Below are 56,636 nucleotides of genomic sequence, written 5' to 3'. Positions count from 1 at the left end.
GACGCGGGTGGCGGTGCGGTAGTCCAGCGCCAGGTCGAAGCGGATGCCGGGGGCGCTCGGGTCCGTGGTGGCGGAGGATCCGTCGGTCAGGGACAGCCGGGTGCCGTCGGGCAGCGCGAGGAAGCCCCCGGGCCCCGTCTCCGCCCCCGCTTCCGTCACGGGCTCGCGTGACAGGGCGATGCCCGCCTCCTCGATGAGGGGGACGAGCCCGGCGGCGGGGCCCAGGTCGCCATGGAGGGCGAGCTTCGCGGGGGCGCCGCACGGCTCGGCGGTGTGCGGGCGGGGGCGCGCGGCGCCGTCGGCGTGGTCGTACCAGCCGCGGCCCGTCTTGCGCCCGTGCAGCCCGGCGTCGACCAGGCGGCGCTGGGCGAGGGAGGGGGTGAACTTCGGGTCGTGGAACAGCGATTCCCAGACGGATCGGGTGACGGCCTCGTTCACGTCCTGGCCGATGAGGTCGGTCAGCTCGAAGGGGCCCATCCGGAAGCCGCCGGACTCGCGCAGCACGGCGTCGACGGTGGCGGGGTCGGCGCCGCCCTCCTCGTACACCCGGAAGGCCTCGGCGTAGAAGGGGCGGGCGATCCGGTTGACGATGAACCCGGGGCTATCGGCGCAGCGCACCGGGGTCTTGCCCCACGCGGCGACGGTGTCGTACGCGCGGTCGGCGGCGTCCTGGTCGGTGGCGAAGCCGCGGACGACCTCGACCAGCGGCAGCAGCGGGGCCGGGTTGAAGAAGTGGAGGCCGACGAGGCGGCCCGGGCGGCGCAGGGCGCCCGCGACGGCCGTGACGGAGAGGGAGGAGGTGTTGGTGGCGAGCAGACAGCGCTCGGAGACGACGGTTTCGAGGGCGGTGAACAGTTGCTGCTTGGCGCCCAGCTCCTCCAGGACGGCCTCGATGGCCAGCTCGGCCTCGGCCAGGTCCACCAGGTGGTCGACGGGGGCGAGCCGGCCGAGGGCGGCGTCGCGGTCGGCCGCGGTGAGCGCGCCCTTGGCGACCATCCGATCGAGGCGGGCGGCGATGGCGTCCGCGGCCTGGGCGGCGCGGCCGGGCGCGGCGTCATGGAGCCGCACCGGATGCCCGGCGACCAGCGCCACCTGGGCGATTCCCTGGCCCATGGTGCCGGTGCCGACGACGGCTACGGTGCTGGTGCGCGGGAGCCCACGGTCGCTCGCAGTCATGCCGCTGATCCTTTTCGACGAAGTTTTCCACAGGGCCGCCAGGCCCTCTTGTCCCGACCGATCGTTCGGTTAATCTAACTCTGTCGCCACTTCCAGCCCAGCTCAATCCCAGCTCGACGAGGAGTTGGTCAGCCGTGACCGCCGGACTCACCACAGACCAGTTGACGCAAGAGCACCGTCCCACCCTCGACCAGGCCCTGGAGGCGATTCGTACCCGCGCCTATTGGTCCCCGCACCCCGAGCATCCGAAGGCGTACGGCGGGGAGGGCCAGGGCGGGCGCCCGAGCCTGAGCGTCGCCGAGGGCCAGGCCGCCTTCGAGGCGCTGCGCGGCACGCGCCTGGAGCTGGACCAGCCGGGCACCGACGGCTGGGCGGGCTCCGAGGTCTCGCCGTACGGGGCCGAGATGGGCATGGAGTATCCGCATCCGGATATCGAGGTGCTGCTCCCGGCGATGCGTGCGGCGATGCCCGCCTGGCGGGATGCCGGGCCCGAGGCACGGGCCATGGTCTGCCTGGAGATCCTGGCCCGCATCAGCGCCCGCTCGCACGAGTTCGCGCAAGCCGTCATGCACACCAGCGGACAGGCGTACATGATGGCGTTCCAGGCGGGCGGCCCGCACGCCCAGGACCGCGGTCTGGAGGCGGTGGCGTACGCGTTCGCGGAGCAGACGCGCACGCCGGGGGCCGCCGACTGGTCCAAGCCGCAGGGCAAGCGCGATCCGCTGGAGCTGCGCAAGACCTTCACCGCGGTGCCGCGGGGCATCGCGCTGCTGATCGGCTGCAACACCTTCCCCACGTGGAACGGCTACCCGGGCCTGTTCGCCTCGCTCGCCACCGGTAATCCGGTGCTGGTCAAGCCGCACCCGCAGGCCGTGCTGCCGCTCGCGCTGACCGTCCAGGCCGCGCGCGAGGTGCTGCGGGAGGCGGGCTTCGACCCCAATCTGGTGGCGCTGGCGGCCGAACGGCCCGACGAGGGCATCGCCAAGGTCCTCGCCGTGCGCCCCGAGATCCGCATCATCGACTACACGGGCTCGACCGCCTTCGGCGACTGGCTGGAGACCCATGCCCGGCAGGCCCAGGTCTTCACGGAGAAGGCCGGGGTCAACACGGTCGTCATCGACTCCACCGACGACTACAAGGGCATGCTGGCCAATCTGGCCTTCTCCCTGTCCCTCTACAGCGGCCAGATGTGCACCACCCCGCAGAATCTGCTGATCCCCCGCGAGGGCATCGCCACCGACGCGGGCCCCAAGTCGTACGACGAGGTGGTGGCCGACCTGGCGGCGGCGGTCGACGGACTGCTGGGCGACGACGCGCGGGCGAGCGCGCTGCTCGGCGCGATCGTGGGCCCGAGGGTGCGGGAGCGGCTGGAGGCCGCACCCGGGCTCGGCGGGGTCGCGCTCGCCTCCCGCGCGGTGGCCCACCCCGACTTCCCCGACGCCACGGTGCGCACGCCGCTGATGGTGAAGGCGGACGGGGCGCGGAAGTTCTGGGAGGGGGCGGACGCGGACGCGCCCTATCTCTCCGAATGCTTCGGCCCGGTGTCCTTCGCCGTCGCGGTCGACTCAGCGGCTGACGCGGTCGCCCTGCTGCGCCGCACCACCCGGGACAAGGGCGCGATGACGGTCGGTGCGTACACGACGTCGCCCGAGGTGGAGCGGCTGATCGAGGAGGCGTGTCTGGAGGAGTGCGCCCAGCTGTCGCTGAACCTGACCGGCGGGGTGTATGTGAACCAGACCGCGGCCTTCTCGGACTTCCACGGCTCGGGCGGCAACCCGTCGGCCAACGCCGCGCTGTGCGACGGGGCGTTCGTGGCGAGCCGCTTCCGCACGGTGGAGGTGCGGCGCCCGGCCTGATCAGGACATGGGTGGTCCTCCCCAGTGGAACAGGGCCATGGCCACGCTGGTGGCCAGGTTGTAGCTGGACACCTGTGGCCGCATGGGGAGGGCCACCAGCCGGGTGGCCCGCTTGCGCAGCTCCGGTGAGAGCCCGTGCCGCTCGGAGCCGAACGCCAGCAGGGCGTCATCGGGGATGGCCAGGGACCGGATGTCCTCCCCCTCCGCGTCCAGGGCGTACAGCGGCCCGGGCGGGAGGGCGTCGTCCGGCAGCCGTTCGACCGCGGTGGCGAAGTGGAGGCCCGCGCCCGAGCGCACGGCGTTCGGGTGCCAGGGGTCGATGTCCCCGGTGGTGACCACCCCCGTGGCCCCGAACCCGGCGGCGAGCCGGACCACGGCGCCGACGTTCCCGAGGTTGCGGGGGTTGTCCAGGACGACGACCGGTGCGGGCCTCGGCTGCCGCGCCAGGGCGTCCAGGTTCCCCTGCCGCCCGCGCCTGACCGCCAGCGCGGCGACGCGGGTGGGATGCACCCGGGGGACGAGGGCGCGCAGGGCCTCGTCCCCCACCTCCACCAGGAGATCCGCGATCACCTCGGTGAGATCACCGGCCAGCTCCGCCGCCAGCGCCACCGCGGCGGCCTTGTCGCCGGTGACCGCGACCCGCACCTCGGCGCCGAAGCGGAGCGCATGCTTCAGCGCATGGAAGCCGTCGAGCAGCACGGTCTCGGGGGCCGTCTCGCGCCACTGCCGCACGGCGTGCGCGGCCTGGTCCTCAGTCATTTCCTCAGCGTACGGCGGCCACGGCCGTGACCAGGCGGGTCCACCGGCAGTCGGTGGGCAGCTCAGCCGGTGAGCGAGGGGGCGGCGGGCTCCTCGTCGTCCTCCCCCGCCGGCTCTTCAACGGTGCGCGCGGCCAGCCGGTCGCGGGCCCGGGTCACCTTCCGGCCGGTCCAGAGCAGGAACGCGGTCGGCAGGAACACCGAATCCGCGGCGATGGCGGCGAGCGAGAAGAAGGGCAGGCCGAGCGCGACGGCGATACCGATGTGCTCCAGCATCAGCAGCACCAGCATGACGTTCTTGGCCCGGCGGTTCAGCAGGGTGAAGGGGAAGGCGACCTGCACGACGACCGTGCCGTAGGTCAGCAGCATCACCAGGGTGCCGCTGCTCGCGAGCGCGTCGGCCAGGGACGGCCAGGGCGAGAAGTAGTCCAGGTGCAGCGGGTAGTAGAGGGCGGTGCCGTCCTGCCAGCGCGTTCCCTGGACCTTGTACCAGCCGGCCGAGGCGTAGAGCAGGCACACCTCGCCCATGATCACCACCAGTGCGCCGTTGTGCGCCAGGTTGGCGAGCATGTCCAGGACGGTGCGTGGTTCCCCCGGTGCGTAACGGCGCGCGAGCCACCAGCCGCCCTGGACGAGCCACAGCCCCCACAGGACCGTCGCCCAGCCCAGCCCGGGGAGCGGACCGTCGGCGACCGGGGACAGACCGGCGTCGGTGAACAGCTGGATCCAGGCCAGGGCGAGCCCCAGGACGGCCCACAGCACGATTCCGGTCGTATCGCGCGGCGACTCCTGCCCGGCCCCGTCCCCGTCGCCGTCCTCCGGACGGCGGGCGGCGCGGCGGGCGTCGAGCGACCAGACCTGGCCGCACCGGGTGAGCACCAGGTAGAGCGACATCAGATGGATGAGGTTGTCGCCGCCGTCGCCGATGAAGATGGAGCGGTTCTGCAGCGACAGCACGCCGAGCATGAACAGCACCGACATGGTGCGGGTGCGCCAGCCGAGCAGGAGCAGCAGGGCCGAGACGAGGGCGACGGCATAGACGGTCTCGAACCACAGGCCGCTGTCGGACCACATGAGCGCGGTGAAGGCGTGGTTGCCGTCGATCAGCCGCCGGGCCATGTCCCAGCTCCAGGGGCCGTCGGGGCCGTACAGCTCCCGGCGGTGGGGCCATTCGCGGAGCAGGAAGAGCAGCCAGGTGAAGGAGAAGCCGATGCGCACCACGGCCGTCTGGTAGGGGCCGAGCGCGGATCCGGTGACGCGGGCGTGGCCGCGCGCCAGGGAAGCCCGAACAGCGGATATGGCAGCGGATACGGCGGATGTCTTCACCGGCGCGTCCCCTCCGGGAGGTCGGCCTCGGTCACCGTCCACCAGGGCAGGGTCCGGTAGAACGTCTTGGTGTCGGTCTTCTCGTCGCTCCACGGCGGCGCGGCCAGCTGCGTGGTCGCGGACCGCACCTGGACGCGCTGCACCGTGCCGCCGTCCGGCTTCGGGCCCAGGCGGAGCATGACGATCCGGCGTATGTACTGCTCGGAGAGGCTGCCGCGGGTGCCGCCCGGCCGTTCCCGCGCGTCGTGCGAGCCGACGTAGAACTCCCAGGCGCGGCGCAGTTCGTTCTGCTGGGTGTGGCTGGGCAGCGGGTTGTGGTGGATCGCGGCACCGTCCTGGGCGGAGAGGCTGGTCCAGCCGGTGGTCGTGAGGCCGCCCTCGGGGGTGCGGATCTCGGCCCGGGCCTCCACGGCGATGTCCTGCTGGAGCGGATTGGGCGCGAAGAGCTTCCAGTTCCGCTCGAATTCCGGGTAGGTGTAGTCGTCCACCGCCGCGCCGTGCCGCTTGCTGACCGTGTTGGGCGGCGCGATGCTCAGGAACGCCATCCCGAGGTGAAGGGCCGCGGCGACCGCGACGGCGGCGACCGCCACCGCGACGATCAGCTGTGCCGGAGTGGAGAGCGCGGCGAGCCGTTCCGCCGCCTCGTCGTCCGGCTCCGTTACCGCCATGCCCCGCCCCACTCCCGATGGTCCAGGTCCTCGCCCCCGGCCCGGACGGCTGCGCGCCCACGGCCCCCGCGGGGTGCCCCCACGCCCGCACGGTACCGATGCGGCCCACGGGGCACAGCACCCTCGGCGTTATCCACAGGCTTGACACCCTACGTTCCCCCGACACACCATTGAACCGAACGATCGGTCGGTCGGTTGGCTGCCGCGCTGGTCGGCGGGACGGACGGCGGCGACGGATGGCGAAGGGGCTTCGCATGACGACGATGGCGGCGGATGCCGGGGCGGGCGCGTACGAGGCGGTGTTCGACGCCGCCCTGGCCGCGGACGAGCGCATCGAGCCGCGCGACTGGATGCCCGGCGACTACCGGGCGTCCCTGGTCCGGCAGATCGCCCAGCACGCCCACTCCGAGATCATCGGCATGCTGCCCGAGGCCAACTGGATCAGCCGCGCCCCCTCGCTGCGGCGCAAGGCGATCCTGATGGCCAAGGTCCAGGACGAGGCGGGCCACGGCCTGTACCTCTACAGCGCGGCGGAAACCCTGGGCGTCGGCCGGGACGAGCTGCTCGACAAGCTCCACTCGGGCCGCCAGAAATACTCGTCGATCTTCAACTACCCGACGCTGACCTGGGCCGACGTGGGCGCCATCGGCTGGCTCGTGGACGGCGCGGCGATCACCAACCAGGTCCCGCTGTGCCGCTGCTCCTACGGGCCGTACGCCCGCGCGATGGTCCGGATCTGCAAGGAGGAGTCCTTCCACCAGCGCCAGGGATACGAGCTGCTGCTGACCCTGAGCCGGGGCACCGAGGCCCAGCACGCCATGGCCCAGGACGCGGTGGACCGCTGGTGGTGGCCGTCGCTGATGATGTTCGGCCCGCCCGACGACGCGTCGGCGCACTCCGCCCAGTCGATGGCCTGGAAGATCAAGCGGCATTCCAACGACGAGCTGCGCCAGCGCTTCGTCGACATCTGCGTCCCCCAGGCCGAATCCCTCGGCCTCACCCTCCCCGACCCCGATCTGAAGTGGAACGAGGAGCGGGGACACCACGACTTCGGCCCCATCGACTGGGACGAGTTCGGCGAGGTGCTGCGGGGAAACGGGCCGTGCGGCGCCCAGCGGATCTCCCAGCGGCGCCGGGCCCATGAGGAAGGCGCCTGGGTGCGCGAGGCGGCCGCGGCGTACGCGGCCAAGCACGGGAAGGCACAGGCATGAGCGGTGACGGAAACGGCGCATGGCCGCTGTGGGAGGTGTTCGTCCGCGGCAGGCGCGGCCTCGCGCACACCCACGCCGGATCCCTGCACGCCCCGGACGCGGAGATGGCGCTGCGCAACGCCCGCGACCTGTACACCCGCCGCTCGGAGGGCGTCTCGCTCTGGGTGGTGCCCTCCGCGTCGATCACCGCCTCCTCGCCCGAGGAGAAGGACCCGTTCTTCGAGCCCGCCGCCGACAAGCCCTACCGGCACCCCACGTTCTACGACATCCCGGAGGGGGTGCGGCACCTGTGACCGCGGCCCTCGCCCTGGGCGACGACGCGCTGGTGCTCTCCCACCGGCTGGGGGAGTGGGCGGGCCACGCCCCCGTGCTGGAGGAGGAGGTCGCGCTGGCCAACATCGCCCTCGACCTGCTCGGCCAGGCCCGGGTGCTGCTCTCCCTCGTCGGCGACGAGGACGAGCTGGCCTATCTGCGCGAGGAGCGGGCGTTCCGCAACGTCCAGCTGGTCGAGCAGCCGAACGGGGACTTCGCCCACACCATCGCCCGCCAGCTCTACTTCTCCACCTACCAGGAGCTGTTGTACGAGGAGCTGGCGCGCGGCGACGGCCCCTTCGCGCCGCTGGCCGCCAAGGCGGTCAAGGAGGTCGCCTACCACCGCGATCACGCCGAGCACTGGACGCTGCGGCTCGGCGACGGCACCGAGGAGAGCCATCGGCGGATGCGCCGCGGGGTGGACGCGCTGTGGCGGTTCACCGGCGAGCTGTTCGAGCCGGTCGAGGGGTGCGACGTGGAGTGGTCGGCGCTGGGCGCCGCATGGCTGGACCGCGTCACCGCCGTCCTCGACCGGGCCACGCTGAGCCTGCCCGAGGGACCGCGGCGCGGCGCCTGGGCGGCCGGGGCCGGGCGCCAGGGCATCCACACCGAGCCGTTCGGCCCGATGCTCGCGCAGATGCAGCATCTGCACCGCAGCCACCCGGGGGCGGCATGGTGACCCCCACGCCCCACGCCCCCACCGCGCTCGAAGAGGAGCTGCGGCGGCTGGCCGGAGCCGTGCCGGATCCGGAGCTGCCGATGGTGTCCCTGGCCGAGCTGGGCGTGCTGCGCGGGCTGCGGGTCCTGGCACCGGGCCGGGTCGAGGTCGAGCTGACCCCCACCTACACCGGCTGCCCCGCGCTGGAGACGATGGCCGCCGACATCGAGCGGGTGCTGCACGACCGCGGCGTGGCGGAGGTCGACGTCCGCACGGTGCTCGCCCCGCCCTGGACGACGGACGCGATCAGCGCCGAGGGCCGCCGCAAGCTCGCGGAGTCCGGCATCGCGCCGCCCGCCCCACGGGCCGCCGCGGCGGGCGGTCCGGTCCCCGTCGACCTGACGGTGCGCTGCCCGCACTGCGGCTCGACCGACACCGCGCTGCTGAGCCGCTTCTCCTCCACCGCGTGCAAGGCGCTGCGCCGCTGCGAGACCTGCCGCGAACCGTTCGACCACTTCAAGGAGTTGTGATGGCCGCGGAAGCGGTGCCCGTCGCCGCGCCCCACCACGGCGCGTTCCATCCGCTGCGGGTGGCGGCCGTCGATCCGCTCACCGATGACGCGGTGGCCGTCACCCTCCGGGTGCCGCCCGCGCTGCGCGAGACGTTCCGCTTCGTCCCCGGGCAGCACATCGCGGTGCGGCGGTTCACGGACGGCGCGGAGATCCGGCGTACGTATTCGATCTGCACCCCTGCCGCGGGCCCGGAAGGCCCCGAGCTGCTGCGGGTAGGGGTGCGGCTGGTCGAGGGCGGCGCGTTCTCCACGTACGCCCTCAAGGAGCTGGCGGTCGGGGAGGTGGTGGAGGTGATGGCCCCGGCCGGCCGGTTCGTGCTCGACCCCCGGCCCGGCCACTTCGCCGCGGTCGTCGGCGGCAGCGGCATCACGCCCGTGCTGTCCATCGCCGCCACCCTGCTGGAGCGGCAGCCCGAAGCCCGCTTCTGTCTGATCCGCAGCGACCGCACCGCCGCCTCCACGATGTTCCTGGAGGAGGTCGCCGACCTCAAGGACCGCTGGCCCGACCGGTTCCAGCTGGTGTGCGCCCTCTCCCGGGAGGAGCAGCAGACCGGGCTGGTGTCCGGGCGGCTGGATCAGGAGCGGCTGACCGGGCTGCTGCCCTCGCTGCTTCCGGTGCGTTCGGTGGACGGCTGGTTCCTGTGCGGCCCCTACGGGCTGGTGCGCGCCGCCGAGCGGGCGCTGCGTGGGCTCGGGGTGCCCCGCGGCCGGGTCCATCAGGAGATCTTCCATGTGGCGGCGGAGCCCGGCGAGGGCGTCTCCCCCACGCCGCGCCCGGCCGCCGCGCCCTCGCACAGCACGGTCACGGCGACCCTGGACGGCCGGTCGGGCAGCTGGCCGGTGCGGGACGGGGAGCCGCTGCTGGAGACCGTGCTGCGCAATCGCGCGGACGCGCCGTACGCCTGCAAGGGCGGGGTGTGCGGGACCTGCCGGGCGTTCCTGGTCTCCGGGGAGGTGCGGATGGACCGGAACTTCGCGCTGGAGCCTGACGAGGTGGAGGCGGGCTATGTGCTGTCCTGCCAGTCCCATCCGGTCGGCGAGCGGGTGGAGCTGGACTTCGACCGCTGACCGGCCGAGCCGCCGCCTTCCCTTCTTTTAGAACCTGTTCTATCTTGACGGGCCGTCAGACGAAGCTCAGGCGGCGCGGGAGGACGGACAGTGGACTTCACCTTCACCGAGGAGCAACAGGCGGCCGTCGAGGCGGCGAAGGCCGTCTTCTCCTCCACCACCCCGGACAGCGTGCCCAGCCCCGCCCTCACCCCCGGCGCCGTCGCCGACGACATCGACCGCGCGCTGTGGCGCAGGCTCGCCGACGCCGATCTGCTCGGGCTGACCCTCGACCAGCGCCACGGCGGCTCCGGACTCGACCCGCTCGCCCTGTGCCTGGTGCTGCGCGAGTCCGCGAAGGTGCTGGCCCGGGTGCCCCTGCTGGAGACCGCCGCGGCCGCCCTCGCCGTGCAGCGGTACGGCGCCCCCGAGCTGTGCGCCGCCGTGCTGCCCCGGACCGCCGACGGCGACCTCGTGCTCACCGTGGCCGCCGCAGGACGCACCGGCCACGGCCCGGCCGAACTCGCCGTCCAGGCACGGCAGGACGGCGGCGACTGGGTACTGGACGGTGTGCAGACCGCCGTCCCCTGGGCCGCCGACGCCGATCACCTGCTGATCCCGGCCCACACCGGCGCGGGCCGGGCGCTCCTGGCCCTGATCCCCCGCGACCGGGCGGGTGTCGGCCTGGACGGGCAGGTGTCCACCAGCGGCGAGCGGCTGGCCGAGGTCCGGCTGGACGGCGTGCGGGCGGCAGGCCACGAGATGCTGGACGCGGCCGGCGCCTGGGACTGGCTGCGCGCGCTGCTCACCACCGGCACCTGCGCGCTGGCGCTGGGCGTGGGCATGGCGGTGCTCGACCTGACCAGCTCGTACACGTCCACGCGCGAGCAGTTCGGCCATCCGCTCGCCACGTTCCAGGCGGTCGCCGTCCAGACCGCCGACCGGTACATCGATCTGCGGGCCATGGAGGCCACGCTCTGGCAGGCCGCCTGGCGGCTCTCCCGGGACGAGAAGGGCCCGGACGAGAAGGGCCCGGACGCGGCGGCGAACGGGGCGCTGCCGATCGCCGGGGACGTGGCGGTCGCCAAGATGTGGGCCGCCGACGGCGTACGCCGGGTCGTCCAGACCGCCCAGCATCTGCACGGCGGCTTCGGCGCGGTCACCGACTATCCGCTGCACCGCTATCACGCCTGGGCCAAGCAGCTGGAGCTGTCCCTGGGCCCGGCCGCCGCCCACGAGGAGGAGCTGGGCGAACTCCTCGCCGCTCATCCCCTCGCCTGAGGCCGCTCGCCAGGCCCTGCCCGGCGGATCGGACCTAGTGCCGCGTCAGCCAAGGTTCACCCCGCTCGCCGCCCTGGCACGGCCATCTGCGGCGTTGCCGAATCGACCGAGTAGGCCCACTACGAGGCCGATTCGGCGCCTTGCATCTGACCGCACCAGGACGCCTCGCTACCGGGCAAACCTTGACTGAGGGCACTAGAGCACGAACGCGCCGTCGGCCGTGCCGTCCTGGCCGCCGACCATCGGGCGGCCGGCCGCGTCCCAGGCGAGCATCCCGCCGTCCACGTTCACCGCGTCCAGCCCCTGGGCGACCAGATACTGCGTCACCTGCGCGGACCGCCCGCCGACCCGGCACATCACATGCACCCGGCGCCCCTCGCCGGCCGACTCGGTCAGCTCACCGAACCGGGCGACGACCTGGCCCATCGGAATGTGAAGGGCGCCCTCGACATGCCCGGCCGCCCACTCGTCGTCCTCCCGGACGTCCAGCAGAAAGCCATCGGCCGGTACCGCCGCGGCCTCCACCTGGGGAAGCTGAGCAAACTGCATCACACACACCTCTCACATGACATCGGCAGACCGTCAAAACCTACTACCGCACCAGCTCCGCGAGCCGGGCCTCCTTCTCGGAGACCTGGGCGATCAGCTGCTCGGCGATCTCGTCCAGCAGCCGGTCCGGGTCCTCCGGCGCCATCTTGATCATCGCGCCGATCGCGCTCGACTCCAGCTCCGCGGCGACCTGGGCCAGCATCTCCTTGCGCTCGGCCAGCCACTCCAGCCGGGCGTACAGCTCCTCGCTGCGGCTCGCCCGCCGCTCGGGCGGCGGCGGGCCGGCCTCCCACTCCTCGGCCAGCGCCCGCAGCGCAGCCTCGTCCCCTGCCGCGTACGCCGCGTTGACGCGCACGATGAACTCACCGCGCCGCTCCCGCTCGGCCTCCTCCTCGGCCAGGTCCGGATGGGCCTTGCGGGCCAGGTCCCGGTAGACGCGGCGGGCCTCCTCGCTCGGCCGCACCCGCGGCGGCGGCTGCACCGGCTGCTCGGTGAGCATCGCGGACGCCTCCGGCGACAGACCCTCCGAGTCGATCCAGCCGTGGAACAGCTCCTCCACGCCGGGCATCGGCTGCACCAGTCCGCGCGCCTCGCGGGCCTTCCGCTGGTCCTCCGGATCGCCGGTGCGCGCCGCGACCGCCTCGGCGATCAACGCGTCCAGCTCGTCCAGGCGCGAGTACATCGGCCCGAGCCGCTGATGGTGCAGCCGGGAGAAGTTCTCCACCTCGACCCGGAAGGTCTCCACCGCGATCTCGAACTCGATCAGCGCCTGCTCGGCCGCCCGCACCGCCCGCTCAAGACGTTCGGCGGCCCGCGCCTCCTCCTCGGATCGCGCCGCTTCCTCGGATCGTGCCTCCTCGGACGGTGCCTGCTCGGACTGGGCCTCGGCCGGCGCCTGAGATTCCTCCTGTGGCTCCGCCTCGGGCACCGCCCGCTGTGCCTGCTGCTGCGCTTCCCGGTTCGTCACCCGCTCAGCCTACGTGGGGCGTCCCCCGGTGCCCGAGCCTCACACCCCCGTCTCGGCCGCTATCCGCCCGGCACGCACCGCGGCCAGCAGTTCCGCGTGATCGGCCTCCGTACGGTCCGCGTACGCCACCGCGAAGTCGGCCATCGCCTCGTCCAGCTCCTCCCCCTTGCCGCAGTACCCGGCGAGCAGCCGCGGATCCGCGGTGTGCGCATGCGCCCGCGCCAGCAGCGCTCCCGTCATCCGCCCGTAGTCGTCCATCTGGTCGGCGGCCAGCGCCGCCGGGTCCACGCTCCCCTTGCGGTTGCGGAACTGCCGTACCTGGTACGGCCGCCCGAACACCGTCGCCCAGCCCAGCAGGATGTCGCTCACGACCTGTATCCGCTTCTGGCCGAGCACCACCCGCCGCCCCTCGTGGACGACGTCGGGTATCTCGAAACCGGCCCGCCCCAGATGCGGCAGCAACGCGGACGGCCGGGCCTCCTTCACCTGCAGCACCAGCGGCTCGCCCCGGTGATCGAGCAGCAGCACCACATACGAACGCGTCCCCACGCTGCCCGTGCCCACGACCCGGAACGCCACGTCGTGCACCTCGTACCGGGCGAGCAGGGGCAGCCGGTCCTCGGGCAGCGTCCCCAGATAGTCGCCGAGCGCCGCCGCGACCGCCTCCGCCTCGGCGTCCGGCACCCGCCGCAGCACCGGCGGCGCGTCCACGAAGCGCCGGGCCACGGGCCGGCCCGCGGAGCCGCCGTCACCCGGCACCGCCTCCGTGGCCTTGGCGGCGAAGCGCGCGCTCGTGTTCCGCCGGGCCTTCTCGGCGACCCGCTCCAGCGTGCCCGCCAGGTCCCGGGCATCGGTGTGCGAGACCAGTTCCTCGTCCGCGATCGCGTTCCACGCGTCGGTGGCCGGCAGCTTGGCGAGCAGCCGCACCGTGCGCCGGTAGGCGCCCGCCGCGTCGCGCGCCGCCGACCGGCAGGTGTCCTCGTCGGCTCCGGCCTCCCGCCCGGCCAGCACCAGCGAGGCCGCGAGCCGCTTCACATCCCACTCCCACGGACCGTGGACGGTCTCGTCGAAGTCGTTCAGGTCGATGACCAGACCGCCGCGCGGGTCCCCGTAGAGCCCGAAGTTGGCGGCGTGCGCGTCACCGCAGAGCTGTGCGCCGACGCCGGTGACCGGGGTGCCCGCGAGGTCGTGCGCCATCAGCCCGGCCGAGCCTCGGAGGAAGGAGAAGGGGGTCGCGATCATCCGCCCCACCCGGATCGGCGTCAGCTCCGGCAGCCGCCCGGCGTTGGACAGCTCGACCGCCGCCACCGCGTCCGGCCGCCCGGGACCGGGCGACGGCAGCACGGCGTGCGCCGACCGCGGCACCCGCTTCCGCAGCGCCTTCCCCTGCTGCTTGGGAGAGGGTCCCTCCCCGCGCCAGGCGGCGAACCCCGGGACCTGGGGCAGCCGCCTGGCCGCCCCGCCCACACCCGTGCCGTCAGCCATTACGCCCCCCGCTTCGTCCTCGCCCGTCACCGGCCCCGCCGACGGCACCGGCGCCATCGACCGACCAGCACCGTACCCCCGATCGCCCACGTCCCGTCAGGGCCTGTGGAAAACTCCGGTGATCCCGACGAAGCCCCTGCTCAGGACCGGAACTGCTCCGGGCAGCCCTCGCCTTCGGGCAGATGGTCCTCGGCCCACCGCCCGAGTTCCTTCAGCGCGGGCTCCAGCGCCTTCCCCGCCTCCGTCAGCCGGTAGGCCACCCGCAACGGAGGCCCGGCGTCCACTTCTCGGACCACCAGCCCCGCCGCCGCCAGCTCGGTGAGCCGGTCCGACAGCATCCGCTCGCTGATCCCCGGGATGGCCCGCCGCAAGTCGGCGAAGTACGCCGCCTGCTCCGTCAGAACGGCCACGATCAGCCCGGTCCATCTCTTCCCGAACAGCTCGAAGACCCGGGTCATCGTGCCGTCGACCCGCTTGCACACCTGCTCGTTGTGGACCTCGGGCCCGCCTCCGTCCGCCATGGAATACACGATACTGCGTTCTCGTTGGGTGCTGTAGAAAAGTAAGCTACTGTGCCAATCGCAGGTACGTAGAAAACCACCGCTCCTTACGGGAGCGTCTTGTTCACGGAGGCACTTCCATGCCCACGCTCCTTCACCTCGACACGTCCGTCTTCCCCGGCGAAGCCTCCGCTTCCCGCGCGGTGACCGCCACCTTCCGCAAGGAGTGGGAGGCGCAGCACCCGAACGGCACGGTCATCTACCGCGACCTGGCCGCCGAGCCGCTGCCGCACCTGGACGGCCTCGCCGCCCAGGCCGGGTTCATCCCCACCGAGAGCCACACCCCCGAGCAGCAGGCCGCCTTCGCGCTGCGCGACACCCTGGCCGGTGAGCTGGAGCGGGCCGACGTGGTCCTCATAGGCGCCCCGATGTACAACTTCACGATCCCCTCCACCCTCAAGGCGTGGCTGGACCACGTGATCATCATGGGCCGCACCTCCGGCGCCGAGCAGACCACCACCTCGGGCACCCCGACGATCGTCGTCGCCAGCCGGGGCGGCGGCTACGGCCCGGGCACGCCGCGGGAGAGCTTCGAGTTCGTCACGAACTACCTGGAGAAGGCGCTGAGCGGCGGGCTCAACCTCGATGTCGAGTTCGTTGTGCCGGAGCTCACTCTGGCCCACAGCAACCCGGCGATGGCCGACCTGATCGACCTCGCCGACGCCTCCAAGGCGAAGGCCCACGAGGAGGCCTCCTCGAAGGCCAAGGAGCTCGCCACCCGCTTCGCCGCCTGATCCCGGGCCCGGCAGCGGAACGCGGGGCCGTCCCCCACCCGGGGAGGCCCCGCTTCCGTTTGTCCGGTCGGAGTCCCGGCGGATGTCCGGGCGGAGACGGTGAAAGCCGCTCCGGACCGGGCCGGCGACGACTGATGTGGATCAAGTCGAACTGGCAGTGGATCAAGCCGAACTCGAGCCGGACGAGAGTCGGAACGGGAGCCGGACACGAGCCGGCCCCGAGGCGAGACCGACCCGCACCGCCACACACGCGAAACGGGCCCCTCCGAGCGACTTTCGTCACTCCGGAGAGGCCCGCTCCGACTGGTGCGCGAGGGGGGAGTTGAACCCCCACGCCCTTTCGGGCACTGGAACCTGAATCCAGCGCGTCTGCCTATTCCGCCACCCGCGCATGGGTGCTGCCTTCCGGTCACCGCCTGTTCCCCGGGCTTTTCACCCCGGTTCCCTGCGGCGCCTTCCGACATCCAGAACACTAGCACGCTGGGCAGGGTGGATTCACACTCGTTGTCGAGCCCCCGCCCGGAGGGGCTCCGTCGCGGTTGCGGGACACTGTCCAGAGGGCACCTCTACGATCCTGTGAGAGGTGACACTGCTCCGCAGGGCCAGGAAGGGGAACCACCCGATTTCCCGACGCGTGGATACGATCAGTAAGCAGTACCAGGACGACACTGAGCACGACTGAGGAAGGAGGTGCCCCGTGGGAGTACTGAAGCGCTTCGAGCAGCGTCTCGAGGGACTCGTGAACGGCACCTTCGCCAAGGTGTTCAAGTCGGAGGTCCAGCCGGTCGAGATCGCGGGCGCGCTCCAGCGTGAGTGCGACAACAACGCGACCATCTGGAACCGGGACCGGACTGTCGTCCCCAACGACTTCATCGTCGAGCTGAGCACCGGCGACTACGAGCGGCTCGCGCCCTACTCCGGGCAGCTCGGCGACGAGCTGTCCGGCATGGTCCGCGACTACGCCAAGCAGCAGCGGTACACCTTCATGGGGGGCGTCAAGGTCCACCTGGAGAAGGCCGACGACCTCGACACCGGCCTGTACCGGGTGCGCAGCCGGACGCTCGCCTCCAGCGAGTCCCAGAGCCCGGCCGCCCAGCAGGCACCGGCCCGCGGCGGGGCACCGCAGCAGCGGCCCGGCGGCTACGGCCAGCCCGCGGGTGCGCCGCCCATGCCCAGCGCCCCTCCGGGCGCCCGCCCCGCGGCCCGGAGCGGCGGCGCGGGGGTCGGCCCGCAGCCGCAGGTCCAGACCCGGCGCTGGATTGAGATCAATGGCACTCGCCACCAGATCTCCCGGTCCACCCTGGTTCTGGGCCGCAGCACCGACGCTGACGTGCGCATTGACGATCCCGGTGTCTCCCGCAGGCACTGCGAAATCCGGGTCGGAACACCGCCGACGGTCCAGGATCTGGGGTCGACGAACGGCATCGTGGTGGACGGACAGCACACCACCCGCGCTACGCTCCGCGACGGCTCACGGATCGTCGTGGGCAGCACCACCATCGTTTACCGGCAAGCCGAAGGGTGAAGCGGGGGCAATGTCAGAGCTGACCCTCACGGTCATGCGGTTGGGTTTCCTCGCCGTACTGTGGCTGTTCGTCATCGTGGCCGTTCAGGTCATCCGTAGCGACCTGTTCGGGACTCGCGTGACGCAGCGCGGTTCGGCGCGCCGTGGCGCCCCCGACCGGCCGCAGCAGCAACAGCGGCAGCAACAGCAGGCCGCACCGCCCCAGCAGCGCCAGCAGCCGTCCGGCCGCGGCCGCCGTGGGGCCCCCACCAAGCTGGTGGTCTCCGAAGGCACGCTGACCGGCACCACGGTCGCGCTCCAGGGACAGACCATCACTCTCGGTCGTGCGCACGATTCAACAATCGTGCTGGACGACGACTACGCCTCCAGCCGGCATGCCAGGATCTACCCGGACCGTGACGGCCAGTGGATCGTCGAGGACCTCGGCTCCACCAACGGCACCTATCTCGACCGGAACCGGCTCACCACACCGACACCGATTCCGCTGGGTGCACCGATCCGCATCGGCAAGACCGTCATCGAGCTGCGGAAGTAGTAGGACCATGACGACCGGAGGGTGGGCAGCGTGGTTGGCAAGGGGCTGTACCCGGAGCCGACGGGCGAGGTGCGCATGAGTCTGTCACTGCGTTTCGCCGCCGGGTCCCACAAGGGCATGATCCGGGAGGGCAACGAGGACTCCGGCTATGCCGGCCCCCGGCTGCTCGCCATCGCCGACGGCATGGGTGGCCAGGCCGCCGGCGAGGTCGCCAGCTCCGAGGTGATCTCCACCCTGGTCCAGCTCGACGACGACGTCCCCGGCTCGGACATCCTGACCTCCCTGGGCACCGCCGTGCAGCGGGCCAACGACCAACTGCGGGTCATGGTCGAGGAGGACCCCCAGCTGGAGGGCATGGGCACCACGCTCACCGCCCTGCTCTGGACCGGCCAGCGGCTCGGCCTCGTGCACGTCGGCGATTCGCGCGCGTATCTGCTGCGCGACGGCGTGCTGACCCAGATCACCCAGGACCACACCTGGGTGCAGCGGCTCGTCGACGAGGGCCGCATCACCGAGGAGGAGGCGGGCACCCACCCGCAGCGCTCCCTGCTGATGCGCGCACTGGGCAGCGGCGACCACGTCGAGCCCGATCTGTCCATCCGTGAGGTCAGGGCCGGCGACCGCTACCTGATCTGCTCGGACGGCCTGTCCGGCGTCGTGAGCCACCAGACCCTCGAGGACACCCTCGCCAGCTACCAGGGACCGCACGAGACGGTGCAGGAGCTGATCCAGCTCGCGCTGCGCGGCGGCGGCCCCGACAACATCACGTGCATCGTGGCCGACGTCCTCGACGTGGACGGCGGCGACACCCTGGCGGGCCAGCTCAACGACACCCCGGTGATCGTGGGCGCGGTGGCCGAGAACCAGGTCCCCCTCGGGGACGGCGGCGCCGGCAACACCCCGGCGGGCCGCGCCGCCGAGCTGGGGCGGAACCGTACCGCACCGCAGCAGGACAACGCACCGGGCGGCTTCGGCCCGCCCGGCAGCGGCGACCCGGGCTTCGGTGGACCGCCCGAGGGCAGTTACGGGGCCTACGCGGACGGCGACTACACGAAGAAGAGCGGCCGCAAGACCTGGGTCAAGCGGTCGCTGATCATCGCGCTGGGCCTCGCCGTGATCGGCGGCGGGCTCTACAGCGGCTACCAGTGGACGCAGAAGCAGTACTACGTGGGCTCCAACGGAGACCACGTCGCGATCTACCAGGGCATCAGCCAGGACCTCGCATGGATCAAGCTCAACAAGGTCCATGAGGACCACCGCGAGATCGAACTCAAGTACCTCCCGACCGACCAGCGCAGCCGCGTGGAGGACACCATCGCGGTCAGCGGGCTCGGCCAGGCCGAGGACAAGACGAAGGATCTCGCCACTCTCGCCAGCGCCTGCAGAAAGGCTGACGCACAGCGCAAGGCCGAGGAGAGCCAGAAGGACCTCACCGGCGGCAAGGGGCAGGCCGGCGGCGGATCCGGAGGCAAGACAGGTAGCAGCGGCACCAAGCCGCAGCAGAGTCAGAGCTCGACGACTGGTTTGCGCGCCGCCAAGGCCACACCGACGCCGACGAAGTCGGCCTCGCCCTCTCCCACTCCGAAGCCGGGTCCCACCCTCTCGGAGCAGGAGAAGGAGCTGGTCCCGCAGTGCAGCAGCAGCCAGCAGTGAAGCCGTTAGGGGCCGCCCACCCATGAGCAGTAGTACGACCAACACGACCACGATCAGTACGGCCGGTCCGCCGAGCCGCCGCAACACCGAGCTGGCCATGCTGGTGTTCGCAGTGATCATTCCGGTCTTCGCGTATGCCAACGCGGGCCTGGCGCTCAGTGACGAGCTGCCCTCGGGCATGCTCAGCTACGGCATCGGGCTCGGCCTGCTCGCGGGCGTCGGCCACCTGGTGGTGCGCAAGTTCACCCCGTACGCCGATCCGCTGCTGCTGCCGATCGCCACCCTCCTCAACGGCCTCGGCCTCGTCATTATCTGGCGGCTGGACCAGTCGCGGCGGCTGGCCGACCGGGCGGAGGCTATCGGTCAGACCTTCGCCCCCTCGGCGCCCAACCAGCTGATGTACTCGGCGATGGGCGTGGCCCTGTTCGTGGCCGTCCTGATCTTCCTCAAGGATCACCGGATCCTGCAGCGGTACACCTACATCTCCATGATCGGTGCGCTGATCCTGCTGATCCTGCCGATGTTCTTCCCGGCCCGGTTCGGCGCACGCATCTGGATCACGATCGGCTCCTTCTCCATCCAGCCCGGTGAGTTCGCAAAAATCATCATCGCGGTCTTCTTCTCCGGCTACCTCATGGTGAAGAGAGACGCGCTCGCGCTGGCCAGCCGCCGCTTCATGGGGCTGTACCTGCCGCGCGGCCGTGACCTCGGCCCGATCCTCATCGTCTGGGCGATGAGCATCCTGATCCTGGTCTTCGAGACCGACCTCGGCACCTCGCTGCTGTTCTTCGGCCTGTTCGTGGTCATGCTGTACGTGGCGACCGAGCGCACCAGCTGGATCGTCTTCGGTCTGCTGATGTCCGCGGTCGGCGCGGTCGGCGTCGCCTCGTTCGAATCGCACGTCAAGGTCCGTGTGATGGCGTGGCTGCACCCCTTCGCCGTCTACGACACCCCCCGGCCCAGCTGGGCCACCACCGACCAGATCGCACTGGCCCTGATGTCCTTCGGTTCCGGCGGCGTCTCCGGCACCGGCTGGGGCCAGGGCGCGTCCGACCTGATCGGCTTCGCGGCCAACTCCGACTTCATCCTCGCCACCGTCGGCGAGGAGCTGGGGCTGGCCGGCACCATGGCCTTCCTCCTGCTGTACGGCCTGATCGTGGAGCGCGGCATGCGCACCGCCCTCGCCGCCCGGGACCCGTTCGGCAAGCTGCTGGCGGTCGGGCTGTCCGCCGCGTTCGGCATCCAGGTCTTCGTCGTCGCGGGCGGTGTGATGGGGCTCATCCCGCTGACCGGTATGACGATGCCGTTCGTGGCGTACGGCGGTTCGTCGGTGCTCGCCAACTGGGCGCTGATCGCGATCCTCATCAAGATCAGCGACACCGCCCGCCGGCCGGCGCCCGCGCCCGCCCCCTCCACTGACGCCGAGATGACTCAGGTGGTCCGACCGTGAACAAGCCTCTGCGCCGAATCGCGATCTTCTGCGGCCTTCTGGTCCTCGCCCTGCTGGTGCGGGACAACTGGATCCAGTACGTCCAGGCCGACGGGCTCAAGAACAACAAGAACAACCGCCGGGTCCTGATCGCTCGTTACAGCCAGCCGCGCGGCAACATCATCGTCGACGGCCGCCCGATCACCGGGTCGAAAGAGACCGACGGGACCGACTTCAAGTACAAGCGCACGTACAAGAACGGTCCGATGTGGGCACCGGTGACCGGATACGCCTCCCAGGCGTTCGGCGCCAACCAGATCGAGAACCTCGAGGACGGCATCCTCACCGGGAACGACGACCGCCTGTTCTTCAACCGGACGGTCGACATGTTCACCGGCAAGACGCAGAAGGGCGGTGACGTCATCACCACCCTGAACGCCAAGGCCCAGGAGGCCGCGTACAAGGGCCTCGGCAAGAACAAGGGCGCCGTCGCCGCGCTCGACCCGCGCACCGGCAAGGTCCTCGCCCTCGCCTCCACCCCGAGCTACGACCCGTCGAAGATCGCGGGCAGCGGGAAGGACGACGAGGAGACCTGGGGCAAGCTCCAGCCGAAGAACGACAAGGACGACCCGATGCTGAACCGGGCGCTGCGGCAGACGTACCCGCCCGGCTCCACGTTCAAGGTCGTCACCGCCGCCGCGGCGCTGGAGAACGGCAAGTACACGGACATCGACGGGCCCACCAACTCGCCCGTGCCGTGGAAGCTGCCGCTGTCCACCCAGGAGCTGCCGAACGAGGGGAACATCCCCTGCGAGAACGCGACCCTGCGGCAGGCCCTGCGCTACTCCTGCAACACCGTCTTCGGCAAGCTCGGTGACGACCTCGGCAAGGACAAGATGCTGGAGGAGGCGAAGAAGTTCGGGTTCAACAAAGAGGTCTTCATGCCCGTCCGCTCCGCCGCCAGCATCTACCCCGAGAAGATGGACCGTCCGGGCAACGCGCTGTCCTCGATCGGCCAGTTCGACACCCGCGCCACCCCGCTGCAGATGGCCATGGTCGCCTCCGCGGTCGCCAACGACGGCAAGCTGATGAAGCCGTACATGATCGACTCGCTGCGCGCCCCCAACCTGAACACGGTCGACCAGACCAGCCCGGAGGAGATGAGCCAGCCGCTCAGCTCGGAGAACGCGGGCAAGCTCCAGGACATGATGGAGACCGTGGTCAAGGAGGGCACCGGCACCAACGCCCAGATCCCGGGCGCCACGGTCGGCGGCAAGACGGGTACCGCGCAGCACGGCGTCGCGAACAGCGAGAACCCGTACGCCTGGTTCATCTCGTACGCCAAGACCGACCAGGGTTCCCCGGTCGCGGTGGCCGTCGTGGTGGAGGGTTCCGACACCCTGCGTAGCGACATCGCCGGCGGCAAGCTGGCGGCACCGATCGCCAAGAACGTGATGAAGGCGGTACTCGACAGCGAGCGCGACAAGTGACGCCGGTCACGCCCTGATACCAATCCCGCACGTCGTCGTACCGGTCCGGTATCAACAATCGGCCACGGCCGGGTCCCGTAAGACGTGCCGGGTACCGTATGCGCGAGCAGCACTTCGCCGGTCCCCCACACAGGGTGCGGCCGGGAATGACGGAAGAGGGCTGGAGTAGCTATGGAAGAGCCGCGTCGCCTCGGCGGCCGGTACGAGCTGGGCTCGGTGCTCGGCCGCGGTGGCATGGCGGAGGTCTACCTCGCGCACGACACCCGCCTCGGCCGCACGGTCGCCGTGAAGACGCTCCGGGTGGACCTCGCCCGCGATCCGTCCTTCCAGGCCCGGTTCCGCCGAGAGGCCCAGTCGGCGGCCTCGCTCAACCATCCCGCGATCGTCGCGGTCTACGACACCGGCGAGGACTACGTCGACGGTGTCTCGATCCCGTACATCGTGATGGAGTACGTCGACGGATCGACGCTGCGTGAGCTTCTGCACTCCGGGAGAAAGCTGCTCCCCGAGCGCTCGATGGAGATGACGGTCGGGATCCTCCAGGCTCTGGAGTACTCGCACCGGAACAACATCGTCCACCGGGACATCAAGCCGGCGAACGTGATGCTCACGCGCAGCGGCCAGGTCAAGGTGATGGACTTCGGCATCGCCCGCGCCATGGGTGACGCCGGTATGACCATGACGCAGACGGCGGCCGTCATCGGCACCGCGCAGTACCTCTCCCCCGAGCAGGCCAAGGGCGAGACCGTCGACGCGCGCAGTGACCTCTACTCCACCGGCTGTCTGCTGTACGAGCTGCTGACGGTGCGGCCGCCGTTCGTCGGGGACTCCCCGGTGGCGGTGGCCTACCAGCACGTACGGGAAGAGCCGCAGCCGCCGAGCACGTACGACCCCGAGATCACCCCGGAGATGGACGCGATCGTCCTGCGGGCCCTGGTCAAGGACCCCGACTACCGCTACCAGTCGGCCGACGAGATGCGCGCCGACATCGAGGCGGCCCTCGAGGGCCAGCCGGTCGCCGCCACCGCCGCGCTGGGCGCGGTCGGCTACGGCTCGAACGACCAGCCCACGACGATGCTGCGGTCGCAGGACTCCGGTCCGGCGACCTCGATGCTGCCTCCGATGCGGGAGGACGACGGCGGCTTCGGCTACGACGAGCGGCCGGACCGGCGGCGGGGCGGTCCGGAGAAGAAGAGCAACCTCTCGACGATCCTGCTCGTGGTGGCCGGCATCCTGGTGCTGGTCGGCGCGATCTTCATCGGGAAGTCGATCTTCGGCGGCGGTGCCAAGAACGACGCGATGGTCCCGGTGCCGACGCTGACCGGTAAGTCGTTCAAGGAGGCCAGCGCCCAGGGGGAGAACGGCGACTTCAAGGTGAAGCAGGTCGGCTCCACCTTCTGCGGCCAGCCGAAGGGCACGGTCTGCAGGCAGAACCCCGAGGGCGGCGGCGAGATCAAACGCTACGACGCGGTCGAGCTGACCATGTCGAAGGGCAAGAAGCCGGCGGAGAAGATCGAGGTCCCCGACGTCCTCAACGTCCAGTTCGAATCGGCGCAGAGTCAGCTGAAGGACAAGGGCTTCAAGGTCACCAAGACGACCGAGGAGTCCGACCAGACCGCCGGCAAGGTGATCCGCCAGAGCGTGGACGGTGGCGAGAAGGTCGCGCGGGGCACCGAGATCACCCTGACCGTCGCCGCGCCGCAGCAGCAGGTCCCCGTCCCCGACGTGACCACCAAGAAGCAGGCGGACGCCGAGGCCACCCTCAAGGCACAGGGCTTCAAGGTCGAGTCGACGGAGCAGGAGAGCCCCGACGCCGAGGCCGGCACGGTCATCAGCCAGGACCCGGCCGGCGGCGGGACGGCCGCGCCCGGATCCACCATCAACCTGACCATCGCCAAGGCCCCGGCCGAGCAGGAGCAGGTCCCGGTGCCCAACCTGGGCGGCCAGAAGCTCAAGGACGCCAAGAAGGCCCTCCAGGACCTCGGGCTCAACGTGGGCAACATCCAGGGCGATCAGGGCGACAACGCGACCGTGGTCGCCAGCAACCCCGGCGCCGGCACCCAGGTGCCCAAGGGCACGTCCGTGAACCTCGTCACGGTCAAGGGCAACGACGGCGGAGGCGACGGCGGAGGCTTCTTCGGCGGCCTCGGCTAGCCCGCCTCACGCCGCACCAACGGCACCACCGCACGGGGAAGCCCCCGGCGCCCGGGAGAGGGCGCCGGGGGCTTCCCCGTGGGTAGCGTGCGGAGGGCTTCCCGTCAGCGCAGCTCCTTCGGGGGCGTACGGTCCGCGTCGACCTTCTCGGTGCGCTCCAGCTCGCCCCAGACGATGTAGCGGTGCCGCGAGGTGTAGACCGGGGTGCAGGTCGAAAGGGTGATGTAGCGGCCCGCCTTCTTCTTGCCCGACTCCTTCGGGACCGCGTTCAGCACGTCCACGTTGAACTTCGAGGTCTCGGGCAGCGTCGCGTAGACCTTGTAGACGAACCAGGTGTCCCGGGTCTCGAAGACCACCGCGTCGCCGTCGTGGACCTTGTCGATGTCGTGGAACTTGGCGCCGTGCCCGTCCCGGTGGGCGGCCAGCGTGAAGTTGCCGGACTTCGCCCAGGGCATCGCGGCCTTGACGGGCTCCGTGTAGTACCCGGCGACGCCGTCGTTGAGAACGTCGGCCGAGGTGCCCTTCTTGACCAGCACCTCGCCGTCGCCCATGGCCGGTACGTGCAGGAAGCCGATCCCGTCCTTGGTGTCGAGCTTGCCCGGGCCCTGGGCGGCCCAGTGCTTGCGCACCTGGTCGCCCTGCTTCTTCGCCTCCCGGTCGGCGAGGACGTTCGTCCACCACAGCGAGTAGGCCACGAAGAGGGCCAGGATCAGCCCCGCGGTGATCAGCAGCTCGCCCAGCACCCCGATGGCCGCCGCGATCCGCCCGCGGCCGGAGCGGCGGGTCGGCTGCGCGGGCGGGGCGGGGTCCCGGCCCTGCCGCTGGTCGTGGTCGGTCCGTGCCACCGCGTGGTACCCCTTTTCTGGATCTTCCCGGTCCTACTCGACCAGTGCGTCCGGCTTCCCCTCGCTGCGCGGCCGCTCGTCGACCATCTTGCCCCAGACGATCAGCCGATACGTGCTGGTGAACTCGGGGGTGCAGGTCGTCAGCGTGAGGTAGCGGCCCGGCTTGCTGAAGCCGGAGCCGGGCGGCACCGGGCGGATGACGCCCGTGTTGGAGGGGGACGTCTGCGGCAGGATGCTGGTCATGTCGTAGGTGTAGAACCGGCTCTGCGTCTCGACGACGATCTTGTCGCCGGGCTTGAGGCGGTTGATGTAGCGGAACGGCTCGCCATGGGTGTTGCGATGCCCGGCGAGCGCGAAGTTGCCCTTCTTGTCCCACGGCATCGCGGTCTTGAGCCTGCCCTTGGCGTAGTGGCCGACCATGCCGCGGTCGAGGACCTTGTGCTTGTCGATCCCCTCGGCGATCGGGGCCTTCACGTCCAGCTTGGGGATGTAGATGATCGCGAATCCCTGGCCGGGGGAGAACACGCCCGGATCGCGGTCCGCGCCCTTGGTGTCCCACTTCTTCTGCAGGTCGCCCGCGGCGCCGTCCGCCTGCTGGTGCGCCAGGATGTTGGTCCACCACAGCTGGTACGTGACGAAGAGCAGCATCACCACACCGAGGGTGATGAACACCTCGCCGATCACCCGGCTCGCCACCACACCGGGGCTGTCCTTGCGCGCCCGGGCGGCGAGCTTGGCCTCCATACGGGTGCGGGGCCGCGCCTCCGCGTCCGGCCGGTCCCCTCCCGAGGCGCCTGTGGCCCCTCTGACGCCCGAACCGCCCCGCGCCCGGGCGCCGTGCCGTCCGCCGCGCTTCGCGGCCTCCTGAGCCGCCTTGCGGCGGGCCGCGCGGCCGCCGGTGGGCGACGCCGCCTCCCCCGGGGTCCCGCCCGGCGCCCGGTCCGGCGTCCGCTCCGCCGTACGGCCCGGCTCGACGGTACGCAGCGGCATGGTCCGGTCGTCGGCGGGCGGCGCGGGGGCCCGCAGCGACATCGTCTCCTCGTTGTCCGCGGGTCCCGCGGGCTCCTCGGGCTCTTCCGGAGGGGCTGGATCGGCGGGGGCCGGGACGGCGGGGGCCACGGGGGCCAGTACGGCCGTCTCGCCCGCGCTCGCCGGGCCGCCGGGACTGCCCGGGCCTCCGGGGCCGCCGTCCGGGCCCGTGGCGGCCGAGCGGGCGCGCCGCCGCCCGGTGGGCGGCGCGGCAGCCTCCTCGGGGCGCTCGTCCCCGGCCTCCGGACGCGCGCGGCGGCGGCGCCCGGTGGGCTGCGACTCGGGGGCCGGTGCGGCGCCCGCGGCGGATTCCGGGGCGCCCTGGTGCGCGTCCTCGCGCCCCGGGCGCGGTGCGGTCACTCGACGGCCTTGCCGCCGACCGCCCCGACCACCGGGGCGAGCCCCGTCGACCGCTCTATCGCGTCCGTGTCGCCGCACTCCACCAGCCAGTTGGCGAGCATGCGGTGGCCCCATTCGGTGAGGACCGACTCGGGGTGGAACTGGACACCCTCGACCCGCAGTTCGCGGTGGCGCAGCCCCATGGCGATGCCCGTCTCCGTCCAGGCGGTGATCTCCAACGCGTCGGGAACGGTGCCCCGTTCGACCGCGAGGGAGTGGTAGCGGGTGGCGGTGAAGGGCGACGGCAGCCCGCTGAAGACGCCCGCGCCCCCGTGGGTCACCAGCGAGGTCTTGCCGTGCAGCAGCTCCGGGGCGCGGCCGACGACGCCGCCGTACGCGACGGCCATGGACTGCATCCCCAGGCAGACGCCGAACACCGGCACCCCGGTGTCCGCGCAGTGCCGCACCATGTCGACGCAGACGCCCGCCCTCTCGGGGGTGCCGGGGCCGGGGGAGAGCAGCACGCCGTCGAAGCCGTCCTGGGCGTGCGCGAGGGAGACCTCGTCGTTGCGCACCACCTCGCACTCGGCGCCGAGCTGGTAGAGGTACTGGACGAGGTTGAAGACGAAGCTGTCGTAGTTGTCGACGACCAGGACGCGCGCGCTCATCGGGGACCCGCCATTCCCTGGTCGACCGTCACGTCGTTGAACGGCAGCAGCGGCTCCGCCCACGGGAAGACGTACTGGAAGAGCACGAACACGATCGCCAGCACGAGCACGAGCGAAATCGCCGCCCGCACCCATGCGTTGCCCGGCAGATGCCGCCAGATCCAGCCGTACATGCCATCCCTACTCGCCGATGACCCGAAGTCGATTGCCGCACCGGAGTGCAGGACCAGAGTAAAGGTCCGGGGGTGGGGCCGGAGGGTCAGCCGGACAAAGCCTTGGGCTTGCCTTGGGCAACGGTTTGGGTCGCGTCGAGGTGCGCCCAGGCGATCAGCCGGTGGCTGTGCCCCCACTCGGGCTCACAGGTCGTGAGCGTCAGATAGCGGCCGGGGCCGCGGAAGCCGGAGGCGCGCGGCACCGGGTCGAGCACCCCGAGGTCGGTCGGCAGGGTGCGATAGGGCCGCCCGGTGATGCGGTACGTGTACCAGGTGGTGCCGTCGGACAGCACCACCGCGTCGCCGGGGCGCAGCCGGGGGAAGTCCTTGAAGGGGTCGCCGTAGGTGCGGCGGTGCCCGGCGACGGCGAAGTTTCCCGTGGCGCCGAGGCGGGCGGTGCCCGTGTAGTGCCCGAGCCCCTTGCGCAGGGTGACGGTGGTGGTGCCCTGGAGGACGGGTTTGGCCCAGCCGGCGCCGAAGCGCGGGATGTACATGATCGCGAAGGCTCTGCCGTCCTCGTAGGCGCGCGGCCGTGGCGCGGGCCGGTCGGCCGCGGCGACCGGCCCCGCGGCCCAGCGGTCCTGGAGGTGGTCGATCTCACCGTCCATGGCCTGATCGGCGCGGACGCCGGTCCAGTACAGGAGGTAGACGACGAAGAGGAGGATCAGGGAGCCGCCGGTGACGCACAGCTCACTGAGCGTCCTGATGACCAGCCGGATCCTCATCGGCCCCCCATCGGCGCGCGGCTAAGGGACGGGCTGTGCCTGGTGCAGCTCCACTGTCCCGGAGTAGCCCGGAAGAGTCACCGTGTCGTGCTGGTCGACTTTCCAGCCGAGCCCGTACGCCTCTACGTACGAGCGGTAGTTCTGGATGGCGGGGGAGGCGGTGAGCGCCGTGCTCAGCCGGTCCCGGTCACCCACGGCAGTGATCTTGTAGGGCGGGGAGTAGACCCGGCCCTGGAGGATCAGGGTGTTGCCGACGCAGCGCACGGCGCTGGTGGAGATCAGCCGCTGGTCCATCACCTTGATCCCCTTGGCACCGCCCTGCCACAGCGCGTTGACCACGGCCTGCAGATCCTGCTGGTGGATGACGAGGTCGTTGGGCTGCGGGTCGGGCACGCCGGGGATCTGGGGGGTGGCGTTCGGCGGGGCGTCGGTGAGGGTGACCGTGAGCCCGGCGCCGCTGAGGCCCCGGGTGCCCGCGGTCTTCTCCAGCTTCTCCAGCTTGCGCTGCTCGGCCTTGCTGCTGCCGTTGTCGCGGCGGGCGAGGGCGTCGACGTCGGAGCGCATCTTGGCGGCGCTCTCGTCGAGCGTGCCGTTCTTGCGGCTGCGCTCCTGGATGAGATCGGACAGCCGCAGCATCGATTCATCGCTGCGGATGTCGGTGCCCTGGGCCGTATTGAAGCTGGTCCAGAAGATGATCCCGGCCAGCGCGAAGACCGCTCCGGTCAGCAGCCGGACGGGCCGGAACCTGGGACGCCGGGACGCCGGGGTGGGGGAGTCAGCGGAATTGCTCAACGTACCCTTACTCCTTACGACGCCGCGGAAGGACTACGCTAACTGACGTGTGGGGGAGGGAAGTGGTCCCCTATACCCGTCCCGCCCCGGCGCCGTCCGTACACATCCCCGCGCGGTCACGCAGCGCATCGACAGGAGAGTTCCTCGTGCCGAAGTCACGGATCCGCAAGAAGGACGATTTCACGCCGCCGCCGGCGAAGCAGGCAACCAACATCAGCCTGAGCAGCGGCCGCCGGTGGGTGGCCCCGCTGATGCTGGCGATGTTCCTGATCGGCCTCGCCTGGATCGTCCTCTTCTACGTGACGACGGGGGACATGCCGGTCAAGTCCCTGGGCAACTGGAACATCGTGGTCGGCTTCGGCTTCATCGCCGCGGGGTTCGTGGTCTCCACCCAGTGGAAGTAGACCCGCTTCCCGGGTCTGTCCGCAGCGTCTGTCCACAGGGTTATCCACAGGCGGGGAAAACTCAGAAGATCTGTGGATAACCTCTGCCGCATTGACGCCGGTGTGACCGGTGGAACGGTCGCGTTCGATCGTTCACACCTGCGTCTTCCTGCGAAAACGCAGGTCAGTACGGTAACGCACAGATGTTCTCCACAGGATGCGCAAGATCCACCACATGCTGTGGACAACTGACCGAACCCACCCCCGTTCGAGACCGCCCGAGGGCCCCGAACAGGTGAGCCGACGGGTCAGCCGGTGAGCTGGAGCGTACGCACCCAGACCGTGGCGACGATCGCGAGCAGCATCACGGCACAGGCGCCCCGCTGCACGAGGGCACGCCGCTCCCGCGGCGCGTGCACCATCGCGTACGCCACCAGCGTGCCGACCACCAGGCCGCCGACGTGCGCCTGCCAGGCGATCCCGGACCAGCCGAAGGTGAAGATGAGGTTCAGCACGAGCAGCGCGATGACGGGGCGCATGTCGTAGTTGAGCCGGCGCATCAGGACGGCGGTGGCGCCCAGCAGGCCGAAGACCGCGCCGGAGGCGCCGAGCGAGGGCTGGTTCTGCGCGGCGAGCAGATACGACAGCGCGCTGCCGCCGAGCCCCGACAGCAGATAGAGCGTGAGGTAGCGGGCGCGGCCGAGCGCGGCCTCCAGCGGGGCGCCGATCCACCACAGGGACAGCATGTTGAAGGCGATGTGCATCGGCTCCTGGTGCAGGAAGACCGCGGTCAGAAGCCGGTACCACTGCCCCTCGGCGACGCCCACGATGTCCGCCGTGCCCGGGTTGTAGGCCCGGCCCACCAGGTCGAAGGCGTCCACCAGCCGGTCGCCGGTCCCCAGCACCGCCAGCCAGACGGCGATGTTGAGGCCGATGATGATCTTGGTGACGAGGCGCGGATCGGCAGTGTACGCGCCGCCGGCTATGGTGCGCGGCTCGGCCGCGCGCCGCGGGGGCCCGGCGGGCTCACCGGAGGCGGAGGCGGACGCACCGCCGCGCACGCACTCCGGGCAGTGGAACCCGACCGAGGCGCTGATCATGCACTCCGGACAGATCGGGCGCTCACAGCGGGTACAGGTGATGCCGGTCTCCCGCTGCGGGTGCCGGTAACAGCAGACCGCCTGGTCCTCCATGGTGTCCCTTCGCCCCCTGTCCGCAGACTTGCGCGCGTTCCCCCGCCCCGCTTGTTCACACGGACAAGCGGGGCGCGGAGTTCCCGTGCGGGGTTCAGCCCTCCCGCGTCTCCACGACGACGGACTCGATCACGACGTCCTGGAGCGGCCGGTCGGTGCGCGGGTTGGTCGCGGCACCCCCGATGGTGTCGACGACCTTCTTGCTGTCCTCGTCGACGACCTCGCCGAAGATGCTGTGCTTGCCGGTCAGCCAGGTGGTCGGGGCGAGCGTGATGAAGAACTGCGAGCCGTTGGTGCCCGGGCCGGCGTTGGCCATGGCCAGCAGGTACGGCTTGTTGAAGGCCAGGTCCGGGTGGAACTCGTCACCGAACTCGTAGCCGGGACCGCCGGTGCCGTTGCCCAGCGGGTCACCGCCCTGGATCATGAAACCGCTGATCACGCGGTGGAAGACGGTGCCGTCGTAGAGCTTCTCCGCGGCCTTCTTGCCGGTGGCCGGGTGGGTCCACTCGCGGGTGCCCTCGGCCAGCTCCACGAAGTTCTTCACGGTCTTGGGCGCGTGGTTCGGCAGCAGCCGAACCACGATGTCGCCGTTGTTCGTCTTGAGGGTGGCATACAGCTGCTCGGCCACGATCTACCTTCCATCGTTTTCGCTTCCTTGCCCTGATCCTCGCACGGACCCGAGCGCGACGAGTAGCCGATGAAGACGCACGCGGCGCGCTATTCCGCGCACTTTCCGGGAGAATCTCCCGTATGACCCGGATGCCGGTTCACGCATGCCGCGCGGACTGCGAACGGGCATGATCTCCACAAACAGGCATGATCTTTCTTCGGATGGAAACACGAAACTGCGCACATGCAGCTCAGCACTCTGCACCCCGGAGCATCACCACGCCACCGAGGAGGAGGATCCCGTGACCCGCATTGACAGCGTGCGAGCCGCGACCGGCACCGCGAAGGACAGCGTCCTGCACGCCGCGGAAGCGGTGGCGCCCTACGCCGGCACGGCCAAGGACACCGCCACGCAGTACGCGCACGAAGCCCGCGTACGGCTGGCACCGAAGGTCTCCCACGCCGCGCACCAAGCCCGCTCCACCGCCGGCAGCCAGTACCACGCGCATGTCGCGCCCCGGCTCAACCAGGCCCGCGGCACCCTGCCGCCCAAGGTCGACGCGGCCGCCACCCGCGCCGCCAAGCGGACGCGCAAGGCCGCCCGGCAGGCCGCCGACTACACCGGGCCGCGCGTCGAGCACGCGGTGGCCGGAGCGCGCGCGGCCGCCGGGCCGGTGCGCGAGGAAGCCGTCACGCGGGCGGGCGCGGCCGTCGCGGCGCTGCGCAGCCATGTGACGGCGGCCGACATCGAGAAGCTGGCCCGCAAGCGCCGCCGCCGGGCACGCGTGGGCCGCGTCGCCAAGCGGGCCACCTTCATCGGCCTGGTGGGCGCCGGTGTCTTCGCCGCCTGGAAGTGGTGGGACCGGCAGGCCAACCCCGACTGGCTGGTCGAGCCCCCGGCGGCGACCGAGGTGGGCGACCGCGAGCGGCTGGCCGCGGTGGACGGCAGCGACACCCTCGACCCCGAGGTGCAGGCCAAGCAGGCGGAGGCCGAGGCCGGGAAGGACGACGACCAGCGCTGACGCTCTCGTCGTCGCACCCGGCCGAAGACGGAACCGGGCCGAGGACGGAACTGGGCCGAAGGCAGAACCGGGCGAGGACGGAACCGGGCCGAAGGCAGAACTGGGCCGAGGACGGAACCGGGCCGAGGGGCCCGAACCCTGTCGAGGGGCGGAGGACCACGGGGTCTCTCCGCCCCTCGCCCCGTTCGGCCCGTTCTCCGGCTGCCTGTCGGCTACTCCTTGGCCTCCCGTCCCCCGTAGCGCCGCCGCTCCAGGAAGTACTCGGTGAAGACGGAGACCTTGGCCCGCAGCGCCCAGGGGTCGATCGGCTTGGCCATGTAGTCCACCGCCCCCGCCGCGTAGCCGCGCGAGGTGTGCTCCGGGTCGGCGCCCATCGCGGTGAGAAAGATGATCGGCACATCCCGGTTGCGCGGGCGCCGCTTGATGTGGGCGGCCGTCTCGTAGCCGTCCATCTCGGGCATCTGCACATCGAGCAGGATCACCGCGAAGTCGTCGTGGTCCAGCAGCGCCTTCAGCGCCTCCTGCCCGGAGGTCGCGGTCACCAGCTCCTGGTCGAGGGTGGCCAGCACCGCCTCCATGGCCAGCAGGTTGTTCTGCTGGTCGTCGACCACCAGGATCTTGGGCCGTGGCCCGGCGCACGGCTCGGGCACGACCGGCCCCTCGGGAACGCCGGGCTCCTCGTCCTGCCGCGGGACCGCCGCCATCCGCTGTGACTCCACCATGGCCAGCTGTCGCTCCAGCATCTTGCAGCGTTCCTCCGCCAGCCGTCCCCGCTGCCGCACGTCCTCCAGCTCCTCGGTGAGCCGCTGCACCTCCTGCCGCAGCAGGTCCCGCTCCTTCACCAGCTCCTGGTGATCGGGGAAGGTCATCTCCAGGGCGTCGGCACGGGCCCGCTCCGCCGCCCAGGCCGCCTCGGTCTGGCTCAGCCGCACCTCCAGGTCGGCGATGCGGTGCCGGCGGTCGAGCAACGCCTCGCCCAGCACGTCCTCCTTCACGCTGGAGCGCCGCGCCTCCCGGTCGGCGTCGGCCAGCTGGATCTGCAGGATCTCCAGCGCGTGCCCCGGTGACCCGCTGGTGCGCACCGCGGAGCGGTGCAGCTCCCGCACCAACTCGATGGCGGCCGGGGTGGCCGCGGAGCCCCTGCACTCCGCGAGATCCGCCAGCAGGTCCACCACGAACTCCCACGGCGGCACTCTCGTACCGCTCAGATAGCGCGAGATCGTGCTGGGGTCCCGGAACCTGCGTGCGGCGTACCGGCGCACCGAGACCTTCAGCCCGTCGAAGAGCTTCCTCAGCTCCACGGCGAACGCCCGGCACTCCTCGGGCAGGTTCTCCCCCAGCGGATGCAGCTCACCCATTGCGTCCCCCTATGCGGCGACTCGCGCCGATCAGACGACCCCCGGGCGGCTTGCCCGAGTTGTGAGACAGGGTGGGGCATCGGGGAGGTGTTGCGCGGGCCAACGCCAGGAGCGGCAACACCCCGGTGCGCTCTTCGCCCGGCCGGCGGCGCCCGACCCACCCCGGTGCGCAACCGCGAACTCTTCTCGCGTTTCACGGTGTTGGCCCAGCCGGCGATCCCGCGCCCCCCCTGAACACCGGCCACACCGGCGGCGCCCCACGGGCCACGCCGGACATTCGGCCGCGTCCGCGATTCACCCGGGCGCAGACGACGGCTGTAGCTCTCGCGGGGGATGTGTCGCCCACGGCCCGCCTTCGCCTGCCCCTACGGGAGGTTCCGGCCGTTCCCTCACACTTGTCCCGTTTCCCGGAGTGCGCCACGGACGGGACGGTGGGGCGGGCCCGTATCGGCACAATACTGGCGGCACCCGCACAAAAGCTTTCCTGGCCTGCATTTTTGCAGGTCAGGAGAGCTCTCATAGAGTGGAGCCTAGGAGAGTCGAACTCCTGACATCCGCCATGCAAAGACGGCGCTCTACCAACTGAGCTAAGGCCCCTTCGCCGATCAGGATACCCGGTACCGGCGGCCTTTCCCGACCGGGTATCGCTCGCGGGTACCGCTCTCCGTAGGATGCCACGCAAGATTCGCGGCAGCGAAGCGAAGGGGAGAGCGAGATGGACGCAACACAGCAGGATGCCACCGCGCGCGCACGAGAGCTGCAGCGCAGTTGGTACGGGGAACCGCTGGGGGCGCTCTTTCGCCGTCTCATCGACGATCTCGGCCTCAACCAGGCGCGCCTGGCCGCCGTCCTCGGGCTCTCCGCGCCCATGCTGTCCCAGCTCATGAGCGGCCAGCGCGCCAAGATCGGCAATCCGGCGGTGGTCCAGCGGGTGCAGGCGCTCCAGGAGCTCTCCAGTCAGGCGGCGGACGGCCGGGTGAGCGCCGCCGAGGCCGCGGAGCGCATGGAGGAGATCAAGAAGACCGCCGGCGGATCGGTCCTCAACTCCACCCAGACCGCCGCCAGCACGGGGGCCCCGACCGTACGGCGCGTGGTCCGCGAAATCCAGTCGCTGCTGCGGTCCGTGGCCGCCGCCGGGGACATCATCGATGCGGCCGATTCCCTCGCCCCCACCCACCCCGAGCTGGCAGAGTTCCTCCGTGTGTACGGCGCCGGGCGGACCGCCGAGGCGGTCGCGCACTACGAGGCGCACCAGAGCTGACGGGCTGATGGACTGCTGACGAGTCGATGACGGGGCGGGCACGGCGCGATGGGTGAGATCTTCGCGGGCCGGTACGAACTGGTGGACCCGATCGGGCGCGGGGGCGTGGGCGCCGTGTGGCGGGTCTGGGACCATCGCCGCCGCCGTTACGTCGCGGCGAAGGTGCTTCAGCAACGCGACGCGCATACGCTGCTGCGCTTCGTACGGGAGCAGGCCCTGCGGATCGACCACCCCCATGTGCTGGCACCGGCGAGCTGGGCGGCGGACGACGACAAGGTGCTGTTCACCATGGACCTGGTGGCCGGCGGCTCGTTCGCACACCTCATCGGCGACTACGGTCCCCTGCCGCCCCGCTACGTGTGCACCCTGCTGGACCAGTTGCTCGCCGGACTGGCCGCGGTCCACGCGGAGGGCGTGGTCCACCGGGACATCAAGCCCGCGAACATCCTGCTGGAGTCCACCGGAACGGGCCGGCCCCATGTCCGGCTGGGCGACTTCGGCATCGCGCTCACCAAAGGCGAACCCCGCCTCACCGAGGCCAACTACGTGATGGGCACGCCCGGTTACTTCGCGCCCGAGCAGATGATGGGCGAGGAGCCGGACTTCCCGGCCGACCTGTTCGCAGTCGGCCTGGTGACGCTGTATCTGCTCCGCGGGCACAAGCCCGACGGGGAAGCGATCGTGAAGCTGTTCGGCGAGCACGGCGTGCCGCACGCTCCCGAAGGCGTACCCGAGCCGCTGTGGCAGGTGATCGGCGGACTGCTGCAGCCGGATCCGGAGGACCGCTTCCGTTCCGCCACGGGGGCGCGCAAGGCGCTCGTGGCGGCGGTCGAGATGCTGCCCGAGGGCGATCTCGACGACGAGCTGATCGAGGTCTTCGACCATCTCGGGCCGCTGCCGATCGGATTCGGCCCGAACGGCCCGGCCCGGCCGGGCCGCCGTCATGCGAAGGCCGATCCTCCCGAGGACAGCGGCACGGTGCCGCGCCCCTCGCCGCCCGCCGCCGAGCCCGGCCAACCCGCCGAATCCGCCGAACCCGCTGCCCAGCCGCCTTCCGCCGAGCAGCCCTCCCAGCCCTCGATGTCGGACACCGGCAGCTTCACCCTCCCGCCGCCGCAGCCGCGGACGCCGCACCCGCAGCCGGCGCACCCCCCGACCCCGCAGCCGCGAACGCCACCCCCGCGGATATCGGCTCCCCCCACGCCACCTCCGCAGACCCCGCCGCCCCAGCAGCCGCCGACCCCGCATCCTCAGCCACCGCACCCTCAGCCACCGCAGCATCCGCCCACCCCGTCGACCGCGGCCCCGCTCCCGCAGGCGCCCCAGCAGCCCCAGCCGCCCGCACACCAGCCACAGGGCCCACAGCAGCCCGGTCATCCGGGCCCAGCGCCCCAGCCCGCGCACCTTCATACGCCTGCCCCCACTCCCACGCCCGTGTCGGCCGCCGCGCCCCTGCCGGCGCCGCGTGATTACCCCCTCACCCGTGCATACACCGCCCAGCGGCCTCGGGTTCCCGCTGCGGCCGCGCGGCGGCGGGGGCCGTCGCGGAAGACGACGGTCACGATTCTGATCGTCGCGGTGCTGTGCTTCGCCGTGGGGGCGTGGGCATTAATCGCCGCGGGCTGAACCAGCAGGCTGAACCAGCGGGCTGAACTACCAGGCGGGCGGCGGCCCGTACCGGTGCTGTCCGGTCGTCGGATCCGCCGTTTCCGGCACTTCCCTCCGACCCTCCGCCGCGGTGCGGCGCCGGGCGGTCAGGATCCATACGCCCAGCCCGAGCAGCAGGAGCGAGCCCGTTCCGAAGCTCGTGTAGGCCACCGTCTGGAGCGTGGTGCGATGCCCGACCTCCGGGCGGCCCATGGGGTCGGGCTGGAGCGGCGAGGCCGCCTTGTCCGCCTCCCGCCTCTCGGCGTCCGTGAGCCCGAAGCCCGCCTTGACCGCGTTCCCGTCGTAGTCCGGGCCGGCCTGCGCCTTGCCCGCGACCCGTAGCCGCAGCGTCACCGGAACCGTCCGGTCCAAGTGGGGTTCCACATTCGGGGGATTGAGCGTGACCGCCAGGTAGTACCCCCCGGTGAGGCTCATGGCACGCACCGAGTAGTCGGCCTTCGCGTACCGGTTCCCGTACGCCGCCGGGGCGGTGCTGACCTCGGTCTGCGGCCGGCTGCCCTCCTGTGCCAGGGCGGTGCCCCGCTTCGCCAGCCCCCGCGCCGGGTTGTAGGCGCGCATGGCGATCGCCTGGTTGAGCGGCGGAGTGCTCTCGTCCGCCCCGTCGGCGGGGATTTCGGCGATGGCGGATATCTGCTGTCCCCACTCGACCGGCACCCGGTAGAAGTGCGTCTCCCCCGGCTCGAACTCGTCCCGCCACACCCCGGTGGACACCAGCGGCGCGTCGGAGAACCCCTGCCCGCCCTGCCGCGGCCTGGCGCTGCCGGACGGCGGCTGGGGCGGCTTGGCGTGCCAACTGCCCTCCGGAGCCGGGTTCGTGGAGCCGCCCTTCACCGGCGGCTCCACCATCAGCCGCAGCTCCAGCGGCCAGCTGTCGGGGTCCGCGGCGCCGGCCTGGCGCTCCACGGTGACCACATACCGGCCCGCCGTGCGGCAGGACGCCACCGAACCCGAGCCGGTCTGCCGGGTGACGTGGTCGGCGAGGGGATAGGCGACCCCCTTCGTCTCGATCCGCCGGGGGACGGTGTCACAGACTCCGCCCGCGGGGTTCTTCAGCGTCACCGTGACGCCGTCGCGGTACGAGACGACGCCCGCGCCCGGCCGGGGCGCGGCGACCGCCGCGACGTAGGCGACGGACTTCGCGTCGAGGTCGACGCCGTAGAACCGCTTCTCGCCGGGCCCCAGGCTGTCCGCGTACGTCCGGCCGGGTCTCAAGGACGGGGCGCCCGTGCCGCTCCCGGCGCCCCGCACCGATGTGCCCTGGACCCGGTACTCCCGGGCCCCCGTGGAGGTGTCGGCGGCCGCGACCGGCATCTGCACGGCCGTCGCCGCCACGGCGCACAGCGCCGCCACCGCGATGAGACCGGCCCTGTCCCTGCTGCGGTGTTGCATCGCGTCCCCCCTCGTCGTACCGGCCGTCATACCAGTCGTCAGACCGGCCGACCGGCACGCTACATTTGCTCATGCAAGCGATTTATTTGCGAGAGTAAAGACGAGGGCCCCGACCGCTGCAGCGATCGGGGCCCTCGTAATGGGACTGTGGGGGTCACACACCCGAACCTGCGGGCACGGAGTCGGTCGCCTCCGTCCACAGATCCTGCTCGGCGCGATCCGCCTGGATCTGGCGGTACACGAGGAGCCCGCCGATGGCGGCCAGTGCGACCAGGAGAAGCTTCTTCACCGCGCTACCTCGTCTCTTTCTTGACGTAGGGGACCTCTGGCGCCCGATGATACACACCGACCGATACCGTTCGGTGACCTATGCCCGGCATCGGGCGGGCGGTATCCGGTCATCAACTCCCGGGCGCCCAAATGAATCAGCCTGGACGGAGAATCTCCGTCCAGGCTGATCGCGCCGGTGGGGCTAACAGGACTTGAACCTGTGGCCTCTTCCTTATCAGGGAAGCGCTCTAACCGTCTGAGCTATAGCCCCGCGCTGCACCGAAAGATTAGCGCACCACCAGCCCAGTCCCAAAATCGGTAACCGGGACCGCCCTCGCCGGCTACTCGTCCTCGGCGAGCGTCAGCTCCACGCCGCCCACGAAGCCGGCCGACAGGTTGTAGATGAACGCGCCCAGCGTGGCCAGCGCGGTCGCCAACACCACGTTGATCACGGCGATCACCGAGGTGAACGTCATGACGCGGGGAAGCGACAGGAACGACTGCAGATCGAAGCCGCTGCCCTGCTGCCCCTCCGTCGCCTCACTGATGGTCCCGCCCACCGCGCTGAAGACACCCATGGCGTCCATGACCATCCACAGCACCGACGCCGCGACCACCGTGCAGATCCCGAGCGCGATCGCGAGCAGGAAGCTGACCTTCATGACCGACCACGGGTCGAGCTTCGCGACCCGCAGCCGTGCCTTGCGCGTACGCGGCGCCGGGCGTGCGGCAGGCGCACCGCCGCCGGTGCCGGTGCCGGTGCCCGGGCGGCGCCCCGCCGCCCCGTGGGGCTGCTGCCCCGGCACGGCGGGCTGTGCGGAGATCCCGCGCCCGGCCGTGGCCGCACTGCCGCCGGGCGGCGGTGCGTAGGCCTGCGGCGGGTGGTACGGCCGCTCGGGCTGCGGCTGGGCGGCCCGCTCACTGGGCAGCGGGCTCGACGCCTGCCGCTCCGGCTGGGGATCCGAGGCCGGCACGGGACGCAGCTTCCGGGTGTCCGTCGCCGTGCCCCCCTGGGAATCGGCTCCGTCCTGGGAGTCGGCGGCGGGGCCACGGGCGTCATTCGCGGCGGACGCACCGCCCGCGGAGGGCGGGGTCGCTCCCGGACGCCCTTCGGCTCCCGTGCTGCCACCCGCTCCGCCCGTGGCTCCACTCACGACTTACTCCTCGGTCGTCTCATCGGCCGGGGGCGGCGTGCCCCCGGCCGCCTCGGACGCGGCCTCCTCGGCTGCCTCGATCGCGGTCTCGATGACGTCCTCGACCTCTTCAGCCTCACGACCGGCCTCGGCGTTCCGGGCGATGCCGACGACGGCATCGCGCTTGCCCAGGTTGATCAGTTGGACGCCCATGGTGTCACGGCCCGTCTCCCTGACCTCGCTGACCCGTGTCCGGATCACACCGCCCCCGAGCGTGATGGCGAGGATCTCGTCGCTCTCCTCGACGACCAGCGCTCCGACCAGCGAACCCCGGTCCTCCACGATCTTGGCGGCCTTGATTCCGAGGCCGCCGCGACCCTGGACCCGGTACTCGTCGACATTGGAACGCTTCGCGTACCCACCGTCGGTGGCGGTGAACACGAACGTACCGGGCCGGACGACATTCATCGAGAGCAGCTCGTCGTCCTCGCGGAAGCTCATGCCCTTCACGCCCGAGGTCGCGCGCCCCATCGGCCGCAGCGACTCGTCGGTCGCCGTGAACCGGATCGACTGCGCCTTCTTGCTGATCAGCAGCAGATCATCCTCGGCGGAGACCAGCTCGGCGCCGATCAGTTCGTCCTCGCGGCCGTCCTCCATCTCCCGGAGGTTGATGGCGATCACACCGCCGGAGCGCGGCGAATCGTAATCCTTCAGTGGCGTCTTCTTCACCAGACCCGACTTGGTGGCCAGCACCAGATACGGCACCGCCTCGTAGTCCCGGATCGCCAGGATCCGGGCGATCTGCTCGTCCGGCTGGAACGCCAGCAGGTTCGCGACGTGCTGGCCGCGCGCCTCCCGGCCCGCGTCCGGGAGTTCGTACGCCTTGGCCCGGTAGACCCGGCCCTTGTTGGTGAAGAACAGCAGCCAGTGGTGGGTGGTCGAGACGAAGAAGTGGTCGACGATGTCGTCCTGCTTCAGCTTCGTCCCGCGCACGCCCTTGCCGCCGCGCTTCTGCGAGCGGTAGTCCTCGGTCTTGGTGCGCTTCAGATAGCCGCCGCGGGTGATCGTGACGACGATGTCCTCCTCGGCGATCAGGTCCTCGATGGACATGTCGCCGTCGAAGGGGACCAGCTTGGAGCGCCGGTCGTCGCCGAACTTCTCGACGAGCGCGGTCAGCTCCTCGCTGATGATCTGCCGCTGGCGCTCGGGCGAGGCGAGGATCGCGTTGTACTCGTCGATCTTCGCCTGCAGCTCGTCGTGCTCCTGGATGATCTTCTGACGCTCCAGGGCGGCCAGCCGCCGCAGCTGCATCTCCAGGATCGCGTTCGCCTGGATCTCGTCGATCTCCAGCAGCTCCATCAGGCCGCCGCGCGCGGTGTCGACCGTGTCGCTACGCCGGATCAGCGCGATGACCTCGTCGATCGCGTCCAGCGCCTTGAGCAGACCGCGCAGGATGTGCGCCCGCTCCTCGGCCTTGCGCAGCCGGAAACGGGTCCGGCGGACGATGACCTCGATCTGGTGGGTGACCCAGTGGCGGATGAACGCGTCCAGCGACAGGGTCCGCGGCACGCCGTCGACCAGCGCCAGCATGTTGGCGCCGAAGTTCGTCTGCAGATCGGTGTGCTTGTAGAGGTTGTTGAGGACGACCTTGGCGACCGCGTCCCGCTTGAGCACGATCACCAGGCGCTGGCCGGTGCGGGACGAGGTCTCGTCGCGGACGTCCGCGATGCCGCCGATCCTGGCGTCCTTCACCAGGTCGGCGATCTTCTGCGCCAGGTTGTCCGGGTTGACCTGGTACGGCAGCTCGGTGACCACCAGGCACTGCCGGCCCTGGATCTCCTCGACCTCGACGACCGCGCGCATCGTGATCGAGCCACGGCCGGTGCGGTACGCCTCCTCGATGCCCTTGCGGCCCACGACCAGCGCGCCGGTCGGGAAGTCCGGGCCCTTGATCCGGTCGATCAGGGCGTCGAGCAGCTCCTCCGGGGACGCCTCCGGGTTCGCCAGGAACCACTGGGCGCCCTCGGCGACCTCGCGCAGATTGTGCGGCGGAATGTTGGTGGCCATGCCCACCGCGATCCCCGCCGAGCCGTTGACCAGCAGGTTCGGGAAGCGGGCCGGGAGGACCGTCGGCTCCTGGTTACGGCCGTCGTAGTTGTCCTGGAAATCGACGGTCTCCTCGTCGATGTCCCGGAGCATCTCCATGGCCAGCGGGGCCATCTTGCACTCGGTGTACCGCATGGCCGCCGCGGGGTCGTTGCCCGGGGAGCCGAAGTTGCCGTTGGAATCGACCAGCGGCATGCGCATGGACCACGACTGGGCCAGCCGCACGAGGGCGTCGTAGATGGACGAGTCACCGTGCGGGTGGTACGTGCCCATCACGTCGCCGACGACGCGGGCGCACTTGTAGAAGCCCTTCTCGGGGCGGTAACCGCCGTCGTACATCGCGTACAGCACGCGCCGGTGCACCGGCTTGAGGCCGTCCCGGACGTCGGGCAGCGCACGGCTCACGATGACGCTCATCGCGTAGTCGAGATACGAACGCTGCATCTCGGTCTCGAGGCCGACCGCCTCGATGCGCATGGCGGCGCCCTCGGCGAGTTCGTCGGGCGTGGTCGGGTTGTTCTCGTCGGCCATTGCTGGTCAAGTCCTTCTGTCGTCTGCGGCTGCGGGTGGCCGACTCAGATGTCGAGGAAGCGGACATCCTTGGCGTTGCGCTGGATGAACGAGCGCCGTGCCTCGACGTCCTCGCCCATCAGGACCGAGAACAGGTCGTCGGCCTGTGCCGCGTCGTCCAGCGTGACCTGGCCGAGGACCCGGGAGTCGAGGTCCATGGTGGTCACGCGCAGCTCCTCGGCGTTCATCTCGCCCAGACCCTTGAAGCGCTGCACCGAGTCGTCCTTGATGCGCTTGCCCTGCTCACGGCCCACCTGGATCAGGGCGTCCCGCTCCCGGTCCGAGTACGCGTACTCGAAGTCGTCCCGGCCCCACTTGATCTTGTAGAGCGGGGGGCGGGAGAGGAAGACGTGCCCGGCCTCGACCAGCGGACGCATGAAGCGGAAGAGGAACGTCAGCAGCAGGGTGTTGATGTGCTGGCCGTCGACATCGGCGTCCGCCATCAGGATGATCTTGTGATAGCGGAGCTTGGCGATGTCGAAGTCCTCGTGCACACCGGTACCGAAGGCCGAGATCAGCGCCTGGACCTCGTTGTTCTGGAGGATCTTGTCGACCCGGGCCTTCTCGACGTTGAGGATCTTGCCTCGGATCGGAAGGATCGCCTGGTACTGCGGATCACGGCCGGACTTGGCCGAGCCGCCGGCGGAGTCACCCTCGACGATGAAGATCTCGCACTTCGACGGGTCGTTGGACTGGCAGTCGCTCAGCTTGCCCGGCAGCGACGCGGTCTCCAGCAGCCCCTTGCGGCGGGTCAGGTCGCGCGCCTTGCGGGCCGCCACCCGGGCCGTCGCCGCCTGGAGACCCTTGCGGACGATGTCCGCCGCCTCGTTGGGGTTCCGGTCCAGCCAGTCGGCCAGGTGCTCGTTGACGATCTTCTGGACGAAGGTCTTCGCCTCGGTGTTGCCCAGCTTCGTCTTCGTCTGACCCTCGAACTGCGGCTCGCCCAGCTTGACCGAGATGATCGCGGTCAGGCCCTCGCGGATGTCCTCACCGGTGAGGTTGTCGTCCTTCTCGCGGAGCAGCTTCCTGTCGCGCGCGTACTTGTTGATCAGGTACGTCAGCGCGGCCCGGAAGCCCTCCTCATGCGTACCGCCCTCATGGGTGTGGATGGTGTTCGCGAAGCTGTAGACACCCTCGGAGTACTGGGTGTTCCACTGCATCGCGATCTCGAGGGAGAGCAGCCGCTCCTTGTCCTCGGCCTCGAAGCCGATCACCGTGGGGTGAACCAGCTCGCCCTTGCGGGAGTTGAGGTACGTGACGAAGTCGACGATGCCGCCCTCGTAGTGGTACTTCACGGAGAGCGGGTTGCCCTCCTCGTCCACATGGGCCTCGCGCTCGTCCCGCAGCGAGATCGACAGCCCCTTGTTCAGGAACGCCATCTCCTGGAAACGCCGCGACAGCGTCTCGAACGAGTACTCGGTGGTCTCGAAGATGTCCCCGTCGGCCCAGAAGGTGACCGTCGTGCCCGTCTCCTCCGTGGCCTCGTTCCGGGCCAGGGGCGCGGTCGGCACGCCGGTCTTGTAGTCCTGGGTCCAGCGGTAGCCGTCCGTCCTGACCTCGACCGAGACCTTCGACGACAGGGCGTTGACGACGGAGACGCCGACGCCGTGCAGACCGCCGGAGACGGCGTAGCCGCCGCCGCCGAACTTGCCGCCCGCGTGCAGCACGGTCAGCACGACCTCCACGGCCGGCTTCCCCTCCGAGGGGACGATGCCCACGGGGATCCCGCGGCCGTTGTCCACGACGCGGACGCCGCCGTCGGCGAGGATCGTGACCTCGATGGTGTCCGCGTGACCGGCCATGGCCTCGTCGACGGAGTTGTCGACGACCTCCTGGACGAGGTGGTGCAGGCCGCGCTCACCGGTGGAACCGATGTACATACCGGGTCGCTTGCGGACCGCGTCCAGCCCCTCCAGAACGGTGATCGCACTGGCGTCGTACGACGGCGGAGCCAGGGCCTCGCCGTCGGGGATGGACGTGATGTTTTCGATGGGGTTGCCGGAATCGGCCACGAAGCGCCCTTTCTGGCACAGCACATGCCGTCTCCGGGCAGGCAGGAGCGGCTGCGTCGTTCAACATGTGTCCGCAAGCGCGAGGTGCGCCGGCGGCGACGGTGTACTCGCCCAGTCTACCGGTAGCGCCGACAAGAATGGGGGCTTGCTGGCGCCTGAGTCCGCATGTGCCGCCCTGAACCGGTCGCCAGCGACTCCCCATATGCGGGGACGGGCTCCAAGAGGCTCACACCGCCACTCAGCGCTTCGGGCTGTCAACCACCGGCTACCGTGACCGGGGTCTCAGCCGTCACCCTCTGCTCAGGCGCCCACACGGGCCCCGGAGACCGGTTCGTACGGGCCCGGGAACGGGCTCCCCACGGGCCTCCGGCGGGACCCCGACGGGCCCCATGGACGCCCGGTCAGCCGTAGGTGTCGCCCGGGCCGGTGCTGCCGGGGGAGCGCAGCGGACCGTAGCGCCGGGGCGGCCCGCCCGGGCCCAGCACCTTGATCAACCGCACCGTGCCCTGCCCGAGGTCGGCGTTGAGCCGGGCCACCAGCTGCGGTGCGAGCAGCCGCAGCTGGGTCGCCCACGCCGTGGAGTCGCAGCGCACGGTCAGCACCCGGGCGTCCTCGTCGTACCGCTGCGGCTCACAGTGCTGGGCGACCTCCGGACCGACCATCTGGGGCCAGCGGCCCATCACCCCGCCGACCGCCGCCGGTGCCTCCCAGCCCCGCTCGGTGATCAGCCGGTTGATCGCCGCCCCGAGCGGAAGCGGATCGCGCCCATCGGCGCGCGCGCCGGAGCGCAAGCCCCCTCGGCGCGCCTGCTTCTTCTGCTGGGCGGCCGCGCCGCGGGCCCGCGCCTGCTCCTTGGCGGCACGCAGCGCGACGCGCGCCAGATCGACGCCCGAGGGCTCGGGGGTCTTCGCGGGCTGGTCCGTCATACCCGCCGCACATCCCCCTCGGCCACCACGTAACGCACGCCCGACAGCACCTCCGGGACGTCCTCCTCCACGGCCGCCGTGACCAGCACCTGCTCACCGGGGGCGACCAGCTCGGCCAGCCGCTCCCGGCGCCGGGAATCCAGTTCGGCGAAGACGTCGTCCAGCACCAGCACCGGCTCGGCGCCTTCCGCGCGCAGCAGGTCGTACGAGGCCAGGCGCAGCGCGAGGGCGTACGACCAGGACTCGCCATGGCTCGCGTAGCCCTTGGCCGGAAGCCGCCCGAGCTTGAGGACGAGGTCGTCCCGGTGCGGTCCCACCAGCGTGACGCCGCGCTCGATCTCCTGCTTGCGCGCGTCGGCCAGGGCCGCCATCAGCCGCTCGTACAGCTCCTCGCGGCTGCCGGCCGCGGTCAGGTCCTCCCCGGCCGAACCGCGGTACTCCAGCAGGACCGGGCCGCCGCCAGGAGCCAGCTGCTCGTACGCCTTGTCGGCGAGCGGCTGCAGCACGGAGATCAGGTCGAAGCGCTGGGCGAGCAGCTCGGCGCCGGTCCGGGCCAGATGCTGGTCCCAGACGTCGAGGGTGGACAGCGCCGCGTCGCCACCGCTCCCGCCGCGTGAGCCGTGCCGACGGGCCAACGCGGCGGTCTTCAGCAGACTGTTGCGCTGCTTGAGCACCCGGTCGTAGTCCGAGCGGATCCCGGCCATGCGCGGCGCACGCGCGGTGATGAGCTCGTCGAGGAAGCGGCGGCGCTCCCCGGGGTCGCCCTTGACCAGGGCAAGATCCTCGGGCGCGAACAGCACCGTGCGCAGGATGCCGAGCACATCCCGCGGTTTGACCTGCGCGGACCGGTTGATGCGGGCGCGGTTGGCCCTGCCGGGGTTCAGCTCCAGCTCGACCAGCTGCTGCCGGTCCCCCTGGACCACCGCGGCCCGGACGACCGCCCGCTCGGCCCCCATGCGCACCATCGGGGCGTCCGAGGAGACGCGATGGCTGCCGAGGGTGGCGAGATAGCCGACGGCCTCGACGAGGTTGGTCTTGCCCTGGCCGTTGGGCCCGACGAAGGCGGTGACGCCCGGGCCCAGGGCGACCTCGGCCCGGGCGTACGAGCGGAAGTCGGCGAGCGACAGATGCGTGACGTGCATGGTGGGCTGCGCCGACCTCCCCCGGCAGTATTACTACACCCTTGAGGTGCTGCTTACTTGGTGCTCTCGACCGCGTGGCCGCCGAACTGATTGCGCAGCGCGGCGACCATCTTCATCTGCGGGGAGTCGTCCTGACGCGAGGCGAAGCGGGCGAACAGGGACGCCGTGATCGCGGGCAGCGGCACCGCGTTGTCGATCGCGGCCTCCACGGTCCAGCGGCCCTCGCCCGAGTCGTCGGCGTACCCGCGCAACTTGGCCAGGTGCTCGTCCTCGTCCAGGGCGCGGACGGCCAGGTCCAGCAGCCAGGAGCGGATGACGGTGCCCTCCTGCCAGGAGCGGAACACCTCGCGGACGTCGGTGACCGAGTCGACGGCCTGCAGCAGCTCCCAGCCCTCGGCGTACGCCTGCATCATCGCGTACTCGATGCCGTTGTGGACCATCTTGGCGAAGTGGCCCGCGCCGACGGTGCCGGCGTGGACGGCGCCTGAGCTGCCCTCGGGCTTGAGCGCGTCGAAGATCGGCTGGACCTGGGCGACGTGCTCGGCCGCACCGCCGTACATCAGCGCGTAGCCGTTCTCCAGGCCCCAGACTCCGCCGGAGACGCCGCAGTCGACGAAGCCGATGCCCTTGGCGTGCAGCTGCTCCGCGTGCTTCTCGTCGTCCGTCCAGCGGGAGTTGCCGCCGTCCACGACGATGTCGCCGGGCGACAGCAGTTCGGCCAGCTCGTCGATGGTGGTCTGGGTCGCCACACCGGCCGGAACCATGATCCAGACCACGCGCGGGCCGTTGAGGTTGCTCACCAGGTCGCCGAGGCTGTGCACATCGGCGACGTCCGGGTTGCGGTCGTATCCGATGACGGTGTGGCCTGCGCGGCGAATGCGCTCGCGCATGTTGCCGCCCATCTTGCCGAGGCCGACGAGACCGAGCTCCATCAGTGATCCTTATGCCGTAGTCAGTGCGGTTCGTACCTGGGACCGAGCCTACGCCCGCGGGTGTCCGCACAGATGTTGGCTACACCTGCTCATCCGTTCGAGCCTCGGCTACTCGGTCGCTCAACCGCTCAGCCGGACCGGCATGATCAGGTACTTGTACGCCTCGTCCGCCTCGGCGTCCATGGCGGGCTTGCCACTGAGCAGGGCGGGCTTCGTCGACGTGGTGAACGACAGCTGGGCGACCGGGGAGTCGATCGCGCTGAGCCCGTCGAGCAGGAACGTCGGGTTGAAGGCGATGGAGATGTCGTCGCCGTCGAGCTGCGCGTCGACGCGCTCCACAGCCTGTGCGTCGTCGCTGGAACCGGCCTCCAGGATCAGCACGCCCTGCTCGAAGCTGAGCCGCACCGGCGTATTGCGCTCGGCGACCAGCGCCACACGCTTGACGGCCTCCACGAAGGGCGCGGTCTCGATCACCGCGACGGAGTTGAACTCGGTCGGGAAGAGCGTGCGGTACTTCGGCAGGTCGCCCTCGAGCAGCCGGGTGGTCGTACGGCGCCCGGCGCCCTCGAAGCCGATCAGCCCCTCGCCCGCACCCGAGCCGGACAGCGCCAGGGCGACCGTGTCGCCGCTGGTCAGCGACTTGGCGGTGTCGAGCAGCGTCTTGGCGGGGACCAGCGCGACGGCGGAGATGTCCGGCGTCTCCGGCTTCCACAGGAACTCCCGGACCGCGAACCGGTAGCGGTCGGTGGAGGCCAGCGTGACGGTGTCGCCCTCGATCTCGATCCGCACACCGGTGAGCACCGGCAGGGTGTCGTCCCGGCCGGCCGCGATGGCGACCTGGGCGGCAGCGGCGGCGAAGACCTCACCGGGGACGGTGCCGGTGGCGGTCGGCATCTGCGGCAGCGCCGGGTACTCCTCCACAGGCAGTGTGTGGAGGGTGAAGCGCGACGAACCGCAGACGACGGTCACGCGCACGCCGTCGCTGGAGATCTCCACAGGGCGATTGGGGAGAGCGCGGCAGATGTCGGCGAGAAGGCGGCCGGAGACCAGGACCGTGCCGTCGTCCTCCACGTCGGCTTCGACGGAGACGCGGGCCGAGACCTCGTAGTCGAAGCCGGAGAGGCTGAGAGCGCCTTCCTCCGCCTTCAGCAGGATGCCCGCGAGGACGGGCACCGGCGGACGGGCCGGGAGGCTGCGGGCTGTCCAGGCCACTGCCTCCGCGAGTACATCGCGCTCCACCCGGATCTTCACCGGAAACCGCCTCCTGCTGTTGCTGGCTCGCCCTGCTGGCCTTCGTCGTCGGCTGTGTTGCCGGAGACCAGTCTGACGCACGTCGCTGACAGTCGGCGCGGCTCGGGGTCAAGTCGGTGCGAGACGTGTCGGGCGGCCCGGCCCGAGGTTGTGCACAGGCCCCACTTCGAAGCGATTTCCCCGCTCTAACTGTGTGGTCGTAGTAGTAGGGCCTGTGGAAACCGTGGAAAACCGTCTTTGTGCAGGTCAGGCCCGCTTTTTTGTCCACCGGTCCTGTGGGCGGCGCCCGTGGACAACCCAGCCGTTCTGTGGATGCCGGAAAGTTCTGCACACGCGATGCACAGGAGTCGCCCGGTTCTCCCCAGCGGCGTCCCCAGTTTTACCCACGTTCCCCACAGCCCAACCCGGCTCCTTGGTGTGACGCCTTTCACTCGGTCCGGTGAGGGTGACCGTTTCGTTGCCGAACAGTGGACAGGCGTGTGGAGAAGCTGTGGGCAACGGGCCTGTGGCTGTGGGCGGCCGGTGGACAACTCGAAGCACGGGCTGTGGGCGATCTGTTCGTCCACAGTCTGTGGATCGAGGTTTGCCACAATTCCACACCCGGCTGACCTCGTCTGATCCCATCCTGCACCCCAAGCCTGTGGACGGATTCGGGACAACGGAGAAGTCCCCAAGGTGTGGACGGCACATTCGCCGTGGGTCTGTGGAGAACTGGCCTGTCAGGGCATGGAATCGAACAGCCGGGGAGACCGAACGACGAAGGGCGCCCCGGGAGTTGTCCGTCCCGGAGCGCCCTTGCCCGTCTCGCTGCGCTGTTTCCGCGCTGTCTCCGCGTGTCCCACGGGCCGCCATGCGGCGCCTCCGCGGCCTGCTCAGCCGTTCTTGATGCGGTTGGTCAGCTCGGTGACCTGGTTGTAGATGGAGCGCCGCTCGGCCATCAGCGCCCGGATCTTGCGGTCCGCGTGCATCACGGTCGTATGGTCCCGGCCGCCGAACTGCGCGCCGATCTTGGGCAGGGAGAGGTCGGTCAGCTCACGGCAGAGGTACATCGCGATCTGCCGCGCCGTGACCAGCACCCGGCTGCGGGAGGCGCCGCACAGGTCGTCCACCGTGTGCCCGAAGTAATCGGCGGTCGCGGCCATGATCGCGGTGGCCGTGATCTCCGGGGCCGCGTCCTCGCCGCCGGGGATCAGATCCTTGAGGACGATCTCGGTGAGGCCGAGGTCCACCGGCTGCCGGTTCAGGCTCGCGAAGGCGGTGACCCGGATCAGCGCGCCCTCCAGCTCCCGGATGTTGCGGGAGATCCGGGAGGCGATGAACTCCAGCACTTCCGGCGGCGCGTTCAGCTGCTCCTGGACCGCCTTCTTGCGGAGGATCGCGATGCGCGTCTCCAGCTCCGGCGGCTGCACATCGGTGATCAGGCCCCACTCGAAGCGGTTGCGGAGCCGGTCCTCCAGGGTGACCAGCTGCTTGGGCGGCCGGTCGGAGGAGAGCACGATCTGCTTGTTGGCGTTGTGGAGCGTATTGAAGGTGTGGAAGAACTCCTCCTGCGTCGACTCCTTGCTCGCCAGGAACTGGATGTCGTCGACCAGGAGGATGTCCATGTCGCGGTAGCGCTTGCGGAACGCGTCCGCCTTGCCGTCGCGGATGGAGTTGATGAACTCGTTGGTGAACTCCTCGGAGCTCACATAGCGCACCCGGGTCCCGGGATAGAGGCTGCGGGCGTAGTGCCCGATGGCGTGCAGCAGGTGGGTTTTGCCGAGCCCTGATTCCCCGTAGATGAAGAGCGGGTTGTACGCCTTGGCCGGCGCCTCGGCGACCGCGACGGCCGCGGCGTGCGCGAAGCGGTTGGAGGCGCCGATGACGAAGGTGTCGAAGAGGTACTTGGGGTTCAGCCGGGCGGTCGGCTCACCGGGGCCGGACGCGGGCGCGGGCTGCGCGGCGAGCGGGCCGGGGGCGCCGGTCTGCGAGGGCAGGACGGGCGGTCCGCCGCGGGCACGCTCCAGCGGGTCGGGAAGATCGTGGCGCTGCTGCTCGTACGGCGGACGCTCGGGGACGCCGCCGGGACCGCCCGGGCTTCCGCCGGGGCCGCCGTGATTTCCCGGGCCACCCGGGCCGCCTGATCCCGGGCCTCCGCCGGGGCCGCCCGGCCCGGGGCCCCGGTAGTCGACGCGCGGCTGCTGGTCGTACGGCTGCTGGTCGTAGCCGGACGAGGAGTGCTGTGACGCGTACGGATCGGCCTCGGGGAAACCGCCGAGCCGGGGCTGCTGCCAGCCGTAGTCGTCATGGGGCCGCTGCCAGGCGGCGGGCTCGGGGCGCGGCTGCTGATAGCCGGGGTATGCGGGGCGGGCGGTCGGCAGCTCGCCGGGGGTCTGGCGGCCGTAGCCGTCGCGGCTCTCGTAATTCTCGTAGCCGTCGCGACCGTCGCGGCTCTCGTATCCGTCGTGGCGGTTCTCATAACCGTCCCGGCCGCCGCGCTGCGGCTGCTGCGGGACGATCGGCTCGCCGGCCGACTCGTCGACGGTGATCGCGATGCGGATCGGGCGGCCGCACTCCCGGCTCAGCGTTTCGCTGACGATGGGGGCCAGCCTGCCCTCCAGCACGCCCTTGGCGAATTCATTGGGGACGGCGAGCAGGGCGGTGTCGGCGACGAGCGCGAGGGGCTGGCACCGTTTGATCCAGTGCTCGTCCTTGGCCTCGACGCCCTGTCCCCCCTGCCCCGTGCCTTCTCCCAGAAGACGCTCGAGCACGCGTGGCCACACTGCGGCAAGATCGGCAGGTACGTCAGCCACAGGGCACGCTCTCTCACTCGCTGGGTGGGGGACGCCGACATGTCCCACGAAAGGTGGTTCTCGGGACGGGTGGGAAGGAATCGGAGCCCGGCCACGGTAGTCAGGCCGGGGTTCAGGGTTCAAGTCGTTGTCCACAGGGTGTGTACAAATGTGCCATGTGATGTCGCCGGTCGTTCCCTTGCCCCCGCGGACGGGTAGGGCGGGGCGCCCTCCGGGCCGTCTGCCGGGTTGACCGGATGGCGTAACCGCGCGTACCGTAACCAGGTCGAGTTGTCGATGGCTGCTGCCGCCTGCCTCCGATGGGCAAGGGTCACGGACTTCATGATCCGTGATCGTGAAGCGGTGCACTCGGGCGTATTGCGAGCTACTCGTGGGCGCACGGTGACAGCCAGGCGATGTACCGCCACTACCCGATTCATTTCTGGAGTCCCCGAGTGAGCAAGCGCACCTTCCAGCCGAACAACCGCCGCCGCGCGAAGACCCACGGCTTCCGGCTGCGTATGCGCACCCGTGCCGGCCGCGCGATTCTCGCGTCCCGCCGTAGCAAGGGTCGCGGCCGCCTGTCGGCCTGAGCAGCCTGACCCAAGGTCCATGACGTGCTGCCTACCGAGCATCGGCTGAGGCGGCGCGAGGACTTCGCGGCCGCGGTACGCCGAGGACGCAGGGCCGGTCGCCCGCTTCTTGTCGTGCACTATCGCAGCGGCCTCACCAGCAAGAACACGGACCCGCACGCACCTGGGGAGAGTGCTCCCCCGGCGCGTGCGGGTTTCGTCGTCAGCAAGGCGGTCGGCGGTGCCGTCGTCCGCAATCTGGTGAAGCGCAGACTGCGCCATCTCATGCGGGACCGTCTCGATCATTTTCCCGCAGGTAGCCTTGTGGTCGTACGGGCGCTGCCCGGTGCGGGTGAGGCGGGTCACGACCAGCTGGCCCGCGACCTCGACACCGCAGTGCAGCGGCTACTGGGAGGGGTGCCGCGATGAAGTACCCGCTGCTGTGGTTGATCAAGCTGTACCAGTGGACCATCAGCCCCATGTTGGGACCGGTCTGCAAGTACTACCCGTCGTGCTCGCACTACGGCTACACGGCCATTGACCGGCACGGCGCGGTAAAAGGAACGGCGCTGACGGCGTGGCGCATCCTGCGCTGCAACCCATGGTCGCTCGGTGGCGTCGACCACGTGCCGCCCCGGAAGCATCCGGTGTGGCATCAGCGGCTGCGGAACCGCTTCGGCGGGCAATCCGCTGTGGAACCCGCCGCACAGCCCGAGACCCAGCCCAACGCCCAAGGAGCCTGATTCGTGGACACGATCCTCGGTCCTCTTTATGACGTAGTTTCCTGGATCATCGTCCAGTTCCACTCGTTCTACAGCCTCATTTTTGACCGGAACAGTGGCTGGGCGTGGGGTCTGTCCATCGTTTCGCTGGTGGTACTGATCCGTATCTGCCTGATCCCGCTCTTCGTGAAGCAGATCAAGTCGACGCGGAACATGCAGGCGCTCCAGCCGAAGATGAAGGCGATCCAGGAGCGCTACAAGAGCGACAAGCAGCGCCAGTCCGAAGAGATGATGAAGCTCTACAAGGAGACGGGCACCAACCCGCTCTCGAGCTGTCTCCCGATTCTGGCGCAGTCCCCGTTCTTCATTTCGCTGTACCAGGTCCTCAACCACATCGCGAACAACAGGACGGTCGGTGTCATCGACCAGTCGCTGTTGGACAGCGCCCGTAACGCGCACATCGTCGGCGCTCCCCTGTCCGTGAAGTTCATGGACTCCGCCTCGAAGGTCGAGTCCCTCGGAGCGTCGCTGACGGACGTCCGGATCGTGACGATCACCATGATCGTGCTGATGTCGGCGTCGCAGTTCTTCACCCAGCGCCAGCTGATGACCAAGAACGTCGACCTCACGGTGAAGACGCCGTTCATGCAGCAGCAGAAGATGCTGATGTACGTCTTCCCGGTCATGTTCGCCGTCTTCGGCATCAACTTCCCCGTCGGTGTTCTCGTCTACTGGCTGACCACCAACGTCTGGACCCTCGGCCAGCAGATGTTCGTCATCCGCCGTAACCCGACCCCGGGCAGCGTCGCCTTCAAGGCCCGCCAGGAGCGGCTGCGGGCCAAGGGCAAGCTGAAGGAGGAGCCGGCCGAGGTCGCCGCCAAGCAGGCCGCCGAGACGGCCCGCGCCAACCGGCAGCAGCCCAAGCGGCAGACCAAGTCGCAGCGCACCACCGCCGGCGGTCACGGCCACAGCAAGGCGACGGCGCAGTCCGACTCCACGGCGAAGCTGGAAAAGTCCGACCAGGAACAGACGCGGCAGAGCGCGGCGGAGAAGAAGGGCTCGCAGGGCGGCAAGCCGGCCGGCGGCTCGGCCTCCGGCTCCCGGAACACGAAGTCCGGGCAGCGCAAGGGCCAGCAGCGTCCCAAGCACCCGTCCAAGAAGTAACGAAGGAGTCCATCCGTGACGGAAGGCACCACCCCCGCCGCCGAGGGTGTCGACACCCTGACCCGCCTCGAGCAGGAAGGGGAGATCGCGGCCGACTACCTCGAAGGTCTGCTGGACATCGCGGACCTCGACGGTGACATCGACATGGACGTCGAGGCCGACCGCGCAGCGGTGTCGATCATCAGCGAATCGACCAGCCGTGATCTGCAGAAGCTGGTCGGCCGCGACGGCGAGGTGCTGGAGGCTCTTCAGGAGCTGACCCGGCTCGCGGTGCACCGGGAGACCGGCGACCGGAGCCGGCTGATGCTCGACATCGCCGGATACCGGGCCCGTAAGCGCGCCGAGCTGACCGAGCTGGGCACCAAGGCCGCGGAAGAGGCGAAGGGCGCCGGCGAGCCGGTGAAGCTCAAGCCGATGACGCCGTTCGAGCGCAAGGTGGTGCACGACGCGGTGGCCGCCGCCGGACTGCACAGCGAGTCCGAGGGCGAGGAGCCCCAGCGCTGTGTGGTCGTACTCCCGGCCTGACCAGGCCCGGCCTCATGGTCTACCCGGCCCCGTCTGTGCGCAGGCGGGGCCGAATCTTGTCAGCCTTACATCAGCATCAGCGTTCAGCACAGTGCTCGGTACGGAAGGACGGTTCCCGTGACGGAAGCAGCGGAGCTCCCCCCGGCGCCCGAGGAGGCGCAGGATGTATTCGGTGAGCGCTTCCCGGAGGCCGTTCGATACGGCGAGCTCCTGGCCGATGTGGGCGTGACCCGCGGGCTGATCGGCCCGCGCGAGGTGCCGCGGCTGTGGGAGCGGCACCTGCTGAACTGCGCCGTGCTCTCCGAGGTGGTGCCCGAGGGGGTCACCGTCTGCGATGTGGGCTCGGGTGCCGGGCTCCCCGGTATTCCGCTCGCCCTGACCCGCCCGGATCTGCGGATCACCCTGCTGGAGCCGCTGCTGCGCCGTACGAACTTCCTGCGGGAAGTCGTGGAGCTGCTGGGCCTGGAGCATGTCACGGTCGTGCGTGGCCGGGCCGAGGAGGTCCTGGGGAAGCTTCCCCCGGTGCATGTGGTCACGGCCCGGGCGGTGGCCCCGCTGGACCGGCTGGCAGGCTGGGGAGTCCCGCTGCTGCGGCCGTACGGAGAGATGCTGTTGCTGAAGGGCGACACTGCCGAGGAGGAGCTGAAGCACGCCCGGGCGGCGCTGAGCAAGCTCGGTGTGGTGGACACCTCGGTGCTGCATGTCGGCGAGGGCGTCGTGGATCCGCTGTCCACCGTGGTGCGGGTCGAGGTCGGGGAGAGTCCCGGCGGTGTGCGGTTCGCCGCGAAGCGCGCCAAGGCGGCACGCAAGGCGCCACGGCGCCGCCCCTGATCCTTCTGTCGTAGGCCGACCGGTCCGACGGGGTGCTCCATACAAGCTGCCTAAACTACGCATACCGGAGTGTCGCGGCGAATCAACGGGCCTGCCCGTGCATCGTGTTTCACGTGAAACGTCGCTCCCTGCTGCATGGAATCATCAGTCGCGGTCGTGCGGCGGCTCTGCCCCGCGACCGCCGCCCCCGTAAAGACGTGGATTCATCCACAGGAGAACGGGCCTCGCTGGTTCACAACCCCCAAAGCATGGCAGGCTCTGTGCATCGAGAGCCTGATGTCGAGGAGAGTGAATCCTTGCGGTCCGACGCCAACATCGCGGGGCCGATGACCGACCCGGTCCCCGGCCCCCGTACCGAATCGGCAGGGGAGGACGTTTCACGTGAAACTCCGCCCCCGATGGACGACACCCCTATTGGTCGTGCCGCTCAACTGGCGGTGGAGGCGCTTGGCCGGGCTGGTGAAGGACTGCCCAGACCGGAGCAGACCCGGGTGATGGTGGTCGCCAACCAGAAGGGCGGGGTCGGGAAGACCACGACCACGGTCAATCTGGCGGCGTCTCTCGCCCTCCACGGCGGACGAGTCCTCGTGGTCGACCTCGACCCGCAGGGCAATGCCTCGACCGCGTTGGGGATCGACCACCACGCCGAAGTCCCCTCGATCTACGACGTCCTGGTGGACAGCAAGCCGCTGTCCGACGTGGTGCAGCCGGTGCCGGACGTGGAGGGGCTGTTCTGTGCCCCGGCCACGATCGACCTCGCCGGTGCCGAGATCGAGCTGGTCTCCCTGGTGGCGCGAGAGAGCCGGCTGGAGCGGGCCATCCAGGCCTATGAGCAGCCACTGGACTACATCCTCATCGACTGTCCGCCCTCGCTCGGGCTGCTGACGGTCAATGCGCTGGTCGCCGGGGCGGAAGTGCTGATCCCGATCCAGTGCGAGTACTACGCTCTGGAGGGGCTCGGGCAGCTCCTGCGCAACGTGGATCTGGTGCGGGGCCATCTCAACCCCAAGCTTCATGTCTCGACGATCCTGCTCACGATGTACGACGGCCGGACCCGGCTGGCCTCCCAGGTGGCGGACGAAGTCCGCAGCCACTTCGGCGGCGAGGTGCTCCGGACGAGCATCCCAAGATCGGTGCGCATCTCCGAGGCCCCCAGCTATGGGCAGACGGTCCTCACCTATGACCCGGCATCGAGCGGAGCGCTCTCCTACCTCGAGGCCGCCCGGGAGATCGCGCTTCGCGGGGTCAACGTGCAGTACGACGCTCAGCACGCTCACGCCCTGCCCATGCCCGCGATCAGCCAGCACGACCAGCACAGCATGCAGGAGGGGAATCAGTGAGTGATCGACGGAGAGGACTGGGCCGTGGGCTCGGTGCTTTGATCCCTCCCGCGCCGAAGGGGTCCGACAACGCCGGACCCGCGACGGGCGCGGGGACGGCCACCACCTCAGGAGCATCGACCTCACCGACCGCGGTCCCGGTGCTCACCCAGGAGCGCGGGGTGGCCGCGGCCAAGGTGGCCGGTCTGTCCACGCAGAGCGTTCCACGTGAAACCGAGCCGCCCGCCCCGCCGGAGAAGGAACCTGAGGCCGCTCCGGCGCCCCCGGCGGACGAAGTGGCCGGGGCGCACTTCGCCGAGCTGCCGCTCGACTTCATCACGCCCAACCCCCGCCAGCCGCGTGAGGTGTTCGACGAGGACGCCCTGGCCGAGTTGGTCACCTCGATCCAGGAGGTCGGCCTTCTCCAGCCGGTCGTGGTGCGGCAGCTGGCGCCGGAGCGCTATGAGCTCATCATGGGTGAGCGGCGCTGGCGCGCCTGTCGTGAGGCGGGTCTGGAGAAGATCCCCGCGATCGTCCGGGACACCGACGACGAGAAGCTTCTGCTCGATGCGCTGCTGGAGAACCTGCACCGGGCACAGCTCAATCCGCTCGAAGAGGCCGCGGCGTACGACCAGTTGCTGAAGGACTTCAACTGCACGCATGACGAGCTGGCGGACCGCATCGGGCGTTCGCGTCCGCAGGTCTCCAACACGCTGCGGCTGCTGAGGCTCTCTCCCTCCGTCCAGCGCAGGGTCGCGGCCGGTGTGCTCTCCGCGGGCCATGCCCGGGCCCTGCTTTCCGTGGAGGACGCGGAGGAACAGGACCGGCTGGCGCATCGCATCGTTGCCGAGGGGCTGTCGGTGCGGGCGGTCGAGGAGATCGTCACCCTGATGGGGTCGCGGTCGGGCGGTGCCCCCAAGGCGAAGGGGCCGCGGGCCGGCGCCCGGGTGTC

At 70.6% G+C, this 56,636-nt stretch carries 53 protein-coding genes and 3 tRNA genes (2 of these 56 only partly in view); 26 read left to right on the top strand and 30 right to left on the bottom strand.

The features are described 5' to 3' along the window. A protein-coding gene (locus ACH4SI_RS13265) for a 3-hydroxyacyl-CoA dehydrogenase (protein WP_398295803.1) crosses the window boundary here: on the bottom strand, positions 1–1,176 show its 5' portion. 369 nt of this gene lie to the left of the window's left edge; the window shows 1,176 of its 1,545 coding nt (coding positions 1–1,176); it begins with the start codon at positions 1,174–1,176; its stop codon lies off the left edge, out of view. 134 nt (positions 1,177–1,310) lie between these two features. Here ACH4SI_RS13265 and paaN point away from each other — a divergent pair, with 134 nt between their 5' ends. Then, positions 1,311–3,032 carry a phenylacetic acid degradation protein PaaN gene (paaN, locus tag ACH4SI_RS13260; protein ID WP_398295802.1) on the top strand — a complete coding sequence of 574 codons (1,722 nt, stop codon included), beginning with the start codon at positions 1,311–1,313 and terminating at the stop codon, positions 3,030–3,032. Here the strand turns inward: paaN and ACH4SI_RS13255 are convergent, their stop codons facing one another. The 3 genes from ACH4SI_RS13255 to ACH4SI_RS13245 form a co-directional block, all read right to left on the bottom strand. Further along, on the bottom strand, positions 3,033–3,791 hold the full coding sequence (locus ACH4SI_RS13255) for a TrmH family RNA methyltransferase (RefSeq protein WP_398295801.1): 759 nt from the start codon (positions 3,789–3,791) through the stop codon (positions 3,033–3,035). 62 nt (positions 3,792–3,853) lie between these two features. Next, a complete protein-coding gene (locus tag ACH4SI_RS13250) occupies positions 3,854–5,116 on the bottom strand; it encodes an HTTM domain-containing protein (RefSeq protein WP_398295800.1) in 1,263 nt (420 codons plus the stop codon). Further along, entirely contained in the window at positions 5,113–5,784 is a 672-nt protein-coding gene (locus tag ACH4SI_RS13245; RefSeq protein ID WP_398295799.1) for a DUF5819 family protein, read from the bottom strand. Before ACH4SI_RS13245 ends, ACH4SI_RS13250 begins: the two co-directional genes overlap by 4 nt. Before the next feature lie 254 nt (positions 5,785–6,038). Here ACH4SI_RS13245 and paaA point away from each other — a divergent pair, with 254 nt between their 5' ends. The 6 genes from paaA to ACH4SI_RS13215 all read left to right on the top strand — a co-directional run bounded on the left by paaA (position 6,039) and on the right by ACH4SI_RS13215 (position 10,864). Continuing rightward, positions 6,039–6,995, top strand: coding sequence for a 1,2-phenylacetyl-CoA epoxidase subunit PaaA (gene paaA, locus ACH4SI_RS13240; RefSeq protein ID WP_398295798.1), 957 nt, complete (start codon positions 6,039–6,041; stop codon positions 6,993–6,995). Then, positions 6,992–7,288, top strand: coding sequence for a 1,2-phenylacetyl-CoA epoxidase subunit PaaB (gene paaB / locus ACH4SI_RS13235; RefSeq protein ID WP_398295797.1), 297 nt, complete (start codon positions 6,992–6,994; stop codon positions 7,286–7,288). Before paaA ends, paaB begins: the two co-directional genes overlap by 4 nt. Beyond that, positions 7,285–7,986, top strand: coding sequence for a 1,2-phenylacetyl-CoA epoxidase subunit PaaC (gene paaC, locus ACH4SI_RS13230; RefSeq protein WP_398295796.1), 702 nt, complete (start codon positions 7,285–7,287; stop codon positions 7,984–7,986). The genes paaB and paaC overlap by 4 nt, the downstream gene beginning before the upstream one ends. Continuing rightward, on the top strand, positions 7,980–8,495 hold the full coding sequence (paaD, locus tag ACH4SI_RS13225) for a 1,2-phenylacetyl-CoA epoxidase subunit PaaD (protein WP_398295795.1): 516 nt from the start codon (positions 7,980–7,982) through the stop codon (positions 8,493–8,495). Before paaC ends, paaD begins: the two co-directional genes overlap by 7 nt. Then, positions 8,495–9,604: a 2Fe-2S iron-sulfur cluster-binding protein gene (locus ACH4SI_RS13220; protein WP_398295794.1), complete on the top strand. Its 1,110-nt coding sequence runs from the start codon at positions 8,495–8,497 to the stop codon at positions 9,602–9,604. The genes paaD and ACH4SI_RS13220 overlap by 1 nt, the downstream gene beginning before the upstream one ends. A 90-nt stretch (positions 9,605–9,694) precedes the next feature. Next, positions 9,695–10,864, top strand: a complete 1,170-nt coding sequence (locus ACH4SI_RS13215) for an acyl-CoA dehydrogenase family protein (protein ID WP_398295793.1) — start codon at positions 9,695–9,697, stop codon at positions 10,862–10,864. A 195-nt stretch (positions 10,865–11,059) separates the two neighbouring features. Here ACH4SI_RS13215 and ACH4SI_RS13210 read toward each other — a convergent pair whose 3' ends face one another. From ACH4SI_RS13210 to ACH4SI_RS13195, 4 genes are all read right to left on the bottom strand, one after another. Beyond that, a complete protein-coding gene (locus ACH4SI_RS13210; protein ID WP_398295792.1) occupies positions 11,060–11,413 on the bottom strand; it encodes a rhodanese-like domain-containing protein in 354 nt (117 codons plus the stop codon). 43 nt (positions 11,414–11,456) lie between these two features. After that, positions 11,457–12,380, bottom strand: a complete 924-nt coding sequence (locus ACH4SI_RS13205; protein WP_398295791.1) for a hypothetical protein — start codon at positions 12,378–12,380, stop codon at positions 11,457–11,459. A gap of 39 nt (positions 12,381–12,419) precedes the next feature. Further along, positions 12,420–13,865, bottom strand: coding sequence for a DUF2252 domain-containing protein (locus ACH4SI_RS13200; RefSeq protein WP_398295790.1), 1,446 nt, complete (start codon positions 13,863–13,865; stop codon positions 12,420–12,422). 140 nt (positions 13,866–14,005) lie between these two features. Continuing rightward, on the bottom strand, positions 14,006–14,386 hold the full coding sequence (locus ACH4SI_RS13195) for a winged helix-turn-helix transcriptional regulator (RefSeq protein ID WP_398295789.1): 381 nt from the start codon (positions 14,384–14,386) through the stop codon (positions 14,006–14,008). A gap of 119 nt (positions 14,387–14,505) precedes the next feature. On the opposite strand from ACH4SI_RS13195, the gene ACH4SI_RS13190 reads away from it, so the two are divergent. Continuing rightward, positions 14,506–15,159, top strand: coding sequence for an FMN-dependent NADH-azoreductase (locus tag ACH4SI_RS13190; protein WP_398295788.1), 654 nt, complete (start codon positions 14,506–14,508; stop codon positions 15,157–15,159). A 304-nt stretch (positions 15,160–15,463) separates the two neighbouring features. On the opposite strand, the gene ACH4SI_RS13185 is transcribed toward ACH4SI_RS13190, so the two are convergent. Further along, positions 15,464–15,550 (bottom strand) — tRNA-Leu (locus ACH4SI_RS13185). Between the two features lie 306 nt (positions 15,551–15,856). Between ACH4SI_RS13185 and ACH4SI_RS13180 the strand changes: the two genes are divergently transcribed. From ACH4SI_RS13180 to pknB, 6 genes are all read left to right on the top strand, one after another. After that, the gene (locus tag ACH4SI_RS13180; RefSeq protein WP_398295787.1) at positions 15,857–16,684 is read left to right on the top strand and encodes an FhaA domain-containing protein; all 828 of its coding nucleotides are present in this window, start codon (positions 15,857–15,859) and stop codon (positions 16,682–16,684) included. A 10-nt stretch (positions 16,685–16,694) separates the two neighbouring features. Then, positions 16,695–17,219 (top strand): FHA domain-containing protein, encoded by a 525-nt coding sequence (locus ACH4SI_RS13175; protein WP_398295786.1) that lies wholly within the window; start codon positions 16,695–16,697, stop codon positions 17,217–17,219. Positions 17,220–17,294: 75 nt separating this feature from the next. Next, positions 17,295–18,872: a PP2C family protein-serine/threonine phosphatase gene (locus ACH4SI_RS13170; RefSeq protein WP_398296054.1), complete on the top strand. Its 1,578-nt coding sequence runs from the start codon at positions 17,295–17,297 to the stop codon at positions 18,870–18,872. A 22-nt stretch (positions 18,873–18,894) separates the two neighbouring features. After that, entirely contained in the window at positions 18,895–20,322 is a 1,428-nt protein-coding gene (locus tag ACH4SI_RS13165) for an FtsW/RodA/SpoVE family cell cycle protein (RefSeq protein ID WP_398295785.1), read from the top strand. Continuing rightward, positions 20,319–21,791 carry a peptidoglycan D,D-transpeptidase FtsI family protein gene (locus ACH4SI_RS13160; RefSeq protein ID WP_398295784.1) on the top strand — a complete coding sequence of 491 codons (1,473 nt, stop codon included), beginning with the start codon at positions 20,319–20,321 and terminating at the stop codon, positions 21,789–21,791. Before ACH4SI_RS13165 ends, ACH4SI_RS13160 begins: the two co-directional genes overlap by 4 nt. A 171-nt stretch (positions 21,792–21,962) precedes the next feature. Continuing rightward, positions 21,963–23,945 (top strand): Stk1 family PASTA domain-containing Ser/Thr kinase, encoded by a 1,983-nt coding sequence (gene pknB, locus ACH4SI_RS13155; protein WP_398295782.1) that lies wholly within the window; start codon positions 21,963–21,965, stop codon positions 23,943–23,945. Positions 23,946–24,049: 104 nt separating this feature from the next. Here the strand turns inward: pknB and ACH4SI_RS13150 are convergent, their stop codons facing one another. The 6 genes from ACH4SI_RS13150 to ACH4SI_RS13125 all read right to left on the bottom strand — a co-directional run bounded on the left by ACH4SI_RS13150 (position 24,050) and on the right by ACH4SI_RS13125 (position 28,555). Continuing rightward, positions 24,050–24,790 carry a class E sortase gene (locus tag ACH4SI_RS13150; protein ID WP_398295781.1) on the bottom strand — a complete coding sequence of 247 codons (741 nt, stop codon included), beginning with the start codon at positions 24,788–24,790 and terminating at the stop codon, positions 24,050–24,052. A gap of 33 nt (positions 24,791–24,823) precedes the next feature. Then, positions 24,824–26,179: a class E sortase gene (locus ACH4SI_RS13145; protein WP_398295780.1), complete on the bottom strand. Its 1,356-nt coding sequence runs from the start codon at positions 26,177–26,179 to the stop codon at positions 24,824–24,826. Continuing rightward, positions 26,176–26,826: an aminodeoxychorismate/anthranilate synthase component II gene (locus tag ACH4SI_RS13140; RefSeq protein WP_398295779.1), complete on the bottom strand. Its 651-nt coding sequence runs from the start codon at positions 26,824–26,826 to the stop codon at positions 26,176–26,178. The genes ACH4SI_RS13145 and ACH4SI_RS13140 overlap by 4 nt, the downstream gene beginning before the upstream one ends. After that, entirely contained in the window at positions 26,823–26,999 is a 177-nt protein-coding gene (locus ACH4SI_RS13135; RefSeq protein ID WP_039938336.1) for a hypothetical protein, read from the bottom strand. Before ACH4SI_RS13135 ends, ACH4SI_RS13140 begins: the two co-directional genes overlap by 4 nt. An 86-nt stretch (positions 27,000–27,085) precedes the next feature. Then, entirely contained in the window at positions 27,086–27,763 is a 678-nt protein-coding gene (locus tag ACH4SI_RS13130; protein ID WP_398295778.1) for a class E sortase, read from the bottom strand. A 21-nt stretch (positions 27,764–27,784) separates the two neighbouring features. After that, positions 27,785–28,555 carry a DUF881 domain-containing protein gene (locus ACH4SI_RS13125; RefSeq protein ID WP_398295777.1) on the bottom strand — a complete coding sequence of 257 codons (771 nt, stop codon included), beginning with the start codon at positions 28,553–28,555 and terminating at the stop codon, positions 27,785–27,787. Positions 28,556–28,701: 146 nt separating this feature from the next. Here ACH4SI_RS13125 and crgA point away from each other — a divergent pair, with 146 nt between their 5' ends. Further along, positions 28,702–28,959, top strand: a complete 258-nt coding sequence (gene crgA / locus ACH4SI_RS13120; protein WP_179935496.1) for a cell division protein CrgA — start codon at positions 28,702–28,704, stop codon at positions 28,957–28,959. Positions 28,960–29,246: 287 nt separating this feature from the next. On the opposite strand, the gene ACH4SI_RS13115 is transcribed toward crgA, so the two are convergent. Together ACH4SI_RS13115 and ACH4SI_RS13110 are read right to left on the bottom strand one after the other, a co-directional pair. Then, positions 29,247–30,131 carry a rhomboid family intramembrane serine protease gene (locus ACH4SI_RS13115; RefSeq protein ID WP_398295776.1) on the bottom strand — a complete coding sequence of 295 codons (885 nt, stop codon included), beginning with the start codon at positions 30,129–30,131 and terminating at the stop codon, positions 29,247–29,249. Between the two features lie 94 nt (positions 30,132–30,225). Next, entirely contained in the window at positions 30,226–30,759 is a 534-nt protein-coding gene (locus ACH4SI_RS13110) for a peptidylprolyl isomerase (protein ID WP_398295774.1), read from the bottom strand. 283 nt (positions 30,760–31,042) lie between these two features. Between ACH4SI_RS13110 and ACH4SI_RS13105 the strand changes: the two genes are divergently transcribed. Next, positions 31,043–31,762 carry a DUF5324 family protein gene (locus tag ACH4SI_RS13105; RefSeq protein WP_398295773.1) on the top strand — a complete coding sequence of 240 codons (720 nt, stop codon included), beginning with the start codon at positions 31,043–31,045 and terminating at the stop codon, positions 31,760–31,762. Between the two features lie 212 nt (positions 31,763–31,974). On the opposite strand, the gene ACH4SI_RS13100 is transcribed toward ACH4SI_RS13105, so the two are convergent. Next, positions 31,975–33,120: a two-component system response regulator gene (locus ACH4SI_RS13100; protein WP_398295772.1), complete on the bottom strand. Its 1,146-nt coding sequence runs from the start codon at positions 33,118–33,120 to the stop codon at positions 31,975–31,977. Positions 33,121–33,644: 524 nt separating this feature from the next. Beyond that, positions 33,645–33,717: transfer RNA gene (locus ACH4SI_RS13095), tRNA-Ala, on the bottom strand. A 118-nt stretch (positions 33,718–33,835) separates the two neighbouring features. On the opposite strand from ACH4SI_RS13095, the gene ACH4SI_RS13090 reads away from it, so the two are divergent. Both ACH4SI_RS13090 and ACH4SI_RS13085 read left to right on the top strand, forming a co-directional pair. After that, complete coding sequence (locus ACH4SI_RS13090) at positions 33,836–34,381, top strand: DNA-binding protein (protein ID WP_009716470.1); 546 nt, start codon at positions 33,836–33,838, stop codon at positions 34,379–34,381. A 48-nt stretch (positions 34,382–34,429) separates the two neighbouring features. Next, on the top strand, positions 34,430–36,007 hold the full coding sequence (locus ACH4SI_RS13085; RefSeq protein ID WP_398295771.1) for a protein kinase: 1,578 nt from the start codon (positions 34,430–34,432) through the stop codon (positions 36,005–36,007). 27 nt (positions 36,008–36,034) lie between these two features. Here the strand turns inward: ACH4SI_RS13085 and ACH4SI_RS13080 are convergent, their stop codons facing one another. The 11 genes from ACH4SI_RS13080 to dnaA form a co-directional block, all read right to left on the bottom strand. Further along, entirely contained in the window at positions 36,035–37,438 is a 1,404-nt protein-coding gene (locus tag ACH4SI_RS13080; RefSeq protein ID WP_398295770.1) for a hypothetical protein, read from the bottom strand. A gap of 154 nt (positions 37,439–37,592) precedes the next feature. Beyond that, positions 37,593–37,727 carry a DLW-39 family protein gene (locus tag ACH4SI_RS13075; protein WP_003958712.1) on the bottom strand — a complete coding sequence of 45 codons (135 nt, stop codon included), beginning with the start codon at positions 37,725–37,727 and terminating at the stop codon, positions 37,593–37,595. Positions 37,728–37,905: 178 nt separating this feature from the next. Beyond that, positions 37,906–37,979 (bottom strand) — tRNA-Ile (locus ACH4SI_RS13070). A gap of 70 nt (positions 37,980–38,049) precedes the next feature. Then, a complete protein-coding gene (locus tag ACH4SI_RS13065) occupies positions 38,050–38,862 on the bottom strand; it encodes a DUF3566 domain-containing protein (RefSeq protein ID WP_398295769.1) in 813 nt (270 codons plus the stop codon). A 3-nt stretch (positions 38,863–38,865) separates the two neighbouring features. Then, a complete protein-coding gene (gyrA, locus tag ACH4SI_RS13060; RefSeq protein ID WP_398295768.1) occupies positions 38,866–41,478 on the bottom strand; it encodes a DNA gyrase subunit A in 2,613 nt (870 codons plus the stop codon). A 44-nt stretch (positions 41,479–41,522) separates the two neighbouring features. Beyond that, the gene (gene gyrB / locus ACH4SI_RS13055; protein WP_398295767.1) at positions 41,523–43,553 is read right to left on the bottom strand and encodes a DNA topoisomerase (ATP-hydrolyzing) subunit B; all 2,031 of its coding nucleotides are present in this window, start codon (positions 43,551–43,553) and stop codon (positions 41,523–41,525) included. 377 nt (positions 43,554–43,930) lie between these two features. After that, positions 43,931–44,455: a DUF721 domain-containing protein gene (locus ACH4SI_RS13050; RefSeq protein ID WP_398295766.1), complete on the bottom strand. Its 525-nt coding sequence runs from the start codon at positions 44,453–44,455 to the stop codon at positions 43,931–43,933. Beyond that, complete coding sequence (gene recF, locus ACH4SI_RS13045) at positions 44,452–45,597, bottom strand: DNA replication/repair protein RecF (RefSeq protein ID WP_398295765.1); 1,146 nt, start codon at positions 45,595–45,597, stop codon at positions 44,452–44,454. Before recF ends, ACH4SI_RS13050 begins: the two co-directional genes overlap by 4 nt. A gap of 53 nt (positions 45,598–45,650) precedes the next feature. After that, positions 45,651–46,529, bottom strand: a complete 879-nt coding sequence (gene gnd, locus ACH4SI_RS13040) for a phosphogluconate dehydrogenase (NAD(+)-dependent, decarboxylating) (RefSeq protein ID WP_398295764.1) — start codon at positions 46,527–46,529, stop codon at positions 45,651–45,653. A 120-nt stretch (positions 46,530–46,649) separates the two neighbouring features. After that, complete coding sequence (dnaN, locus tag ACH4SI_RS13035; RefSeq protein WP_398295763.1) at positions 46,650–47,780, bottom strand: DNA polymerase III subunit beta; 1,131 nt, start codon at positions 47,778–47,780, stop codon at positions 46,650–46,652. A gap of 872 nt (positions 47,781–48,652) precedes the next feature. After that, on the bottom strand, positions 48,653–50,530 hold the full coding sequence (dnaA, locus tag ACH4SI_RS13030; protein ID WP_398295762.1) for a chromosomal replication initiator protein DnaA: 1,878 nt from the start codon (positions 50,528–50,530) through the stop codon (positions 48,653–48,655). Between the two features lie 476 nt (positions 50,531–51,006). Here dnaA and rpmH point away from each other — a divergent pair, with 476 nt between their 5' ends. The 8 genes from rpmH to ACH4SI_RS12990 all read left to right on the top strand — a co-directional run. Beyond that, on the top strand, positions 51,007–51,144 hold the full coding sequence (gene rpmH, locus ACH4SI_RS13025) for a 50S ribosomal protein L34 (RefSeq protein WP_009716483.1): 138 nt from the start codon (positions 51,007–51,009) through the stop codon (positions 51,142–51,144). A gap of 24 nt (positions 51,145–51,168) precedes the next feature. Continuing rightward, positions 51,169–51,552 (top strand): ribonuclease P protein component, encoded by a 384-nt coding sequence (gene rnpA, locus ACH4SI_RS13020; protein WP_398295761.1) that lies wholly within the window; start codon positions 51,169–51,171, stop codon positions 51,550–51,552. Continuing rightward, positions 51,549–51,866 carry a membrane protein insertion efficiency factor YidD gene (gene yidD / locus ACH4SI_RS13015; RefSeq protein WP_398295760.1) on the top strand — a complete coding sequence of 106 codons (318 nt, stop codon included), beginning with the start codon at positions 51,549–51,551 and terminating at the stop codon, positions 51,864–51,866. Before rnpA ends, yidD begins: the two co-directional genes overlap by 4 nt. A gap of 3 nt (positions 51,867–51,869) precedes the next feature. Next, positions 51,870–53,009 (top strand): membrane protein insertase YidC, encoded by a 1,140-nt coding sequence (yidC, locus tag ACH4SI_RS13010; protein WP_398295759.1) that lies wholly within the window; start codon positions 51,870–51,872, stop codon positions 53,007–53,009. Between the two features lie 15 nt (positions 53,010–53,024). Further along, the gene (locus ACH4SI_RS13005) at positions 53,025–53,534 is read left to right on the top strand and encodes a protein jag (RefSeq protein WP_398295758.1); all 510 of its coding nucleotides are present in this window, start codon (positions 53,025–53,027) and stop codon (positions 53,532–53,534) included. Positions 53,535–53,651: 117 nt separating this feature from the next. Next, positions 53,652–54,365 (top strand): 16S rRNA (guanine(527)-N(7))-methyltransferase RsmG, encoded by a 714-nt coding sequence (gene rsmG, locus ACH4SI_RS13000; protein ID WP_398295757.1) that lies wholly within the window; start codon positions 53,652–53,654, stop codon positions 54,363–54,365. A gap of 248 nt (positions 54,366–54,613) precedes the next feature. Then, on the top strand, positions 54,614–55,705 hold the full coding sequence (locus tag ACH4SI_RS12995) for a ParA family protein (protein WP_398295756.1): 1,092 nt from the start codon (positions 54,614–54,616) through the stop codon (positions 55,703–55,705). After that, a protein-coding gene (locus tag ACH4SI_RS12990; protein WP_398295755.1) for a ParB/RepB/Spo0J family partition protein crosses the window boundary here: on the top strand, positions 55,702–56,636 show its 5' portion. 211 nt of this gene lie beyond the right edge of the window; only the first 935 of its 1,146 coding nucleotides appear in the window; it begins with the start codon at positions 55,702–55,704; the stop codon falls past the right edge of the window. The genes ACH4SI_RS12995 and ACH4SI_RS12990 overlap by 4 nt, the downstream gene beginning before the upstream one ends.

The sequence above is a fragment of the Streptomyces sp. NPDC021212 genome, assembly GCF_044332925.1.
Classification (GTDB): Bacteria; Actinomycetota; Actinomycetes; order Streptomycetales; family Streptomycetaceae; genus Streptomyces.
The sequence above is the reverse complement of the archived record's forward strand: the minus strand, read 5'-3'. Positions and strand labels throughout refer to the sequence as shown.

Bases quoted from the DNA above. Each gene is read 5' to 3' on its own strand.
- paaD (WP_398295795.1), top strand. From the start codon at position 7,980: ATGGTGACCCCCACGCCCCACGCCCCCACCGCGCTCGAAGAGGAGCTG.
- ACH4SI_RS13175 (WP_398295786.1), top strand. From the start codon at position 16,695: ATGTCAGAGCTGACCCTCACGGTCATGCGGTTGGGTTTCCTCGCCGTA.
- recF (WP_398295765.1), bottom strand. From the start codon at position 45,597: ATGCACGTCACGCATCTGTCGCTCGCCGACTTCCGCTCGTACGCCCGG.
- ACH4SI_RS13255 (WP_398295801.1), bottom strand. From the start codon at position 3,791: ATGACTGAGGACCAGGCCGCGCACGCCGTGCGGCAGTGGCGCGAGACG.
- ACH4SI_RS13050 (WP_398295766.1), bottom strand. From the start codon at position 44,455: ATGACGGACCAGCCCGCGAAGACCCCCGAGCCCTCGGGCGTCGATCTG.
- ACH4SI_RS13130 (WP_398295778.1), bottom strand. From the start codon at position 27,763: ATGAGGATCCGGCTGGTCATCAGGACGCTCAGTGAGCTGTGCGTCACC.
- ACH4SI_RS13090 (WP_009716470.1), top strand. From the start codon at position 33,836: ATGGACGCAACACAGCAGGATGCCACCGCGCGCGCACGAGAGCTGCAG.
- ACH4SI_RS13135 (WP_039938336.1), bottom strand. From the start codon at position 26,999: ATGTACGGCTGGATCTGGCGGCATCTGCCGGGCAACGCATGGGTGCGG.
- ACH4SI_RS13195 (WP_398295789.1), bottom strand. From the start codon at position 14,386: ATGGCGGACGGAGGCGGGCCCGAGGTCCACAACGAGCAGGTGTGCAAG.
- ACH4SI_RS13210 (WP_398295792.1), bottom strand. From the start codon at position 11,413: ATGCAGTTTGCTCAGCTTCCCCAGGTGGAGGCCGCGGCGGTACCGGCC.
- ACH4SI_RS13245 (WP_398295799.1), bottom strand. From the start codon at position 5,784: ATGGCGGTAACGGAGCCGGACGACGAGGCGGCGGAACGGCTCGCCGCG.
- ACH4SI_RS13100 (WP_398295772.1), bottom strand. From the start codon at position 33,120: ATGGGTGAGCTGCATCCGCTGGGGGAGAACCTGCCCGAGGAGTGCCGG.
- ACH4SI_RS13200 (WP_398295790.1), bottom strand. From the start codon at position 13,865: ATGGCTGACGGCACGGGTGTGGGCGGGGCGGCCAGGCGGCTGCCCCAG.
- gyrA (WP_398295768.1), bottom strand. From the start codon at position 41,478: ATGGCCGACGAGAACAACCCGACCACGCCCGACGAACTCGCCGAGGGC.
- gnd (WP_398295764.1), bottom strand. From the start codon at position 46,529: ATGGAGCTCGGTCTCGTCGGCCTCGGCAAGATGGGCGGCAACATGCGC.
- ACH4SI_RS13080 (WP_398295770.1), bottom strand. From the start codon at position 37,438: ATGCAACACCGCAGCAGGGACAGGGCCGGTCTCATCGCGGTGGCGGCG.
- ACH4SI_RS13085 (WP_398295771.1), top strand. From the start codon at position 34,430: ATGGGTGAGATCTTCGCGGGCCGGTACGAACTGGTGGACCCGATCGGG.
- ACH4SI_RS13220 (WP_398295794.1), top strand. From the start codon at position 8,495: ATGGCCGCGGAAGCGGTGCCCGTCGCCGCGCCCCACCACGGCGCGTTC.
- yidD (WP_398295760.1), top strand. From the start codon at position 51,549: ATGAAGTACCCGCTGCTGTGGTTGATCAAGCTGTACCAGTGGACCATC.
- pknB (WP_398295782.1), top strand. From the start codon at position 21,963: ATGGAAGAGCCGCGTCGCCTCGGCGGCCGGTACGAGCTGGGCTCGGTG.
- ACH4SI_RS13170 (WP_398296054.1), top strand. From the start codon at position 17,295: ATGAGTCTGTCACTGCGTTTCGCCGCCGGGTCCCACAAGGGCATGATC.
- paaA (WP_398295798.1), top strand. From the start codon at position 6,039: ATGACGACGATGGCGGCGGATGCCGGGGCGGGCGCGTACGAGGCGGTG.
- ACH4SI_RS13115 (WP_398295776.1), bottom strand. From the start codon at position 30,131: ATGGAGGACCAGGCGGTCTGCTGTTACCGGCACCCGCAGCGGGAGACC.
- paaB (WP_398295797.1), top strand. From the start codon at position 6,992: ATGAGCGGTGACGGAAACGGCGCATGGCCGCTGTGGGAGGTGTTCGTC.
- ACH4SI_RS13140 (WP_398295779.1), bottom strand. From the start codon at position 26,826: ATGAGCGCGCGCGTCCTGGTCGTCGACAACTACGACAGCTTCGTCTTC.
- ACH4SI_RS13165 (WP_398295785.1), top strand. From the start codon at position 18,895: ATGAGCAGTAGTACGACCAACACGACCACGATCAGTACGGCCGGTCCG.
- ACH4SI_RS12995 (WP_398295756.1), top strand. From the start codon at position 54,614: ATGGCAGGCTCTGTGCATCGAGAGCCTGATGTCGAGGAGAGTGAATCC.
- ACH4SI_RS13190 (WP_398295788.1), top strand. From the start codon at position 14,506: ATGCCCACGCTCCTTCACCTCGACACGTCCGTCTTCCCCGGCGAAGCC.